General features: G+C 71.7%; 57 protein-coding genes and 2 pseudogenes (2 of these 59 running past the window's edge). 29 read left to right on the forward strand and 30 right to left on the reverse strand.

The window, feature by feature from the left end:
• Positions 1-2,022, forward strand: partial view of an nSTAND1 domain-containing NTPase gene (locus ACZ3I3_RS01275; protein ID WP_467361576.1) — the 3' portion only. It extends 1,836 nt beyond the left edge of the window; 2,022 of the gene's 3,858 nt are visible here — the last part of the coding sequence; the start codon falls outside the window, past its left edge; it ends in the stop codon at positions 2,020-2,022.
• 6 nt (positions 2,023-2,028) lie between these two features.
• Here ACZ3I3_RS01275 and ACZ3I3_RS01280 read toward each other — a convergent pair whose 3' ends face one another.
• Both ACZ3I3_RS01280 and ACZ3I3_RS01285 read right to left on the reverse strand, forming a co-directional pair.
• Complete coding sequence (locus ACZ3I3_RS01280; protein WP_467361577.1) at positions 2,029-2,949, reverse strand: hypothetical protein; 921 nt, start codon at positions 2,947-2,949, stop codon at positions 2,029-2,031.
• Positions 2,950-3,121: 172 nt separating this feature from the next.
• Positions 3,122-3,673 carry a DUF4232 domain-containing protein gene (locus ACZ3I3_RS01285; protein ID WP_467361579.1) on the reverse strand — a complete coding sequence of 184 codons (552 nt, stop codon included), beginning with the start codon at positions 3,671-3,673 and terminating at the stop codon, positions 3,122-3,124.
• A 540-nt stretch (positions 3,674-4,213) separates the two neighbouring features.
• On the opposite strand from ACZ3I3_RS01285, the gene ACZ3I3_RS01290 reads away from it, so the two are divergent.
• From ACZ3I3_RS01290 to ACZ3I3_RS01340, 11 genes are all read left to right on the forward strand, one after another.
• Positions 4,214-6,253, forward strand: coding sequence for a flavin monoamine oxidase family protein (locus ACZ3I3_RS01290; RefSeq protein WP_467361580.1), 2,040 nt, complete (start codon positions 4,214-4,216; stop codon positions 6,251-6,253).
• A complete protein-coding gene (locus ACZ3I3_RS01295) occupies positions 6,250-8,094 on the forward strand; it encodes a thiamine pyrophosphate-binding protein (RefSeq protein ID WP_467361581.1) in 1,845 nt (614 codons plus the stop codon). Before ACZ3I3_RS01290 ends, ACZ3I3_RS01295 begins: the two co-directional genes overlap by 4 nt.
• On the forward strand, positions 8,087-8,596 hold the full coding sequence (locus ACZ3I3_RS01300) for an inclusion body family protein (RefSeq protein WP_467361583.1): 510 nt from the start codon (positions 8,087-8,089) through the stop codon (positions 8,594-8,596). Before ACZ3I3_RS01295 ends, ACZ3I3_RS01300 begins: the two co-directional genes overlap by 8 nt.
• 51 nt (positions 8,597-8,647) lie before the next feature.
• Positions 8,648-9,031, forward strand: coding sequence for a GNAT family N-acetyltransferase (locus ACZ3I3_RS01305; RefSeq protein ID WP_467361584.1), 384 nt, complete (start codon positions 8,648-8,650; stop codon positions 9,029-9,031).
• A 10-nt stretch (positions 9,032-9,041) separates the two neighbouring features.
• Positions 9,042-9,953, forward strand: a complete 912-nt coding sequence (locus ACZ3I3_RS01310; protein WP_467361586.1) for a LysR family transcriptional regulator — start codon at positions 9,042-9,044, stop codon at positions 9,951-9,953.
• Between the two features lie 155 nt (positions 9,954-10,108).
• Entirely contained in the window at positions 10,109-11,278 is a 1,170-nt protein-coding gene (locus ACZ3I3_RS01315) for a CaiB/BaiF CoA transferase family protein (RefSeq protein ID WP_467361588.1), read from the forward strand.
• A 35-nt stretch (positions 11,279-11,313) separates the two neighbouring features.
• Positions 11,314-12,087, forward strand: coding sequence for a crotonase/enoyl-CoA hydratase family protein (locus tag ACZ3I3_RS01320; RefSeq protein WP_467361590.1), 774 nt, complete (start codon positions 11,314-11,316; stop codon positions 12,085-12,087).
• A 6-nt stretch (positions 12,088-12,093) separates the two neighbouring features.
• Positions 12,094-12,840, forward strand: a complete 747-nt coding sequence (locus ACZ3I3_RS01325; protein ID WP_467361592.1) for an acetoacetate decarboxylase — start codon at positions 12,094-12,096, stop codon at positions 12,838-12,840.
• Positions 12,837-13,787 carry a 3-hydroxyacyl-CoA dehydrogenase NAD-binding domain-containing protein gene (locus ACZ3I3_RS01330; protein WP_467361594.1) on the forward strand — a complete coding sequence of 317 codons (951 nt, stop codon included), beginning with the start codon at positions 12,837-12,839 and terminating at the stop codon, positions 13,785-13,787. Before ACZ3I3_RS01325 ends, ACZ3I3_RS01330 begins: the two co-directional genes overlap by 4 nt.
• Position 13,788: 1 nt before the next feature.
• Entirely contained in the window at positions 13,789-14,991 is a 1,203-nt protein-coding gene (locus tag ACZ3I3_RS01335) for an acyl-CoA dehydrogenase family protein (RefSeq protein ID WP_467361596.1), read from the forward strand.
• A 154-nt stretch (positions 14,992-15,145) separates the two neighbouring features.
• Complete coding sequence (locus ACZ3I3_RS01340) at positions 15,146-15,589, forward strand: hypothetical protein (protein WP_467361597.1); 444 nt, start codon at positions 15,146-15,148, stop codon at positions 15,587-15,589.
• Between the two features lie 39 nt (positions 15,590-15,628).
• On the opposite strand, the gene ACZ3I3_RS01345 is transcribed toward ACZ3I3_RS01340, so the two are convergent.
• Positions 15,629-17,539: a protein-arginine deiminase domain-containing protein gene (locus ACZ3I3_RS01345; RefSeq protein WP_467361599.1), complete on the reverse strand. Its 1,911-nt coding sequence runs from the start codon at positions 17,537-17,539 to the stop codon at positions 15,629-15,631.
• Between the two features lie 139 nt (positions 17,540-17,678).
• Positions 17,679-18,644, reverse strand: coding sequence for a helix-turn-helix domain-containing protein (locus tag ACZ3I3_RS01350; protein WP_467361601.1), 966 nt, complete (start codon positions 18,642-18,644; stop codon positions 17,679-17,681).
• A 120-nt stretch (positions 18,645-18,764) separates the two neighbouring features.
• Here ACZ3I3_RS01350 and ACZ3I3_RS01355 point away from each other — a divergent pair, with 120 nt between their 5' ends.
• The gene (locus ACZ3I3_RS01355; protein ID WP_467361602.1) at positions 18,765-19,820 is read left to right on the forward strand and encodes a saccharopine dehydrogenase family protein; all 1,056 of its coding nucleotides are present in this window, start codon (positions 18,765-18,767) and stop codon (positions 19,818-19,820) included.
• A 70-nt stretch (positions 19,821-19,890) separates the two neighbouring features.
• Here the strand turns inward: ACZ3I3_RS01355 and ACZ3I3_RS01360 are convergent, their stop codons facing one another.
• The 6 genes and pseudogenes from ACZ3I3_RS01360 to ACZ3I3_RS01385 all read right to left on the reverse strand — a co-directional run bounded on the left by ACZ3I3_RS01360 (position 19,891) and on the right by ACZ3I3_RS01385 (position 25,725).
• Positions 19,891-21,225: an MFS transporter gene (locus tag ACZ3I3_RS01360; RefSeq protein WP_467361604.1), complete on the reverse strand. Its 1,335-nt coding sequence runs from the start codon at positions 21,223-21,225 to the stop codon at positions 19,891-19,893.
• A 227-nt stretch (positions 21,226-21,452) separates the two neighbouring features.
• Positions 21,453-22,364, reverse strand: a complete 912-nt coding sequence (locus tag ACZ3I3_RS01365) for a MerR family transcriptional regulator (RefSeq protein ID WP_467361972.1) — start codon at positions 22,362-22,364, stop codon at positions 21,453-21,455.
• Positions 22,365-22,520: 156 nt separating this feature from the next.
• Positions 22,521-23,089 (reverse strand): annotated as a pseudogene (locus tag ACZ3I3_RS01370) (IS5 family transposase); the annotation flags it as partial.
• A 119-nt stretch (positions 23,090-23,208) separates the two neighbouring features.
• The gene (locus ACZ3I3_RS01375; protein WP_467361606.1) at positions 23,209-23,538 is read right to left on the reverse strand and encodes a hypothetical protein; all 330 of its coding nucleotides are present in this window, start codon (positions 23,536-23,538) and stop codon (positions 23,209-23,211) included.
• 10 nt (positions 23,539-23,548) lie between these two features.
• A complete protein-coding gene (locus tag ACZ3I3_RS01380) occupies positions 23,549-24,064 on the reverse strand; it encodes a hypothetical protein (protein ID WP_467361608.1) in 516 nt (171 codons plus the stop codon).
• Positions 24,065-24,363: 299 nt separating this feature from the next.
• Positions 24,364-25,725, reverse strand: a complete 1,362-nt coding sequence (locus ACZ3I3_RS01385) for a hypothetical protein (RefSeq protein WP_467361610.1) — start codon at positions 25,723-25,725, stop codon at positions 24,364-24,366.
• Positions 25,726-25,838: 113 nt separating this feature from the next.
• Between ACZ3I3_RS01385 and ACZ3I3_RS01390 the strand changes: the two genes are divergently transcribed.
• A complete protein-coding gene (locus ACZ3I3_RS01390) occupies positions 25,839-27,074 on the forward strand; it encodes a molybdopterin-dependent oxidoreductase (protein ID WP_467361612.1) in 1,236 nt (411 codons plus the stop codon).
• Between the two features lie 400 nt (positions 27,075-27,474).
• Here ACZ3I3_RS01390 and ACZ3I3_RS01395 read toward each other — a convergent pair whose 3' ends face one another.
• The 3 genes from ACZ3I3_RS01395 to ACZ3I3_RS01405 are packed head-to-tail and all read right to left on the reverse strand — an operon-like array spanning position 27,475 to position 29,632.
• The gene (locus ACZ3I3_RS01395; protein ID WP_467361614.1) at positions 27,475-28,239 is read right to left on the reverse strand and encodes a class I SAM-dependent methyltransferase; all 765 of its coding nucleotides are present in this window, start codon (positions 28,237-28,239) and stop codon (positions 27,475-27,477) included.
• The gene (locus tag ACZ3I3_RS01400) at positions 28,236-28,919 is read right to left on the reverse strand and encodes a TIGR04282 family arsenosugar biosynthesis glycosyltransferase (RefSeq protein ID WP_467361616.1); all 684 of its coding nucleotides are present in this window, start codon (positions 28,917-28,919) and stop codon (positions 28,236-28,238) included. The genes ACZ3I3_RS01395 and ACZ3I3_RS01400 overlap by 4 nt, the downstream gene beginning before the upstream one ends.
• Positions 28,916-29,632 (reverse strand): glycosyltransferase family 2 protein, encoded by a 717-nt coding sequence (locus ACZ3I3_RS01405; protein ID WP_467361618.1) that lies wholly within the window; start codon positions 29,630-29,632, stop codon positions 28,916-28,918. Before ACZ3I3_RS01405 ends, ACZ3I3_RS01400 begins: the two co-directional genes overlap by 4 nt.
• Before the next feature lie 122 nt (positions 29,633-29,754).
• On the opposite strand from ACZ3I3_RS01405, the gene ACZ3I3_RS01410 reads away from it, so the two are divergent.
• Together ACZ3I3_RS01410 and ACZ3I3_RS01415 are read left to right on the forward strand one after the other, a co-directional pair.
• On the forward strand, positions 29,755-30,495 hold the full coding sequence (locus tag ACZ3I3_RS01410) for a response regulator transcription factor (RefSeq protein ID WP_467361619.1): 741 nt from the start codon (positions 29,755-29,757) through the stop codon (positions 30,493-30,495).
• Positions 30,492-31,604, forward strand: coding sequence for a sensor histidine kinase (locus ACZ3I3_RS01415; RefSeq protein ID WP_467361620.1), 1,113 nt, complete (start codon positions 30,492-30,494; stop codon positions 31,602-31,604). Before ACZ3I3_RS01410 ends, ACZ3I3_RS01415 begins: the two co-directional genes overlap by 4 nt.
• A gap of 22 nt (positions 31,605-31,626) precedes the next feature.
• On the opposite strand, the gene ACZ3I3_RS01420 is transcribed toward ACZ3I3_RS01415, so the two are convergent.
• The 4 genes from ACZ3I3_RS01420 to ACZ3I3_RS01435 all read right to left on the reverse strand — a co-directional run bounded on the left by ACZ3I3_RS01420 (position 31,627) and on the right by ACZ3I3_RS01435 (position 34,005).
• On the reverse strand, positions 31,627-32,646 hold the full coding sequence (locus tag ACZ3I3_RS01420) for an NAD-dependent epimerase/dehydratase family protein (RefSeq protein ID WP_467361622.1): 1,020 nt from the start codon (positions 32,644-32,646) through the stop codon (positions 31,627-31,629).
• 84 nt (positions 32,647-32,730) lie between these two features.
• The gene (locus ACZ3I3_RS01425) at positions 32,731-33,357 is read right to left on the reverse strand and encodes a VOC family protein (protein WP_467361624.1); all 627 of its coding nucleotides are present in this window, start codon (positions 33,355-33,357) and stop codon (positions 32,731-32,733) included.
• 83 nt (positions 33,358-33,440) lie between these two features.
• Positions 33,441-33,611: a hypothetical protein gene (locus ACZ3I3_RS01430; protein ID WP_467361625.1), complete on the reverse strand. Its 171-nt coding sequence runs from the start codon at positions 33,609-33,611 to the stop codon at positions 33,441-33,443.
• Positions 33,612-33,648: 37 nt separating this feature from the next.
• The gene (locus ACZ3I3_RS01435; RefSeq protein ID WP_467361626.1) at positions 33,649-34,005 is read right to left on the reverse strand and encodes a PRC-barrel domain-containing protein; all 357 of its coding nucleotides are present in this window, start codon (positions 34,003-34,005) and stop codon (positions 33,649-33,651) included.
• Between the two features lie 186 nt (positions 34,006-34,191).
• Between ACZ3I3_RS01435 and ACZ3I3_RS01440 the strand changes: the two genes are divergently transcribed.
• Together ACZ3I3_RS01440 and ACZ3I3_RS01445 are read left to right on the forward strand one after the other, a co-directional pair.
• On the forward strand, positions 34,192-35,187 hold the full coding sequence (locus ACZ3I3_RS01440; protein ID WP_467361627.1) for an acyl-CoA desaturase: 996 nt from the start codon (positions 34,192-34,194) through the stop codon (positions 35,185-35,187).
• Between the two features lie 42 nt (positions 35,188-35,229).
• Positions 35,230-35,628 (forward strand): DUF5994 family protein, encoded by a 399-nt coding sequence (locus tag ACZ3I3_RS01445; protein WP_467361628.1) that lies wholly within the window; start codon positions 35,230-35,232, stop codon positions 35,626-35,628.
• A gap of 21 nt (positions 35,629-35,649) precedes the next feature.
• On the opposite strand, the gene ACZ3I3_RS01450 is transcribed toward ACZ3I3_RS01445, so the two are convergent.
• A complete protein-coding gene (locus ACZ3I3_RS01450) occupies positions 35,650-35,922 on the reverse strand; it encodes a hypothetical protein (protein WP_467361630.1) in 273 nt (90 codons plus the stop codon).
• 169 nt (positions 35,923-36,091) lie between these two features.
• Here ACZ3I3_RS01450 and ACZ3I3_RS01455 point away from each other — a divergent pair, with 169 nt between their 5' ends.
• The 3 genes from ACZ3I3_RS01455 (at position 36,092) to ACZ3I3_RS01465 (ending at position 37,545) form a co-directional block, all read left to right on the forward strand.
• Positions 36,092-36,568, forward strand: a complete 477-nt coding sequence (locus ACZ3I3_RS01455) for a DUF5994 family protein (RefSeq protein ID WP_467361632.1) — start codon at positions 36,092-36,094, stop codon at positions 36,566-36,568.
• Positions 36,569-36,694: 126 nt separating this feature from the next.
• A complete protein-coding gene (locus ACZ3I3_RS01460; protein ID WP_467361634.1) occupies positions 36,695-37,333 on the forward strand; it encodes a DUF5994 family protein in 639 nt (212 codons plus the stop codon).
• A gap of 5 nt (positions 37,334-37,338) precedes the next feature.
• On the forward strand, positions 37,339-37,545 hold the full coding sequence (locus ACZ3I3_RS01465) for a hypothetical protein (RefSeq protein WP_467361636.1): 207 nt from the start codon (positions 37,339-37,341) through the stop codon (positions 37,543-37,545).
• A 4-nt stretch (positions 37,546-37,549) separates the two neighbouring features.
• Here ACZ3I3_RS01465 and ACZ3I3_RS01470 read toward each other — a convergent pair whose 3' ends face one another.
• Positions 37,550-38,533 carry an AraC family transcriptional regulator gene (locus ACZ3I3_RS01470; RefSeq protein ID WP_467361638.1) on the reverse strand — a complete coding sequence of 328 codons (984 nt, stop codon included), beginning with the start codon at positions 38,531-38,533 and terminating at the stop codon, positions 37,550-37,552.
• 82 nt (positions 38,534-38,615) lie between these two features.
• On the opposite strand from ACZ3I3_RS01470, the gene ACZ3I3_RS01475 reads away from it, so the two are divergent.
• Positions 38,616-39,455, forward strand: a complete 840-nt coding sequence (locus ACZ3I3_RS01475) for an NmrA family NAD(P)-binding protein (RefSeq protein WP_467361639.1) — start codon at positions 38,616-38,618, stop codon at positions 39,453-39,455.
• A 37-nt stretch (positions 39,456-39,492) separates the two neighbouring features.
• Here the strand turns inward: ACZ3I3_RS01475 and ACZ3I3_RS01480 are convergent, their stop codons facing one another.
• The 8 genes from ACZ3I3_RS01480 to ACZ3I3_RS01515 form a co-directional block, all read right to left on the reverse strand.
• Positions 39,493-39,846 (reverse strand): MerR family transcriptional regulator, encoded by a 354-nt coding sequence (locus tag ACZ3I3_RS01480; RefSeq protein WP_467361641.1) that lies wholly within the window; start codon positions 39,844-39,846, stop codon positions 39,493-39,495.
• Between the two features lie 457 nt (positions 39,847-40,303).
• Positions 40,304-40,615 (reverse strand): SCO5918 family protein, encoded by a 312-nt coding sequence (locus tag ACZ3I3_RS01485; protein WP_467361642.1) that lies wholly within the window; start codon positions 40,613-40,615, stop codon positions 40,304-40,306.
• 46 nt (positions 40,616-40,661) lie between these two features.
• Complete coding sequence (locus tag ACZ3I3_RS01490) at positions 40,662-41,009, reverse strand: CBS domain-containing protein (protein WP_467361644.1); 348 nt, start codon at positions 41,007-41,009, stop codon at positions 40,662-40,664.
• Positions 41,010-41,062: 53 nt separating this feature from the next.
• A complete protein-coding gene (locus ACZ3I3_RS01495) occupies positions 41,063-42,550 on the reverse strand; it encodes a DEAD/DEAH box helicase (protein ID WP_467361646.1) in 1,488 nt (495 codons plus the stop codon).
• Positions 42,551-42,745: 195 nt separating this feature from the next.
• On the reverse strand, positions 42,746-42,949 hold the full coding sequence (locus ACZ3I3_RS01500; protein ID WP_030730357.1) for a cold-shock protein: 204 nt from the start codon (positions 42,947-42,949) through the stop codon (positions 42,746-42,748).
• 429 nt (positions 42,950-43,378) lie between these two features.
• On the reverse strand, positions 43,379-44,914 hold the full coding sequence (locus tag ACZ3I3_RS01505; RefSeq protein ID WP_467361648.1) for a fused MFS/spermidine synthase: 1,536 nt from the start codon (positions 44,912-44,914) through the stop codon (positions 43,379-43,381).
• 156 nt (positions 44,915-45,070) lie between these two features.
• Positions 45,071-45,538 (reverse strand): DUF5990 family protein, encoded by a 468-nt coding sequence (locus ACZ3I3_RS01510; RefSeq protein WP_467361649.1) that lies wholly within the window; start codon positions 45,536-45,538, stop codon positions 45,071-45,073.
• Positions 45,539-45,567: 29 nt separating this feature from the next.
• Positions 45,568-46,395 carry a hypothetical protein gene (locus ACZ3I3_RS01515; RefSeq protein ID WP_467361650.1) on the reverse strand — a complete coding sequence of 276 codons (828 nt, stop codon included), beginning with the start codon at positions 46,393-46,395 and terminating at the stop codon, positions 45,568-45,570.
• A 250-nt stretch (positions 46,396-46,645) separates the two neighbouring features.
• Here ACZ3I3_RS01515 and ACZ3I3_RS01520 point away from each other — a divergent pair, with 250 nt between their 5' ends.
• The 7 genes and pseudogenes from ACZ3I3_RS01520 to gap all read left to right on the forward strand — a co-directional run bounded on the left by ACZ3I3_RS01520 (position 46,646) and on the right by gap (position 51,698).
• On the forward strand, positions 46,646-47,020 hold the full coding sequence (locus ACZ3I3_RS01520) for a hypothetical protein (protein ID WP_467361651.1): 375 nt from the start codon (positions 46,646-46,648) through the stop codon (positions 47,018-47,020).
• 73 nt (positions 47,021-47,093) lie between these two features.
• On the forward strand, positions 47,094-47,624 hold the full coding sequence (locus tag ACZ3I3_RS01525) for a MarR family winged helix-turn-helix transcriptional regulator (RefSeq protein WP_467361652.1): 531 nt from the start codon (positions 47,094-47,096) through the stop codon (positions 47,622-47,624).
• A 136-nt stretch (positions 47,625-47,760) separates the two neighbouring features.
• The gene (locus ACZ3I3_RS01530; RefSeq protein WP_467361653.1) at positions 47,761-48,393 is read left to right on the forward strand and encodes a DsbA family protein; all 633 of its coding nucleotides are present in this window, start codon (positions 47,761-47,763) and stop codon (positions 48,391-48,393) included.
• Positions 48,394-48,419: 26 nt separating this feature from the next.
• Positions 48,420-49,226, forward strand: coding sequence for an MBL fold metallo-hydrolase (locus ACZ3I3_RS01535; protein ID WP_467361654.1), 807 nt, complete (start codon positions 48,420-48,422; stop codon positions 49,224-49,226).
• Positions 49,227-49,231: 5 nt separating this feature from the next.
• A pseudogene (locus ACZ3I3_RS01540) lies at positions 49,232-49,349 on the forward strand (nuclear transport factor 2 family protein); the annotation flags it as partial.
• A 279-nt stretch (positions 49,350-49,628) separates the two neighbouring features.
• The gene (locus ACZ3I3_RS01545; protein WP_467361656.1) at positions 49,629-50,585 is read left to right on the forward strand and encodes a GlxA family transcriptional regulator; all 957 of its coding nucleotides are present in this window, start codon (positions 49,629-49,631) and stop codon (positions 50,583-50,585) included.
• Between the two features lie 114 nt (positions 50,586-50,699).
• Complete coding sequence (gene gap, locus ACZ3I3_RS01550) at positions 50,700-51,698, forward strand: type I glyceraldehyde-3-phosphate dehydrogenase (protein ID WP_467361658.1); 999 nt, start codon at positions 50,700-50,702, stop codon at positions 51,696-51,698.
• 52 nt (positions 51,699-51,750) lie between these two features.
• On the opposite strand, the gene ACZ3I3_RS01555 is transcribed toward gap, so the two are convergent.
• From ACZ3I3_RS01555 to ACZ3I3_RS01565, 3 genes are all read right to left on the reverse strand, one after another.
• Positions 51,751-52,983, reverse strand: a complete 1,233-nt coding sequence (locus tag ACZ3I3_RS01555) for a PP2C family protein-serine/threonine phosphatase (RefSeq protein ID WP_467361659.1) — start codon at positions 52,981-52,983, stop codon at positions 51,751-51,753.
• A 514-nt stretch (positions 52,984-53,497) separates the two neighbouring features.
• On the reverse strand, positions 53,498-54,373 hold the full coding sequence (locus tag ACZ3I3_RS01560; RefSeq protein ID WP_467361661.1) for a sugar phosphate isomerase/epimerase family protein: 876 nt from the start codon (positions 54,371-54,373) through the stop codon (positions 53,498-53,500).
• Positions 54,370-54,978: the 3' portion of an alpha/beta fold hydrolase gene (locus ACZ3I3_RS01565; protein ID WP_467361663.1), read on the reverse strand. 228 nt of this gene lie beyond the right edge of the window; the window shows 609 of its 837 coding nt (coding positions 229-837); its start codon lies beyond the right edge, outside the window — the gene reads right to left on this strand; its stop codon occupies positions 54,370-54,372. Before ACZ3I3_RS01565 ends, ACZ3I3_RS01560 begins: the two co-directional genes overlap by 4 nt.

Here is a 54,978-nt window from a genome sequence, read left to right on the forward strand (position 1 = left end):
GCGCCCGACGGCCGCACCCTGGCCGCCGGCGGCCAGGACGGCACGGTCCGGCTGTGGGACACCGGCGGCAGGACGTTGGGCGAGCCGCTGCGACCGGGGACGGACCGGGTCGGCGCGGTCGCCTTCGCCCCGGCGGGCCGCGACCTGCTGGCGGCCACCGGCGAAGACGGCGTCATCCGCCTGTGGGACGTGCGCGACCGGCAGCACCCCCGCGCCCTCGGCCGCCCGCTGGTGAGCCACGCCGGGGAGAACATCGTCTCCGCCGCCTTCGCCCCCGACGGCCGCACGCTCGCCACGGCCGGCGACGACGGCACCGTACGCCTGTGGGACCTGACCGACCCGGCCCGCCCCGCACCGCTCGGCCATCCCGCCGTAGCCGACGACTCGGAGGACCGCAGCGTCCGCGCGGTCGCCTTCGCCCCGGACGGGAAGGCCCTGGCGACGGCGGGCTACGACGGCACCGTCCGGATGTGGCGCTACGGCGGGAACGACGGGAACGGCGGGAACGGCCGGAACGGCGGGATCGCACCGCTGGGCAAGCCCGTGCGCGCCCACACCGACCCGGTCTGGACCCTGGCCTTCTCGCCCGACGGGCGCACACTGGCCACCGCCGGCTTCGACGAGACCGTACGGCTGTGGGACGCGTCCCGCCCGGACCGGCTCACGCCGCTGGGCGAACCGCTCACCGGCCACACCGCGCCCGTCCTGTCGGTCGCGTTCAGCCCCGACGGGGAGACGCTGGCGAGCGCCGGGGAGGACGACGCGCCGCTGCTGTGGAACGTGGCCAACCCCGCCTATCCGCAGCAGCTCGGGGAGCCGCTGACCGGACACACGGAGCCCGTGTGGGAGGTGGCCTTCAGCCCCGACGGCCGTACCCTCGCCAGCACCGGCGCCGACGGCGGCGTCCTGCTGTGGCACCGGCCGCCGACCGTCCTCACCGACTTCACCAACCCGGTGACCGCCGTCGCCTACAGCCCCGACGGCCGCCTGCTCGCCGCCGCCAGCACCGACGACGGTCTGGTCCGCCTGTGGGACGTACGCCACCCGGACCGCCCGCGCCGGCTGCCGCGGCCGCTCGCCCACGAGGACCGGGTGCTGGCCGTCGCGTTCGCGCCGGACGGCCGTACGGCGGTCAGCGGCTCCGCGGACGGCACCGTACGCCTGTGGGACGTCTCCGCTCCCGACCGCCCGGCCCCGCTCGGAGCGCCCCTGCGCGCCCACGACGGCGGGGTCGACGCCGTCGCGTTCGCGCCGGACGGCCGCACCCTGGCCACCGGCGGCGCGGACGACACGGTCCGGCTGTGGGACGTACGGCGACCGGACCGCGCACGCCCGCTCGGCGCACGCTTGCGCGGCCACACGGACACGGTCACCTCCGTGGCCTTCGCCCCGGACGGCCGCCTCCTGGCCACCGGCGCGGAGGACGCCACGGCCCGCCTGTGGCACGTGGACGGCGACGGGACGCGAGCCCGGCCCGCGGGCGCCGCCCTCACCGGACACGACGAGTCGGTCGAGGCGGTGGCCTTCGCCCCGGACGGGAGGACCCTGGCGACGGGCAGCGACGACCGTACGGTGCGGCTGTGGGACGTGCGGGACATGCGGGACGTGCGGGACTTGCGGGAAGACGGCGAACGGGGCGGCCGAGCCCGCCCGTTGGGACAGGCACTGACCGGGCACCGCGCGGCGGTCCGAGCCCTGTCCTTCGCGCCGGACGGCACCACGCTGGCGACGGGCAGCGGCGACCACACGGTCCGCCTGTGGGACGTGTCCGACCCGGCCCGGGCCGAGCCGTCCGGCCAGGAACTCACCGGCCACCTCGACACCGTCACCACCGTCGCGTTCAGCCCGCGCGGCGACACCCTCACCTCCGCCGGCTACGACCTCACGGCCCGGGTGTGGACGCTGGACGCGGACCGCGCGGCGCGGTACGTCTGCGCGCACACCGGCGGCGTCCTGACCCGGGCCGACTGGGAGCAGCAGCTGCCGCAACTCCCCTACAGGGAGGCGTGCGGAGGGCCGTAGAGGCGCTCACGGGCGGGAGAACTTCAGCACGGCACCGTCCTTGTTGTGAGCGACGACGTTCGCTTTCAGGCCGTTGCCGAACCCGGCCTCACCGCCCCCGCCGCCGAGTTGTATCAGGCCGCCCCCCGACTGGAAGGTGACGGAGTCGTCCGCCACGATGACGTGCACCTTCGTGCCCTTCGCCGTGATGTCCGCGGTGGAGGTCACCAGGACCTCGCACGCGCCGTCCGAGCAGGCCGCGTAGTTCTTGCCGTCCGCCGCCTCGGGCAGCGGGCCGGTGGCGTCGGGCGCGGGCGAGTCGCCCTCCCCGGACGACCCGTCGGGCTTCCAGCCCGGCGCGCACTGAGCGGCCTGCTCGTACGCCGCCGCGAGCCGCGGAACCTTCTTGGTCAGCGCGGGCAGGTCCGGCTGGGGCGGGGTGAGGGACTGGACCCGCTTGTCGGCGTCCGCGACAGTGCTCTCGGCGTACTCGAGGCCCACCGCCGGTGACTGTGCTTCGAGCTCGTTCGCGACACTCCTCACCTTCTTCCGCAGGGCGTCGCGCAGCCGGTCGGCCGCGGGAACGCCCGACGGACCGAGGGCCTCCAGGTCACCGGCCACGGTCTCCACGTCCGCCGGTGTCCTGGAGAGGTAACCGAGGGCGCGGGCGTGGGCGAGCATCCCGGTCTCGTCGTCCGAGTCCCGGATCTCCTTCAGATCCGCGGCGCTCTCCTCGCGCAGGTTCCGCAGCGCGACCGTCGCCTCGCACATGTCGCCGACCCACTCCACGAGTTCGGACGGCGGCGACGGCGACGCCGACGGCGACCGGGCCGGCTTCGGCTCGGCCGGCGACCGGGCGGCCTTCTCGTCCGTCCCGCCCTCCCCGCACCCCCCGACGGCCAGTACCAGCCCGGCGACCACGACCGCGACGCCCCTGCTCCTGCCCATCCGACGACCCCTCTCCGTGCTGCGGCCCTTTCCGGTGAGCCCAGTTCAGCCGCGGCACGGATTGTTCGGCCACCCGGTCCGCTGCCCGAACAACGCGTCCGGGCGGACCTCTTCACCTGCTGCGCGCCCACGGCACCGCCATCACCGGCGGTGCCGTGGGATGCAGGCCGGCTCAGCCGAACAGCGCGTCGTACACGTCGCTCTGCCAGTACGTGACGAAGTTGGCGCTGTTGAAGTACACGCCGCCGCCGGGCAGCTTCAGCGTCGCGCCCTTGCCGAGCGAGCCGTTCAGGTTCTTGTTCGAGAAGTCCACGCCCAGGGTCTTGGCGATGTGGCCGTCGTCGCCGTCAGGGCTGGAGGTCCCGATGCCGGCGTACCCGGACTCGCCGGGAGCCAGGGTCACCACGGCCTGGGGCTTGCTGGAGTCCAGCCACGGCACGGGAGCCTGGGCGCCGGCGCCGGCGGCCAGGTAGGGCGCACCGTAGAGGTTGCAGGGCTTGGTGCCGGTGTTGGTGGCCGTCAGCAGCAGGGTGTTGATGGGCCGGGAGACGTCCTCGACGGTCAGCTTCGTGTTCGCCGCGGTGCAGTCGACGGTCGCGGCGGCCTTCTGCGGGGTGGCGGCGGAGGCCGTCTGGCCCGCGGCCTGGACACCGACGAGTGCGAAAGCGGCGGCAGCGACCAGGGAGGAGGCGGCCACTCGGGTGAAGGGCTGAGCGATACGCATGCGTTGAACTGCTTTCTCTGAGTTTCGAGTTTCCTGGGTTCCGGATTTCCGGAACGAAATCTCCCGGTTCATGGACGCCGACCGTACATATGTGCGGCCGGGACCGGAAGTCGATATCGGCGTCACCGCCCTCGAAGGGGCGGCCCGCTGCGATGACCGAAGCTTGCGCCACGTTCCGTCCCACCCGCCATTCCCATCGGTCTTTTTGGGACGCTGGAATGGTGGCACCGGCTCTGACCTGGTGGAACGTCCCGCTCGCGGGACGCCGAACGGGATGGAGGGCTGGCGGGAGGGCTGGCGGGAGGGCTGAGGGGGCGCGTAGCGGGCGCCGTCGGCCCCGGGATTTCCGAATTCCCGTATTCCGTAAGTGAATTCCCTGTACGGTGTGATCCGCATGCTCTTCAGTCCCTGCCGAATCTTCCGTATTCGAAAGGGGGTGCGGGCAAGCTCAAATTGCGCCAAGCGGTGCGACCGCTGCTTTCAGGACTTTGTCCGCGGTAAAACCGAGAAATCGTTCCGACATATCTACGATCGAAAGCTATGACCGACTTACCTCGGGACGACTCCGCCACCCGTGCCCGCTGGCAGACCTGCCTCAGGCTCGCCCGCGAACTCCTCCTCGTCGGGCCGGACGGCACCGACCTCAAACTCCACTATCTGCACACGCTGATAGACACGGGCCGCCTCGGCCCCACCCACCACCCGCGCAAGAAGATCCTCGTCATCGGCGCCGGCATCACCGGCCTCGTCGCCGGCCGACTGCTCAAGGACGCCGGACACGACGTCACCATCCTGGAGGCCAACCCCGACCGGGTCGGCGGACGCATCAAGACCTTCCGTGCCACCAAACACCACCAGCCCTTCGACGACCCCGCCCAGTACGCCGAGGCGGGCGCCATGCGGCTGCCCGACTTCCACCCGCTCGTCCTCGCCCTGGTCGACAAACTCGGGCTCGGCCGCCGCCAGTTCTACAACGTGGATGTGGACCCCGGCACCGGGAGCGGCCCCGACGTCCCCGTGCCCCCGGTGACGTACACCTCCTTCACCGGCCGCACCTGGACCTACGGCGACGACAGCCCGGACTTCCGCGAACCCGACAAGCGCGGCAACTCCTGGATTCGCGCCAACCGCACCCAGGTGCGGCGCGCCGACTACGCCGCCGGTCCGGAGCGGATCAACGAGGGCTTCCACCTCACCGACGACGAGGTCCGCGCCCCCGTCGTGAAGATGGTCGACGACGCGCTGGAGAGCGTGCGCGACCACTACTCCGACATCGTCGACGGCAAGCGCGTCAACAAGCCCTTCGAGGAGTGGGTCGAGGGCTGGGCCCGGGTGATCCGCGACTTCGACGGCTACTCGATGGGCGGCTTCCTGCGCGACCACGCCGGACTCAGCGACGAGGCGATCGAGGCCGTCGGAACGCTGGAGAACATGTCCTCGCGGCTGCATCTGTCGTTCTTCCACAGCTTCCTGAGCCGCAGCGACATCAACCCCGGCGTCCGCTACTGGGAGATACCCGGCGGCAGCTGGCGTCTGCCGTACGCCCTCCACCAGGGCCTGCGCGACGAGGTGCGGCTCGGCCACCGCGTGATCCGCCTCGAGTACCACGACCCCAGCCGCGACACCGACCCCGAGGGCACCGGTGCCGTCGGACCCGACGGGTGGGGCGTGGCCGTGCAGACCGTCGCCGAGAACGATCCACAGGCCCCGCCGCGCCTGTGGACGGCCGACCTGGCGATCGTCACCGTCCCGTTCTCCGCCCTGCGTTTCGTGGAGATCGTCCCGTCGATGTCGTACAAGAAGCGCCGCGCGATCATCGAGACCCACTACGACCAGGCCACCAAGGTGCTGCTGGAGTTCAGCCACCGGTGGTGGGAGTTCACCGAGGCCGACTGGCGCGACGAACTCGACCGCATCGCACCCGGCCTCTACGAGTACTACCGGCTGGGCGGCCAGGTGGACGCCGAAAGTGTCCCCACGTTCGACGGGTCGGGCACCGACCTGCTGGCGGCCGCCGTCAAGGACAGCAGCGTCACCGAGGAGATGCGGCAGCTCAACAGCACCATGCCGCTGCGCGGCCCCGCGGTCCGCCCCGCCACCCACTGCTTCGGAGGGGGCTCGGCCACCGACAACCCCAACCGGTTCATGTACTACCCGTCGCACCGGGTCGAAGGCAGCACCGGCGGTGTCGTGCTCGCCTCGTACTGCTGGTCCGACGACGCCGCCCGCTGGGATTCCATGCGCCCCGCGGAACGCTACGTCTACGCCCTGCGCAACCTCCAAGCCCTGCACGGCCGCCGCATCGAGGTGTTCTTCACCGGCCGCGGCGCCACCAAGAGCTGGGCCCGCGACCCGTACGCCTTCGGCGAGGCCGCCATCTACACCGCGCACCAGATGACCAGCTTCCACCTGGACGTCTCCCGGCCCGAGGGCCCCGTGCACTTCGCCGGGGAGCACACCTCCCTCAAACACGCCTGGATCGAGGGCGCCCTGGAGAGCGCCGTGCGCGCCGCCCTCGCCGTCCACCAGGCCCCGCCGGTCACCACCCCGGGCGCGGACCACGAGGAGGGCCGCTCGTGACCGCGATCGACCCCGAGTGCACAGTCGCCCGCTACCTGGCCCTGCGCCTGGCCGAACTGGGCATCACGCACCTCTTCGGCGTCCCCGGCAACCACCTCGGGCCGTTCCTGACGACCCTGCGGGCCGAGGGCGACATCGAGTGGGTCGGCACGCCCACCGAGGGCGGCGCAGGCCAGGCCGCCGACGCCTACGCCCGTATCCACGGCATCGGAGCGGCCGCCGTCACCTACAGCGTCGGCGCGTTCAACCTGCTCAACGCCTGCGGCGGCGCCTACGTCGAACAGGTCCCGCTGGTCGCCGTCAACGCCTCCCCGCCCTACGAACAGTGGCAGAACTACCGCGCTGTCGGCCTGCTCACCTCGCACATGAGCCCCCGACCCGAGAGCAACCTGGACGTCTACCGGCAGGTCACCGTGGACGCCCAGGCCATCTCCAACCCGGGCCTCGCCCCCGGCCAGATCGACGCCGCGCTCACCGCGTGCCTCTCCGAGCGCCGGCCGGTCTACCTGGAGGTCATGGAGGACCTCTGGAACGAGCCGTGCCCCGAGCCCCAGGCACCGATCGTCCCCCGGGAGCGGCCGTTCAGCGCACGCAACCAGACCATGCTGGACAAGGCCGTGCAAGCGGTCCTCACCCTGGTCGAGGAGCACCCCGGCCCGGACGGCAGGCCCCGCCCCATCGTCTGGGCCGGCGAGGAGATCGACCGGTTCCGCCTCGGCGGGCAGCTCATCGACCTGGTGGAGGCGACGGGCGTGCCGTTCTGCACCACCGTCGGCGCCAAGGCCGTCGTCGACGAGGACCTGCCGCAGTTCCACGGCGTCTACAACGGCGGCGCCAGCCACCCGGACGTGCACACCGTGTTCAAGGACTGGGCCACCTGCCGCATCGGGCTCGGCGCCTGGTCCACGTCGAAGAACCTCGGCGGGGAGCAGTACGTCGGCACCGACTGGGTGATGGCCGCGCACGGCGGCGTCAGCGTCGGCACCGGCTACTACCCCGACGTCCAGCTCACACGGTTGCTGCCCGCCCTCCAGGACGCGCTGGTGAAGGCGTACGGCTCAGGGGGCCTGGCCGCCGACTACTACGCCGAGTCCTACGCCCACCACGGACCGCGCGAGAACCGCCCGGCGGGTCTGGAACACCACCGGGCCGCACTGCGCAGCAGCCGCTCGCCCCACCGGCGCGCCGACCGCCTCACCTACGACGCCGTGTTCGACCGGATCAACCACTTCCTGAACCACGAGACGAGGGAGGACTGGACGGTCGTCTCCGACGCCGCGTTCTCCCTCATCGGCTCGATGAACCTGTCCCTGCCGGCGGGCGGGTTCCTGTCGCAGGTCAGCTGGCTGTCCATCGGCTGGTCGGTCGGCGCGGCCACCGGCGCCGCGCTCGTCCCCGAGCGTGGCGACGCCCGCCCGATGGTGTTCGTCGGCGACGGCGCCTTCCAGGAGACCTGCCAGGAAATCTCCACGCACACCAGGCACGGGCTGCGGTCGGTGGTGTTCGTCATGGACAACGGCCACTTCTACGGCGTCGAGCAGATGCTGGTGCACCCGGCGTACTACGCGGACCAGGACGCGGCCGACCCCGACTTCTACAACGTCCTCCACCCCTGGCACTACGACCGCCTCGCGGACGTCTTCGCCGGCAAGCACACACCGGCACACGGCGTCACCGTCGCGCACACCGTGGAACTCGACGACCTCCTGGACCGCCTCACCGACCCGGCCGACCCGCTCAACGCCGGACCGCTCCTGGTCCGCGTCCGCCTGCACCGCCACGACTACCCGCGGGCGATGGCGTACAAGGTGCCCGACAAGAAGGAGCAGCAGCATGGCTGATCTCAACGTACTGATCGCGTTCGACGCGGCCACGATCGTCGAACGGAACCCCAGTGCGTCCCGGAACCCCGACGCGCCGACGGGGGTCGACCACAACCTGATCTACATGACGACCCGTCTCGACCACATAGTCGGCACGTCGGGCGCCGAACTGAACCTCCGGGCCGAACCTGGCGACAGCATCAGGTGGCGCGAGACGACCCTCTCGCTCGGCAGCGACTACAAGGCACTGCTGTACCGGTACGTCAGCAACGACCCCCGGCACCAGTTGATCAGGACACCGGAGATCGAGGTGGTCGACGGCATCTACCCCCTGCCGAAGGAGGGATCCGAGGGCAGGCCGGAGTTCGACACCCAGCGCTACCAGGACCACTACTGGCGCACGACCGTCAAGAAGGCCGGCCAGGTCACCTACCACTTCTCCTTCCAGATCCTGGACCGCCACCGCCAGTTGAAGGGCTACTTCCAGTGGGATCCCTTCATCACCATCGAGGATTCCTGATCAGCGGTGGTCTGAAGGACCGTCGTCGTACGGACGTGCGACGATCCCCGGGTGAATGATCTACACGTCCGCCCGGCCACCGAGGCCGACCCGGCCACCCTCGTCCGTCTGCGTGACGCCGCGGCCCGCTGGATGCCGGCCCGCGGCGTCACCGGGCAGTGGCGGCCGGGGGAACTGGGCGAGGACCACTTCCGGCAGGTCATGGCACGGGGCGAGGTCTGGCTCGCGGAGGCCGGCGGGCGGGTCATCGGCGCCCGTCTGGACTGCCTGGCGGGCAACGCGCAGCTCAACGCCTATTACCGGGCTGCCGGTTACCGCGTCGTCGGCCACAAGGAAGGCAAACCGCAGCCGGGCGGCAGGCCCAAGTCCTTCACGCTGATGGAGAAGGAGCTGTCCGGCCCCATGGCCCCGGGGACCGCAGGCCGCAGCGGTTAGGGTGAACCGCGTGGAGCTCCTGCACCTGCGCTATTTCGTCGCCGTCGCCCAAGAACTGAACTTCTCCACCGCGGCCCGCAAACTGCACATGGCCGCTTCCCCGTTGAGCCGGCGGATCAAGGATCTCGAGAACGAACTCGGACACCGGCTGTTCGACCGCGACACCCACCACGTACGGCTCACCCCGGCCGGCAGCGCGCTGCTGCCGATCGCCCGCGGGGTCCTGGAGCAGGTCGACTCCATCCAGTGGCGGCTGGACGAGACGACCCGGCCGCGGCGGACCACCCTGCTGCTCGGTGTCCCCAGCGGCATCCATCCGGACCTGCGCGAACGCATGGCCGCTCTCGCCGAGCGGGTCGGCGACCGGTTCGAGATCAAACGCTGGCCGGGTGGCACCGAGCGGCTGGTCGACGCGGTGTGCGACGGCAGACTGGCGTTGACCCTGGCCCGGCTCCCGGTCGGCGGCGACCCGGCCCTGGAGCAGCTGCCGGTGATGTCGGAGCGGCTCGGCGCGGTCGTGCCCCGGGACCGGTTCGCGGGGCGGGAGTCGGTCGCCCTGGCCGAACTGTCCGGACTCGCCTACGCGGGTTCGCCCACGGCCGTCACCAACGCCTATTTTCGCGGTCTCGACCAGCAGCTGGCCGAGCTCGGCATCAAGAAACGGATCGAAATCGGCAGCGCGACATTCGAGGGAGTCTCCGAGATAGTGTCGAGCGGCCTGGCGTTCTCGATTTCCATGCTGGATCCGCGGAGCCCCGTGCAGAATTACCGTCTCGACAATGTGACCGTGCTTCCCTTCTCGGATTTCCATCCCCGGCTGGAGACCGGTCTGCTCTGGCGCAAGGACCGGGCACACGGCGGTGACCTGGAGGAAGTCGTCGCAGCCGCCCGCGAGATCTTCACCGAGCCGCTTCATACCTGACCCACAAGAGTATTCGTAAAAAGGCGGTATGACCACTGCGGTCATACCGCCTTTCGTCTATTGGTCACTCCATTTGTTTCCGTTCCCCAGCCCCTCCTTGCTAACTTAGTTGCCAGATACACATACATGCGAAGCGAGGAGTTGAAGGAAAAGCGATGACGGACATCACGGACACCGCCACCGGCCCCCTGGAAGGCATCCGCGTGATCGACCTGTCGACCGTGGTGATGGGCCCCTACGCGGCCCAGATCCTCGGCGACCTGGGCGCCGACGTGATCAAGATCGAGTCGCCCGCCGACACCGTGCGCGTGGGCCACTACCGCACCACGCCGGGCATGACCCCGCTGAACCTCAACGTCAACCGCAACAAGCGCAGCGTCGCCCTCAACCTCAAGGACGACACCGACCGCGAGCGGGCGCTGAAGCTGATCGACACCGCGGACGTGCTGATCACCAACATGCGGCCGGGCGCACTGCACCGCCTCGGCCTGTCCCACGACGACATCGCCGCCCGCAACCCGGGCCTCGTCTACGCGCACGCCCAGGGCTTCCGCAGCGACTCGGACCGGGCGGGCAACGCCGCCTACGACGAGACCGTGCAGGCCGCGTCCGGCCTGGTCGACATCGCCGACCGGGCGCTGGGCGAGCCCGTCTACCTGCCGACCATCATCGGCGACAAGGTCTCCTCCCTGACCATCGCCTACAGCGTGCTCGCCGCCCTGCTGCACCGGAACAGGACCGGGCAGGGACAGCTCGTCGAGATCCCGATGACCGACACCCTCATCGCGTTCAACCTGGTCGAGCACCTGGCGGGACACACCCACGTGCCCGAGACGGGCCCCACCGGCTTCGCCCTGTCGATGCTCAAGGGCCACAAGGCGGTGCGCACCAAGGACGGCCTGGCCTGCGTCATGCCGTACAACCCGCAGAACTACCGGGACTTCTTCACCGCCGCCGGACGCCCGAACCTCGCCGAGGACCCGCGGGTGAACGGGGACGCCATCGACAGCGCCGACCACGAGGACCTGGCCGCGCTCCTGGAGACCTGCGCCCCGGCGCTGACCACCGACGAGTGGGCGGAGGTGTGCGCCAAGCACAGCATCCCGATGGCCCCGGTGCTGGAACTGGACCGCGCCCACGAGGACCCGTACGTCCGCGACGGCCACCTCCTCGACACCGTCGAGCACCCGACCGAGGGCACCGTCCGCACCATCGGCATCCCGCTGCGCTTCTCCGCAACGCCCGGCTCAATCCGCCGTCTGGCGCCGGTCGCCGGCCAGGACACCGAGGACGTCCTCGCCGAGCTCGACACCGCCGTCCGCTGACCGTCCGACCGTCTGACCGTCACAGGAGGACAGCCATGAGCACCCCCACCACCCCCGTACGCACCGAACGCATCGGCTCCACCCTGCTGATCACCCTCGACCGCCCCGAGGCCCGCAACGCCGTGAACGCCGCGGTCGCCACCGGCCTGACCGCCGCCCTGGACGAACTGGAGGCCGACCCCGAGCTGCGGGCCGGCGTCCTGACCGGAGAGGGCGGCACGTTCAGCGCCGGCATGGACCTCAAGGCCGCGCTGCGCGGCGAGTCGCCCGAGGTCGAAGGCCGCGGCTTCGGCGGACTGACCGAGGCCGAGCCGGCCAAGCCCCTGATCGCCGCCGTGGAGGGCTACGCCATGGGCGGCGGCTTCGAACTCGCCCTGGCCTGCGACCTGATCGTCGCCGCCGAGGACGCCCGGTTCGGGCTGCCCGAGGTCAAGCGCGGCCTGATCGCGGCGGGCGGCGGCGTGATCCGGTTGCCCAAGCGCGTCCCGCACCACCTGGCCATGGAACTCCTGCTGACCGGCGAGCCCGTCGACGGCCGCCGCGCCGGCGAACTGGGCCTGGCCAATCGGGTCACCGCCACCGGCCAGGCCGCCGCCGAGGCGCTCCGGCTGGCCGAACGGCTCGCGGAGAACGCCCCGCTCGCGCTCGCGGCCGTCAAGCGCGTCGTCCGCGCCGCCGACGGGGCGCCCGACGCCGACGCCTTCGCCTTCCAGCGCGGGGAGATGAAGACCCTGATGGCCTCGGCGGACGTACGCGAGGGCATGACGGCCTTCGCCGAGCGCCGCCCCGCGCGGTGGACGGGACGGTGAGCCGCCATGCAGGCCGAGGACGTACGACAGCACCTCACCACCCCGCTCACCAGCCCGGCGTACGCGCCGACGGTCCCGCGGTTCACCGACCGTGAGTACCTGAACGTCGTCTACCGCACCGACCCCGACGCGCTGCGGGCCGTCGTCCCCGAACCGCTGCGGATCGGTGAACCCCTGGTCCGGTTCGAGGTCATGAAGATGGGCGACGTCAGCGGATACGGCCCCTACACGGAGGCCGGCCAGGCGATCCCCGTCGGCTTCGAGGGCGAGCAGGGCGAGTACCTGCACGCCATGTACCTCGACAACTTCCCGGCGACCGCCTCCGGCCGCGAGGTCTCCGCCTACCCGAAGGTGCTCGGCTCCCCGTCGCTCACCGTCGACTCCGGCGCGCTCGTCGGCACCCTCGACCACGGCAGCCTGCGGGTCGCCACCGCCACCATGGGCTACAAGCACCACGAGCTGGACCGGCGCGAGGCCGAGGCCCAGATCACCGTGCCGGCCTTCATGCTCAAGACGATTCCCGGCTACGACGGGCTGCCGCGGGTGCAGGAACTCGTCCGCACGCGCATCACCGACGTCACCGTCAAGGAGGCCTGGACCGGGCCCGCCCGGCTCCAGCTCTTCGCGCACGTGCTCGCCCCGCTGGCCGACCTGCCGGTGCTGGAGGTCGTCTCCGCGAGCCACATCCTCACCGACCTGACGCTGTCCGGCGTCGAGCCGGTCCACGACTACCTGAAGGGAGCCGCGTCATGACCCGCACCTTCCGTACGGCCGCGGTGATCGGCGCCGGGACCATCGGCCTGTCCTGGACGGCCCTGTTCGCCGCGCACGGCCTGACGGTCCGGGTGAGCGACCCGCGACCGGACCTCGCCGAGGCCGTGGACGAGGCCCTCGCGCAGTCCGCCCCGCACCTGGCCGCCCGCGGCCTGGACGTGACGGACCTCGTCGGCCGGGTGCACCTCGCCGCCGGTGTCACCGAGGCCGTCCGGGACGCGGACGTCGTCCAGGAGAACGGCCCCGAGCGCGTCGAGTTCAAGCAGGACCTGTTCGCCGCCCTGGCCCGGCAGGCACCCGGCCACGCGCTGCTGCTCAGCTCCTCGTCGGCCATCCCCTCGACCGAGTTCACCAAGGAACTGGCGGACGAGGACGCCGCCCGCGTCCTGATCGGCCACCCCTTCAACCCGCCGCACCTCGTCCCGCTCGTCGAGGTCGTCCCCGGCGAACGCACCGGCCAGGACGCCGTACGGGCCGCCGTCGACTTCTACACCTCGGTCGGCCGCACCCCGGTCGTCGAACGCAAGGAGATCCCCGGCTTCGTCGGGAACCGGCTGCAGAACGCCCTCAGCCGCGAGGCCGTGTACCTCGTCGAGCAGGGCGTGGTGACGCCTGAGGAACTCGACACGGTGATGACCAACTCGCTGGGCCTGCGCTGGGCCACGGTCGGGCCGTTCCTCGGCTCCCACCTGGGCGGCGGACCGGGCGGCTACCGGCACCTGGCCGAGCACATCGGCCCCTCGATGAAGCGCATGTGGGCGAGTCTCGGCACCCCGTCGCAGCAGGGGGAACAACAGGAACGGCTCATCGCAGCCGTCGAACAGGCCTACGGCTCCGCCCCGTACGCGCAGCTCACCGAGGCGCGCGACCGCAGGCAACTCGCCGTCCTGTCCGCCCTGGACAGCGCCGACAAGGAGGAGAACTGAGATGACCACCACGATGGAACCGCTCGAAGACCAGCTGATCGCGGACTTCTACGCCTACGAGGCACTGCTGCCGGACGAGGAGCGGGGGATCCTCCTCAAGGCCCGCGCCCTCATGCGCGACGAGATCAAGCCGCTGGTCAACGCCCACTGGGCCAAGGGCGAGTTCCCCCGGGAACTCGTCGGCGTCTTCCGCGACAGCGGCCTCGCCGGCCTGCCCTACGAGGGCTACGGCGAGCACCGGCCCGCCGTCTCCAACCTGCTCAGCGGCATGCTGGCGATGGAACTGAGCCGCACCGACGCCTCGGTGGCCACCTTCTTCGGCGTCCACAACGGCCTCGCGATGTACTCCGTCCACTCCGGCGGCGACCAGGAGCAGCGCGACCGCTGGCTCCCGGAGATGGCCGCGATGGACAAGATCGGCGCGTTCGCCATGACCGAGCCCCTCGGCGGCTCCGACGTCGCGGGCGGCATGCGCACCACGGCGAAGCGCGAGGGGGACACCTGGATCCTGAACGGCGCCAAGAAGTGGATCGGCAACGCGACCTTCGCCGACTACGTCGTGGTGTGGGCGCGGGACGTCGACGACAACCACGTCAAGGGCTTCGTCGTCGAGAAGGGCACGCCCGGCTTCGAACCGGCGAAGATCGAGGGCAAGATCGCCTTCCGGATCGTCGAGAACGCCGAGATCACCCTCACCGACGTGCGGGTGCCGGAGGCGAACCGCCTGCAGAACATCAACTCCTTCCGCGACGTCGCCGAGATCCTGCGCGCCACGCGCAGCGGAGTGGCCTGGCAGGCGCTGGGCGTGATGACCGGCGCCTACGAACTGGCCCTCGACTACGCCCGGGAGCGCCGCCAGTTCGGCCGTCCGATCGGCGGTTTCCAGCTCGTACAGGACCTGTTGGTCAAGAGCCTGGGCAACATCACCGCGTCGTGGGGCATGCTGGTGCAGCTCGCCCGGTTGCAGGACGCCGGTGTCTTCCGCGACGAACACTCCGCCCTGGCCAAGGCGTTCGTCACCGCGCGGATGCGGGAGGTCGTGGCCTGGAGCCGGGAGATCTTCGGCGGCAACGGCATCCTCCTGGACCACGACATCGCCCGCTTCTTCGCCGACGCCGAGGCGATCTACTCCTTCGAGGGCACCCGCGAGATGAACACCCTGATCGTCGGCAAGGCGATCACGGGGCAGAGCGCGTTCGTGTGACGCGGACCAGCCCGGTCCGGACGAAGCAACCCCAGGTCTTGGACCTGGGGTTTCGTCATGCTCCGGGCCGTCGCTCGACTGTCCGGTTCGAGTGTTTCACTGAACGGCTGTCAGTGGGACCCTGACGGGCACCCTCGGGAAAGGAAGCGCGGGCATGATCGAGTGGAGGCCACTGGGCACCGGAGCCAGGCCCGTTCCGAGGCCCGTGGCGACACCGCTGGTGTGGGCCGGGGCGTTCGGCGGCGCGCTGGTGCTGGTGGCAGTCCTCAACGCCGTGGTGGGGACCGGCCGTCCGGGGCTGGCCCTGCTCGCGCTGTCCCTGCTGGCCGCGGTGCTCGGCCTGTGTGCGCGCTTCACGGCGGCCCCCGGCACGGCCGTCCTGTGCTGGCTGTTCCTCAACGGCTTCGCCATCCCGCCCGCGGGCGTCCTCACCTGGGCCGGCCCCCGCGACACGACATGGCTGGCCTGCCTGCTCACCGCCACGCTCGTCGGCACGGCCCTGGCCCGCGTCGCCCACGCTCGCGCGGCCTACCGCCGCCTGGCACCCGGGCGCACCCGGCCCAACGGCGGCCGCGGCGACGGACCGCACGGCTCCTGACCTGACCGTGCGGTTCCGCCGCCTGCTCCTCGGGACGGATCAGCCCGCCGGGCGCTGCCACCACGCGGCGCTCGCGTCGCGCAGGGTGTTGGTGCCGCAGTGCACCTCACCCATGCCGAGGTGGTACGTGTACCAGTCGTCGATGTACGACACCTTCAGGCCGACCCGCTGGTAGGCGGCGTTGACGGCCTGCGTGAAGATGTCCTTGCCGCCGATGACGGGCCCCCACTGGCGCGGGGCGAGGTAGCGGTCGCGCCCCAGGAGCACGCCGTTGACCGCTCCGGGAACGTACGCGCTGGTCATCACCGTCCCCGCGGCCTTCGCACGCGAGCCGGACGGGTTCTGGGCGAGCCACTTCTGCTGGCCGCGGTCCCCGAGGCTGTCCACGAGGTCGGAACCTGCGCCCATGCGCGTCAGACGCGGCACGGGAATCTCGTCGCCTTCGGCGGTCATGACCTCCGACTCGCGGGTGTACAGCGCGGGCACCCGCACGATCTCCCCGTCGGTGACGCCCGTCTCCCGCTTCAGGATCTCCAGGTTGGCCGCGATGCGACGCGCGGCCATCTCGTTGTCGGCCACCAGATGCTTGGAGGCGAGCGCCTGGTCGATGGTCTCCTTGGGCGCCGGACTGTCACTGCGGCCCGGGACGGAGAACATCTTCGTCTTGCCGTGGCCGTCGCGCTTGGCGTCGCGCAGCAGCTTCAGCCCCGCCCGCGGGTCGGCGACGCCGAGGCGCCAGCCGCGCGGAGTGTCGGCGGGCAGGAACTGCACGAACTCGTCGACGTGCCCCACCCCCAGCCAGGAGGTGTCCAGCAGCAGCGGGTCCTGCAGGCCCTGCGACTTGAGCATCGTCCGCATCACCTTGGACGGCCGCGCCCCGCTGTCCTTGCGCTCGCCCATGATGATCCGCCCGGCCGGGAAGGAGCGGCCGCCGTGCGCGTAGGGCGGGATGGTCTCCAGGTTCCCCATGGAGTTGAGCGACCAGTCGTCGGGCTCGGCCCGGTCGGTCACCTGCACCACACCGATGTCCCGGCCGCGCACCTTCTCGAACAGCTCCCGGCCCGCGTCCCGGTCCGGCTGGGCGGACCGCAGCATCACGCGCATCACGTGCCGCTGACCGCCCGGCCCCGTCATGCTGACGTAGGCCGGTTCGACGAAGTCCTGGGTCCAGGGGTCGGCGTACTTCTTGAACTTGACCAGCGGTGCGGTGACTCCGGCCTTCTTGACTTCCTTGCCGAGCTCGGCGACGAACTTCTGCTGAAGACGGCTGTACGTGCCCTGGCCCTGGACCTCGGTCACCATCACCTGCTGGGTGTTCTGCAGGTGGTGGTGGGTCAGCAGCGGCGCGACGCGCAGGGTCACGGAGTCGGAGGTGGACTCCTGCCCGGACGTCACCGTCAGCCGGACCACCGCCCGGCCGTCCCACTTCGCGCTGTCCCGGACGACGTCGGTGCCCTCGACACCGAACTCCACACCGGACTTCAACTCGGCGGCGGACAGCCGGGTTTTGTCCGTCACCAGGACCCACTTCCCGGAACGCTTGAGGAAGAGGTGCGTGTGCTTGCCACCCGTGGTGACCTTCAGTGTGCCCTTGGCGTCCTTGCCCAGATCCGGCATGGGGACGGAACGGACCCGGGCGAGGTCGTCGGCGTCCGCGCTGCCGTTGACCTTGGTGTCGGAACCGTCGTTGCACGCGGCCAGCTTGGCGTCGGACAGCGGTTTGCCACCGGGCCCGGTCACCGGGCACCGCTTGGTGTCGTCATCGAGATTGGGCAGATACACAGCGCCACGCTCGACGGACCAGCTGTTCTCACCGGCCTTGTCGCTGCTGCCGGTGACATCGACCCGTCCGTCACGGTTCACATCGGCCCGCAGATCGGCACGCCCGCCCGCCTCGACGGCGACGGCCGGCCCCGCCAGCACGGATCCCGCGGCGGCGAGAGCCAGCACGACGGACCCGGCCGGGTACAGGCGCGAAGGTCTACGTGTACGTATACGCGTACCTGAACGCACAGCATGTTCCTCTCGGTTGGGGGGTTCGCTGTGCAAGAGGAGAAACAGCGGCTGTGCGTTCACTGTGCGGCGGGAGTTACTCCACTGCCGGCCGGGTGGGTCCGGGCGCCGAGCGGAAGGTCCGGCGGTAGGTGTCCGGGGGCACGCCGACCGTACGGTTGAAGTGCCGGCGCAGCGTGGTGGCGGTCCCCATGCCGGTGGCCGCCGCGATGGTGTCGACCGGGTCGTCGGTGGCCTCCAGCAACTCCTGGGCACGGCGAATCCGTTGGGTCAGCAGCCACTGCAGCGGGGTGGTGCCGGTCACCGCCCTGAAGAGGCGGCCGAGATGGCGCGAGCTCATCCCTGCACGGCGTGCCAGGTCCTGCACGGTGAGCGGTTGGTCGAGACGCTCGATCGCCCAGGGCAGCAGCGCGGCGAGCGGGTGGTCGTCCCGGGCGGGCACAGGGGCGGCGACGAACTGGGCCTGGCCACCGGCCCGGTGCGGCGGCACGACCAGGCGGCGGGCCACGGCGTTGGCGACGGCCGGGCCGTGGTCGAGACGGACCAGGTGCAGGCAGAGGTCCATCGCGGCGGCCTTGCCGGCCGAGGTGAGCACACTGCCGTTGTCCACGTACAGGACGTCCGGATCGACCTCCACCCGCGGATAGCGGGCGGCCAGCGCCTCGGTGTGCGCCCAGTGCGTGGTCGCGCCCCTGCCGTCCAGCAGGCCGGCGGCGGCCAGCACGAACGCGCCCGTGCACAGGGAGGCCACCCGCGCACCTGCCTCGTGGGCCGCACGCACGGCACCGACGAGCTCGGCGGGCGGCTCCACGTCGGTGTCCGCCCAGCCGGGCACGATCACGGTGTCCGCGTCCCGCAGCCCGTCGAGCCCCCGGTCGGGCTCCAGCCGGAACCGCCCGACCCGCACGGCGCCCGCCCCGCAGACCCGGACGTCGTACCAGGGCACGCCCACGCCCACCGGAGCCGACCCGAACACCTCATGGGCCAGGGACAGTTCGAAGTGGAGCATCCCGTCGGTGACGGCGAGCGCGACAGTAGTCATGTCCGGAACTGTACGGGGCAGGTCGTTCCAGACACTCACGGTGGACGGCCCATGGTGGCCAGGATGTCTGTACCAGCTCACAGCGGACCGGATGGCGTGAGCACTCGAGGGGGAGAGCCCATGGGATCGGCAAAATCGGCGACGGCGACGGCGACGGTGACGGTATACGGCGCGTACGGCCACACGGGACGCTTCGTCGTGGCTGAACTGCGCGAACGCGGGTTCGTCCCGATCCTCGCAGGCCGGGACGCGGACAAACTGCGCGCGCTGGCGGCATCCGTCCCAGGCCTCGAAGTCCGCCCCGCCTCGATCGACGACCCAGCCTCGCTGGACCGCGCCCTGTCCGGCGCGGCCGCCGTGATCAACTGCGCCGGGCCCTTCGCCCTCACCGCCGCGCCCGTGATCGAGGCGGCCCTGCGCGCCGGGATCCCGTACGTGGACGTGGCGGCCGAGATCGAGGCCAACGTCGGCACGTTCACGCACTTCGCGGACCGTGCCCGGGCGGTGGGAGCGGTGATCGTCCCGGCGATGGCCTTCTACGGCGGCCTGGGCGACCTCCTGACCACGGCCGCGATGGGCGACTGGAAGACGGCCGACGAAGCGACCATCGCCTACGGACTGAGCAGCTGGCACCCCACGCCCGGGACCCGCGCCGCGGGCACGGTCTCCCGAGAGCGGCGGGCCGGCCGGCGCGTCCGCTTCACGAACGGCCGCCTGGAGTACCAAGACACCGAGCCGGCCCTTCTGAAGTGGCCCTTCCCCGACCCGATGGGCCCCCGGGAGGTCATCGGGGAGTTCACGATGGCCGACGTGGTCACCATCCCCAGCCACCTCGCCATCCCCGAGGTACGCACCCACATGACGACGGAAGCGGCCGCCGACCTCTCCTCCCCGGACACCCCGCCCCCGACGGCGACCGGCCGCTCCGACCAGACCTTCCTCGTCGAAGCGGTCGTACGTTCCGGCGGCACCGAACGCCGCGCCGTGGCAACGGGCCAGGACATCTACGCCGTCACCGCCCCGCTGGCGGTGGAGGCGACTGACCGCATCCTCACGGGCCGCACGCACGCGGTAGGCGTGGCCTCCGCGGGCCAGATCTTCGACGCGGCCGACTTCCTCGGGGCGCTGGCTCCGCGCATCACCTTTGAATTGCTCCAGCCAAGGTCGCAGTCCTGACGGACGAAGCGGGGGCGCGGCCACGGCAGCCCTCGACAACTCACCTGGTGTGGCAGCGCGTTCAGCTGGATCAGTCGCAGGGCCGAGACGGCCGTCTCCGTGAGTACACCCGTTTCGCCCCCGAACCCTGCGGCAGCGAGCCCTCCGCCCTGGCGCGGGGAGAACCGATACGGTCCATCTGCCTCCAGGCCGGGAAGATCACCGGGCACAGCGTGGCGAGCAGATACACACCGCCCACCGCCAGCAGCGTGGAGGACAAGCCGACCGAATCCACGAGGGAGCCCGCGGCCAGTCCGCCCAGCGGAGTGACCAAATGCACCGAGGCCGTTGTCGCGCTCAGCACGCGGCTGCGCAGTTCCTCCGGCACCGTCTCATACGTCACGGTGGCCATGATGGGATTGAGCACACCGAAGGCGAGGCCCTCAACTGCCATGATCACGACCAGCGGTGTGAAGGTGTCGGTGAAGGCGGCCACCACGAAGCGCGGCAGGCCCCCGATGAGAAAAGCGATCGTGAACACGGGCCACCGCCGAAAGCGGCTGCCCACCGCCCCATAGACCAGCGCCCCCGTGAGAGCGCAAACCCCGAACGCCGCGTTCAGCAGACCGAGATCGACGGCACCATCAAGCTCCTCACGGGCATGCACGGGTAGGAGCACAGCGCTCCATCCCTGGTCGAGGCCCCTGGTGACCAGCGTCATCAGGCACAGGCCCAGCAGCAACGGCGTGACCGCCACGAAGCGATAGCCTTCCGCGAGTTCACGACGGTAGGCACGCAGCGACGCCGGCTCGGCCCGTCGTTGGGCCCGCGCCTCGGGCAGGCCGCGCACCCCGAACGCGAACAGTGGCGCGGCCACGGCGAAGGTCGCGGCATCCACCAACAGGACGTTCTCGGCTCCGAGTACGGCGATCAGCACCCCTCCGAGAGCGGATGCCGTCAGCGCCGCGCAGCGTGCCGCACCGTCGTACAGCCCCGCGGCCCTGGTCAGCGGCATTCCGGCGCGTTCGGCGAGCGTGGGCAACAGCACGCCGCGAGCGGTTTCACCCGGCGCACGGAACAGCCCTGTCATCGCCATCAGCACGCACAGCATCCAGAACTGCAGGATGCCGGCGAACTGCAGCAGCGGGATCGCCGCAACGGCGACCCCGCAGGCGAGATCCGAGGCGACACTCACTCGCCGTCGCCCCATCCGGTCGATGACCGGACCGGTGACGAGCGCAGCGAGCACTGCGGGCAGCAGTGTGCAGAACGCGACGACTCCGGCCCTGGCGGCGCTGCCCGTGCTCTGCAGCACGAACCACGGCACGCCCATGTATGTAAGGCAATTCCCGGCGATCGAAACGAGGTTGGCGGCAAGAACCGTTGCCAGAGGACGGCGATCAACCGTCCCGAAGTCTTCGGACACTACGGTGGTCTCCCATAAGGGGAAGCGCCCACCGTGAATGAAGCAGGTCAGCCGGTGGGCGAGGCGAAGTGGTCAGCGTCTGGCGCGCATGGCGAGGCGCACCGCGGTGCGGTGTTCACAAGCAGCGCCTCCAACACTTCGCCGGGATGACCACCCGGCACCTCCACGCATTGTGACCTCGGGCACAGACCCTCCGCAACGACGATCCGTCACAACTAGGGCGTGTTTTAGGTAGCGGGTGAGTCTTGGGCGCAGAGTTCTACGGCCAGTTCCATACAGCGCAGGCGGGCTGGGGAGAAGTCGTAGGGCATCTTGCCGATGGCTTCGAACACGCTCATGGAGTCAGTCTCCCGCCCGCCGGAGCTGAGATCGGCCTCGTCCTCGCCCTCATGGGCGGGAGCAGGGTGCACAGCGTCCCAGGCGTCGAAGAGGGCATCGTCGTCCTTTTCCAGACCGGACTTCTCGATGACGGCGTGCAGGGCGCTTTCGAAGGCGTGCCGTTCGGCGGCCACCTGGGCCACGCGCGGATCATCGACGGCGACGCTGTCATCGAGTGCCTCCTCGGCGTCATCGATGCGGTCGGAGTCCTCCCGCAGAGCGGGGTGCGTGGCCAGGACGACGAAGCGGGTGGCCTGGACGGCCGCGCCGAGCGGGCCGAAGATCCGCTCAATGACCAGCAGGCTGTCCAGGTCCGCCTGACGCAGGGAGCCCTCGGGCAGGCTCTTGAGGCGTTCGGTGACGAAGTCGGAGAGCAGACCCATCCGGCTGCCTTCGGTGCGCATCCGCTGCACGGCGGTCCGCTGCCGCCGCACTTCTGCTTCCTGCTCGGCGAGGGTTTCCTCCAACCGCTCCAGGATGCCCGCGATACCGTCTCCGCTGTCCGCACCGGCGGAAGCCGTGCCGGTGGTAAAGGCGTCACGGATGTCGTCCAGGGCGATCCCGGCGTCGGTCATCTTGCGAATCCACAGCAGCCGGATCATGTCTTCGTAGCCGTAGCGGCGGCGGTCATCGCCGCCCCGCTCAGGCTCGGGGAGCAGGCCGATCTCGTGGTAATGACGGATCGCCCGCGGCGTGGTGCCGGCGAAGGCGGCCGCGTCACCGATCTTGACCTGGCGAGGTGGCATGAAGGACGAATGCATGAGCAGGGATCTTTCCTCGAGGGATCGGGACGTAAGTCCACCGGACCACATGCCGCTACGGAAGGTGCAACCCCATACGCACCGCCCCGCGCCAATGCAATGAGCGCAGGGCCGTCCTTTTCTGCTGGGGCATCCGCACGACGGCAGGCTGAGGGTTCACAGCCACTGATGAATCGCCGCGACCTGAACCGTCGCCTCGAACCGAACCGCAAGTTTGTCGAACCGGGTCGTCACGGCCCGGTGCTGCTTGAGACGGTTGATCCCGCATTCGACCGCGTGCCGGGCCTTGTAGTCCTCGCGGTCGAAGAAGGGCGGACGGCCACCGCCACGTCCGCGGCGCCTGCGGTTGCGGACCTGATCGACCGGCTCAGGAATCGTGCACCTGATGCCACGTCTGCGCAGGTAGGCGCGATTCGCGCGCGAAGAGTACGCCTTATCGCCTCGCACCCGCAGCGGGCGGCTTCTCGGCCGGCCGACACCAGGCCGGGCACCCCGATCGCGTTCAGGACCGGCTCGAACTGAGGACTGTCACCGCGCTGCCCGGCGATGATCAGCAGCGACAACGGCTTCTGTTCCTGCTCACACGCCAGATGACTCTTCGTGGTGAACCCGCCTCGCGACCTGCCCAGTCCGTGGTCTTCAGGTTCGGCGCTCACTCCGCCCGGCGGTTCCTTCTGCACAGCACCGCGCCGGCGGGCACCGGCAGCATGCTGGTGTGCCCGGCAGATGAGCCCGCGCCGTCGGCCCCGAAGTTGCCGATCGTCCGGCCTACGAGCCGATCACGGCGGTGTTCGCCGCGGCCGGCCCGCTTGCCGTTCGGACGTCAACTCCCGTACGTACCCTCTCAGTCCAGCCGCTTCCCCATGCGCGCTGAAACCTTCTCCGTGTCCTTCGTGTGCCACCACTCGAACAGGTGGGTGCGCACGAGGAATCCGAGGTAATCCAGGGTGTCCTCGGAGAGGTCTCCGCTCACCAGGCTCGCTTCCTGCCCCTGGTAGTCGAGTGAGACCTCCCAGAGCTGGCCTGAGACGCTGACCCGGATTTTCAGAAGCAATTCAGGGGAGACAGACGGCACCTTCACCTCAAGGACTTCAAGAGAGGTTCCTCCTCCCTCGCTCTGCGGTCCTGAGAGTTTTCGGGTGAGTGCTTCCCTCACTTGCTCCGGGGTGGCCATATGGGTCCTCTCAGCACTTTGCCCCTGCGCCCGCCGAAGTCGCAGCCACGGTCGCGGTCGTGTACTCCACCGTGGCCGTGATGACTCCCTGGGGCGTCAGGCCGCCCGGCTTCCCTCCGAGGGGGCCCTTGTTGACGACCACCTTGAAGTTCTTCCTCGGCGGCTTCGAGGAGCAGCCGGCGCCCACCTTGTATCGGTAGTACACCCCGGGTGACCTCTCGTAGCCGTTGAAGAGGGTGTCGCTGATCTTGTTCTTGAAGCTCGTGCTCCAGCGTCCGCGCTCAACTATGTGGTTGTAGCCCCACGTCTTCGTTCCGCAGCGCAAAGGCATCTTGCTCGGGCCGATGTAGAAGGTGTAGGCGACCTTCGAGTAGTGCTTCGACTTACAGGGGTTCGACGCGCTCACCGCGGCCGTTGCGGGCATCTCGGTGGATGCGTTCGCGGGCATCGGCGCGGCCAGTAGGACAGTTGCTCCTGCTGCCGCGATGAACGTCGCGGTGGACTTGCGGAAATACGTAGCGCGCACGTCTTCTCTTTTCGATGCGGGATGTGCCTGTGTGTCTCCTGTGGGCCTGCTTATGCTCCCCTTCTGCGATTTACGATTGCAAGGAATCCCTGCGTGACCATGTTCACGTTCTGGAGTGGAACCGATACGCTGCGCTGCTCATCTTGCCCTGAATGCCTGGTGTGCCGAGTTCGTAGCAACAGGCATCCAGGGCAGGCCGATTGCGGACCGGTGCATGCGAGTGCCCGGCCTGCCCAGGTCGTCCGTGACCAAGCCGACGCCGCCACGACGAGGCTGTCGGGAGCGTGAGGCTATCCGCGTCACCACCCCGTCAGCAGCAAATGGTTGAGCAGCAACGCCAGCACCACCTGCCCGGTGAGCCACGCACGCGGGTGGGGAAGCAACGCGCAGGACGGGAGGAGCCACACCGCGAAGGGGAGCCAGATGCGTTCCGTTTCCGCCTTGCTCATGCCGGACAGGTCGGCGATCAGCAGGGCGAGCAGCGCGGCGGAGACGAGGAGTGCGAGGCGGGTCTCGTCAACCCGGTCGGGCGGGTCGGCACGGCGGGGGAGGAGCCTTCCCGCCGTCCCCCGCAACACCCCGCCCGCCCGCCGCAGCCCCGCCACCGTCGCCGGCCCCGTGATGAGCACCGTGCAGGCCAGGTTGGCCCACACCCAGTAGCCGTAGGGGCGGATGCCGCCCGCGCCCTGGTGGTAGCGCGTCACCAGCAGGCGGTACGCCTCCCACCAGTCGAATCCGGCGAGCGTGAACGCCGCCGGGATCACGGACAGTCCGGCGAGGAGTGGCACCAACAGGGCGGGGCGCTCCCGGATCCCGTGCCGGCCGAGCAGCAGTACCGCCGCCGCGATCAGCGCGACGAGGGTGAGGCCGTAGGAGAGGTAGCAGGTCAGGCCGAACAGCAACCCCGACGCCCCGGCCCACGACAGCGAGCGCCTCGTGAGCGCCAGTGCCAGCAGCGCCACCGCCCACGCCGCCACCGCCGCGAAGTACGCGTCGGCCGAGGTGCCCATCCACACCGCCGCCGGGGCCACGACGAGGAAGGGGGCCGCCCGGCGTGCGAGGGACTCGTCGGTCAGGGCGCGGATCGTGACCAGTACGGCGACGCAGGCCGTCGCCCCGACGGTGATGCACCACATGCCCGCCCAGCCGCCGCCCCGCAGCCCGACCCGGTCGAGCAGGACGAAGGTGAGGGTGGCGGCGGGCGGGTGGCCGGCGATGTGGGCGGGCCAGTTGTCGGGGGAGTCCAGCAGGATGTGCTGGGTGAAGTCGCGTAGGGCTGCCGGGATGTCGTCGAAGCGGTCGATGACCTGGAGGTACTCGTAGCGGGTGGTGAGCCGGCGCGCGATGCCCCGGTCCCAGCCGTCGATCAGGGCCAGGGAGAAGATCCACGCCGTGGCCGCGCCCCAGGTCGCAGGGAGCAGGGTCCGCCAGGGGAGCCGGGCCGCGAGGGCGGGGCCGTACGCCACGGTGGCGATCGCCAAGAGGACGGCCGCCGGGGTGCCGGGGCCCAGGTGGGGGCCCCAGGACGCCAGCAGCGGGGGCCAGTCGACGAACAGCGTGCGACTGGTGTCCTGGATGCGGCGGCCGACCAGGGCGGCGGCCGTCACGAGCAGCACGGCAGCCCCGGCGGCGTACAGGTCACGGCGGAGGGAGCGGGTCACAGCGGAACGCTAGGCCGACAGGGCGGGCGCGGACCGCCGTCCGGGCCGGATGTCAGCGTTTCGTCATGGGTCGAGCACCCATTCCCGGGGTGTTCCGGGCCTACGGTCGGGCCATGCGAGACGACCCACGGCTTCCCTCCTCGCCCGGCTTCTGGCGCAGCCCCCTGCGCGGCCCCCGGTTCACCTCCGTGCTGGGCCTCGTCCTGCTCGTCGGCATCACCGTGCTGTTCGTGACGGGCCTGGTCTCGTACGCCGCCTACAACCCTGGCCTGTCGCCGGTGAACGACAAGACCCCGGACAAGGGGATCCTCGGCTTCTACCTCTTCGCCTGGCCGACGGACCCGCACTGGCTGTACCGGCTCAACCAGGGCGTCCACGTCACCCTCGGCATCACCCTGATCCCCGTCCTGCTCGCCAAGCTGTGGTCCGTGGTCCCGAGGCTGTTCGCGCTGCCGCCGGCCCGCTCGCTCGCGCACGCCCTGGAGCGGATCTCGCTGCTGCTCCTGGTGGGCGGCGCGCTGTTCGAGTTCGTGACCGGTGTGCTCAACGTCCAGCTCGACTACGTCTTCCCCGGCTCCTTCTACCCGCTGCACTTCTACGGGGCGTGGGTGTTCTTCGCGGCCTTCGTCGCCCACGCGCTGCTGAAGATGCCCACGGCGCTGCGCAACCTGCGGCACCTGCGGGAGGAGAAGAACGACCTCGTGACTCCCCGGCCCGCCGCGCCGACCGTCTCCCGCCGCGGTGCCCTGTGGTTCGTCGGGGGCGGCTCGCTGCTGCTGTTCGTGACGACGGCCGGGCAGAACTTCGACGGTCCGCTGCGGCGCACCGCCCTCCTCGCACCGCACGGCGGCGGCGAACCCGGCAGCGGCCCGAACGGCTTCCAGATCAACAAGACCGCCGCCTACGCCGGGATCGACGCGGCCGAGACGGGCGAGGAGGCATGGCGGCTCGTCGTGACGGGGCCTGCGGGCACGGTCCGTCTCAGCCGTGCCCAGCTCGCCGGGCTCCCGCTGCACAGCTCGGCGTTGCCCATCGCCTGTGTGGAGGGCTGGTCGACGTCGGACCAGTGGTGGCGCGGGGTGCGGCTGCGCGATCTCGCGGCGCTCGTCGGCTACGACGCCGCCGACCCGCCCGACGTGTTCGTCGAGTCCCTCCAGCGGCGCGGCGCCTTCCGCAGGGCCGCCCTGCGCGCCAACCAGGTGGCCGACCCGCGTTCCCTGCTCGCCCTGTACGTCAACGGCGAGGAGCTGTCCCCCGACCACGGCTACCCGGCACGGATCATCGTGCCCGCGGCACCCGGTGTGCTGAACACCAAGTGGGTGGCCCGGATGACCTTCGGAGACCTGTGATGCGCCGCCCGCGACGGATGCCCCGCCCGCCGCTCATGCCCCGCCTGCCGTTGACACGCCGCCCGCCGCTCATGCCCCGCCCGCCGTCGACGCGCCGCCCATGGATCCCCGTAGGAAGTCCCTTCCAGCTCCTCCTGCTCGCCTGCTCGTTCGCGCTCGCCGCCTACGCGGGCGTACGGCTGCTCGCCGGTGACTGGTTCGGCGTGGCGCTGTGGTTCGTGGGCGCGGCGCTGCTGCACGACCTCGTGCTGCTGCCGTTGTACGCGGCCCTGGACCGGGCGGTCGTACGAGGGCTCGGCGCGCGCCGGGAGTGGGTGCCGTACGTGCGCGTACCGGCGGCCCTCTCCGGGCTGCTGCTCCTCGTGTGGTTCCCGCTGATCAGCGGCATGGTGGAGCGGCGCTACCGGTCCGGAACCGGCCTGCCGGCGGACGTGTTCCTGGGCCGCTGGCTGCTGATCACCGCCGTCCTCTTCGGCGGCTCGGCGCTGCTGCTGGCCGTGCGGCTGTTGCGGGTGCGCAGGGCGGCGAAGCGGCGCCCGTCGGCCGTCCACTGACCGGCCCGCGTCCAGCCCCGGGCGTACCGGTGCAGCGCGGGCGTGCCGAGCCGTGCCCAGGGGAAGGGGTCGCCGGCGCCGCGTGCGTCCGTGCGGCCGACGACCCGCACCTGGGCGCGTTCGTCGATGTCCACCGGCGCGGTCTCGGCGATCAACAGGCCGCCGGGGCGCAGGAGTCGGGCTACCCGGTCCAGCAGGGCGCGCGGGTCGCCGCCTATGCCGATGTTGCCGTCCATGAGCAGGACGGTGTCCCAGCGGCCCTCGCCGGGCAGCGGCTCGAACACCGAGCGCCGCAGCGCCTGGCCTCCCGTCCGTACGGTGTGCTCGACGGCGGCGGCGCTGACGTCGATGCCGAGGACGGCCCGGCCCCGGGCGGCGAGTTCCGCCACGAGCCGCCCGGGCCCGCATCCCACGTCCAGCACGGTCCCCTCACACCGGTCCAGCACGCCCCGGTCCACCGCGTCGGCCCGAGCACACCAGCGCTCCACCTCCAGCGGCAGCAGCCAGCCGTCGGCCCGCCGCAGGAACAGCGGCCCGCGACCGGCGCGCAGGGCGTCGGCGTAGGGGTCGGCCCCCGCCCAGGCGACGGCGGTGACGGGCGGGGCGCTCATCGGGGCCCGGCCGGGCGGGAGACCGGAGCCGCAGACCGAGAAGGCCGCCCCGCGAACCCGTCCGGGCAGGAGGCCGGCGCCGTGCACCGGGCCAGCCGCTCCGCGAACCGCCCGGCCGGGGCCAGCGCGGCGACGGCGTGGGCGTCGGCCGCCGTGTCGACGTCGCGCAGGCGGGGCAGGTCGCGGACCCGCAGGCCCGCCGCGACGAGCCGGTCCCGTTGGACGGCCCCCGTCGTGGCGGTGGACATGGGAACGCCCCGTAGCAGGGCGGGGTCGGGGCGGGCCAGGCCGAGGGCCCAGAAGCCGCCGTCCTCGGCCGGGCCGAACCAGGCGTCGCAGCCGGCGAAGTCCACGGTGAGCAGCTCCGGCGTCACCTGCGGGGTGTCCATGCCGATGAGCAGGGCCGGGCCGGCGCAGCGCGCGAAGGCGTGCGCCAGCCGCTCGTCGAGACCGCCCGCGCACTGCGGTACGACGTCGAAGCCGGGCGGCAGCCAGGGGCCGGGCTCCCCGTCGAGGACGAGGACCCTGCGGCCGGCCGGGGCCGCCGCGACCGCGTCCAGGGTGTCGGCGAGGGACGCCTCGGCGAGGGACGCGGCCTGGCCGGGCGTGAACGGCGGAGTGAGCCGGGTCTTGACCCGGCCGGGGCGCGGCTCCTTGGCGATGACGAGGAGTGCGGTCACCGCGCGCCCCTCTCGACGGCGGGAGCCTCGACCGGAGCGCCGTCCGGCGCCTCGCCCAGCACCCGGCTCATGTCCCGTACGGCCTGCCAGGTGCCGCGCCATGTGCCGGTCACCTTCGAGGCCCCGGTGCGCGGCAGATACGGCACGTCGTGCTCGGTGATCCGCCAGCCGGCGTCGGCCGCGCGCACCACCATCTGGAGCGGATAGCCGCTGCGCCGGTCGGTGAGGCCGAGGGCGAGCAGCGGCTCGCGGCGGGCGGCGCGCAGGGGACCGAGGTCGTGCAGCCGCAGCCCGGTGCGGCGGCGCAGCATCCGCGACAGGGCGAGGTTCCCGGCCCGGGCGTGCGCGGGCCACGCGCCGCGTCCCTGCGGACGCCGCCGCCCGAGGACCAGGTCGGCCCCGCCGTCCCGTACCTCGCGCACGAAGGGGACGAGGAGCGACGGGTCGAGGGAGGCGTCGCAGTCGCAGAAGCACACCACGTCCGCGGTGGCGGCCGTCAGCCCCGCGTGGCAGGCCGCGCCGAAGCCCCGGCGCGGCTCGTGCACGACGGTCGCGCCGAGCGCGCGGGCGACCCGGGCCGAGCCGTCGGTGGAACCGTTGTCGACGACGAGCGCGCGCCAGCCCGGCGGGATCCGTTCGAGCACCCAGGGCAGGGCCTCGGCCTCGTTCAGGCAGGGCAGCACCACGTCGACGTCGGAAGATGTCGTCGTCACGGTCTCACCCTACGAACGCGAAACGGGCATTCAGGACTTCGGCTCCTTACGAAACGCGGACGTCGGCGGCGAGGAGGCGTCCGGACGGGCCATCGCCGGCCGTCCGGTGCGACGCTGGAGCCATGCAGCAGCCCCATCAGCACGAGGAGATCCCGGGCGGGCCTCCGCGGGTTCTGGTCGTCGACGACGATCCGACCGTCGCCGAGGTCGTCGCCGGGTATCTGGACCGCGCCGGCTACGTCGTCGACCGCGCCGACGACGGCCCGGCCGCCCTCACCCGCGCCGCCGCCCACTGGCCGGACCTGGTCGTCCTCGACCTGATGCTGCCCGGGATGGACGGCCTGGAGGTGTGCCGGCGGATGCGCGGACAGGGGCCGGTCCCGGTCATCATGCTCACCGCCCGCGGCGACGAGGACGACCGCATCCTGGGCCTGGAGGTCGGCGCCGACGACTACGTCACCAAGCCCTTCAGCCCCCGCGAACTGGTGCTGCGCGTGGAGTCGGTGCTGCGCCGCAGCCGGCCCGCGGTCCCCGGGCACCGGTTGGGAGCCGCCGGTCTCACCGTCGACCCGGAAGCCCGCCGGGCCACCAAGAACGGCACCGAACTCGCCCTCACCCTCCGCGAGTTCGACCTGCTCTCCTTCTTCCTGCGGCACCCGGGGCGGGCCTTCGCCCGCGAGGACCTGATGCACGAGGTGTGGGGGTGGGACTTCGGCGACCTGTCGACCGTCACGGTCCACGTCCGCCGCCTGCGCGGCAAGGTCGAGGACGACCCGGCCCGGCCGCGCCTGATCCAGACCGTGTGGGGCGTGGGCTACCGCTTCGACCCCACCGGAACCACCGGAGAGGAGGCCGGATCGTGAACGACACCCTCCTCATCGCCCTGTACGCCTTCGTCGGCGCCGCGGCCACCGGCCTGGCCGGAGCCGGTGCGCTGCGTCTGATCCGGCGCCGTTCGCTCACCGCCTCGCTCGCCGTGGTCGCGGCGGTCGGGGTCGTCGCGATGCTCGCGGGCACGCTCGCCGTCGCCTGGGCGATGTTCCTGTCGCCGCACGACCTGTCCGTCGTCACGACCGTCGTCGCCATGGCGGCCGTCGTCTCCCTGGCCACCGCGCTGCTGCTCGGCCGCTGGGTCGTCGCCCGCAGCCGCGAACTCGCCGTGGCCGCACGCTCCTTCGGCGACGGCGGGGACTTCGCCGCCCCCGTCGGCCCGACGACCGCCGAACTCGACCATCTGAGCCGCGAACTGGCCGCCACCAGCGCCAGACTCGCCGAATCCCGGGAGCGGGAACGCGCGCTGGAGACCTCCCGGCGTGAACTCGTCGCCTGGATCTCGCACGACCTGCGCACCCCGCTGGCCGGTCTGCGCGCCATGTCGGAGGCCCTGGAGGACGGCGTCGCCGCCGACCCCGGCCGCTATCTGAAGCAGATCCGCACCGAGGTCGAACGCCTCAACGACATGGTCGGCGACCTCTTCGAACTCTCCCGTATCCACGCCGGCGCGCTCGCCCTGGCCCCCAGCCGGATCTCCCTGTACGACCTGGTGGGCGACGCGCTGGCGGGAGCCGACCCGCTCGCCCGGGAGCACGGGGTGCGGCTGGTGGGCGGCCGTATCGAGCCGGTGCCGGTGGAGGTGGACGGCAAGGAGATGAGCCGGGTGCTGGGCAACCTGCTGGTCAACGCCATTCGCCGGACCCCGGCCGACGGCACGGTCGCCGTCACCGCGGAACGCTCCACGGAGGGCGTGGTGCTGTCCGTGACGGACGGCTGCGGCGGCATCCCCGACGAGGACCTGCCCCGCGTCTTCGACACCGGCTGGCGCGGCACGCACGCCCGGACGCCCCCGGCCGGAGCGGGCCTCGGCCTCGCCATCGTCCGGGGGATCGTGGAGGCGCACCAGGGCCGGGCCACCGTACGGAACATCCCCGGCGGCTGCCGCTTCGAGGTGGTGCTGCCCGCCGCCGCTTCGTAACACGGGCAGCACCACCGGTCTTTCACGAGCCGGACACGACCTCGGCGTCCCGCATCCCGGCCCGCGCGAACTCCGCCATGCCCTCCTCGAAGGCGACCTGAGGCTTCCAGCCCAGCGCGTCCCGCAGCCGCGCGGAGTCGGCGGTGATGTGCCGTACGTCCCCGAGCCGGTACTCGCCGGTGACGACGGGTTCGGGCCCGCCGTACGCGGCGGCCAGCGCCCGGGCCATCTCGCCGACGGTGTGCGGGTCGCCGCTGCCGGTGTTGTACGCCGTGAGCACGCCCGGGGCGGCCTCCGCCTCCAGGGCCACCGCATCGGCCTGCGCCACGTCCCGGACGTGCACGAAGTCCCTGCGCTGCCGCCCGTCCTCGAAGACGCGGGGTGCCTCGCCCCGGGCGAGCGCCGAGCGGAAGAAGGAGGCGACACCGGCGTACGGGGTGTCGCGGGGCATGCCGGGCCCGTAGACGTTGTGGTAGCGCAGCGACACCGCCGAGCCACCGGTGCAGCGGGCCCAGGCGGCGGCCAGGTGCTCCTGGGCGAGCTTGGTCGTCGCGTACACGTTCCTCGGGTCGGCCGGGGCGTCCTCGCCGACCAGCCCGGGGACGAGGTCCGCCCCGCACACCGGGCACGGCGGCTCGAAGCGGCCGGCGTCGAGGTCGGTGACGGCACGCGGCCCGGGCCGGACGACCCCGTGCCGGGGGCACGCGTAGCGGCCCTCCCCGTAGACCACCATCGACCCGGCCAGCACGAGACGCCGTACCCCCGCCTCCGCCATGGCGGCGAGCAGTACGGCGGTGCCGAGGTCGTTGTGGGAGACGTACTGAGCCGCGTCGGCGACCCCGTCGCCGAGCCCGACCTTCGCCGCCTGGTGACACACGGCGTCCACACCGGCCAGGGCACGGCCGACGGCGGCGGGGTCCCGCACGTCGTCGGCGGCGTCCTCCCGCACGTCGAACACGACCGCCTCGTGCCCGCGCTCCCGGAGGGCGGCGACCACATGGGACCCGATGAACCCGGCACCGCCGGTGACCAGTACGCGCATACGGCCACGCTAGGCCCGCGACCCCGCCGCACCAGGGGAGCGCGCCCGCACGTCACGACTCCGTAAGGACAGACAGGTTCACGGTCACAGCGACGCGGTCTCCGAAGCCGTCGCCCACGCGAACCCGTCCGGGTCGGTGAAGGGCCCGGCGTCGCTGTTGACGGTGAGCCGGTGCGATCCGGTGCCGTCGGGGGAGACGCCGACGAGCTTGGCCAGGCCCCGGCGCTTGTACAGCGCCAGCTTGACGGCGCCCGACCCGGTGTCGAACTCGACGTACTTGCTGCCGAAGCTCTTCGCCACGGGGAGGCCGTGCTCGACGTAGAACCGCTTGCTCCCGGCCATGTCCGCGACCCCCAGCAGGAGCACGATCTCGTCGATCCGCCGGGTGGCCGGGCCGGTGTCCTTCTTCGACGACGACGCGATCTGCCAGATCGTCCCGTCCGGTGCCCGCACGACGCCCCCGTAACCCCACAGCGACTTGGCGGCGGGCTTCAGCGTCGCGGCACCGGCGTCCACGGCGGCCTCGACGAGCGCGTTGACATCGGCCGGCTGCGACACCACGAGCGACAGCGTGAACCCGCGAAAGCCGGCCGTCGGAGCCTCGGAGCCCCGCACGCGCACCTGTCTGTCCAGTCCGAACGCGCTTCTGTAGAAACGGCGGGCGGCGTCGGCGTCGTCCACTTCGAGGGTGATGGATTCGATGGAAGTCATGCCACCGACGCTAGGCCCGGCACGCGAACCGCGCTTCTCGATTCCTGACCGGACCGGGAAGCCGTCGGTAAGACCCCTCCTCGTCAGCGCACGGGCCGCCGCCCCGCGCGCCGGGACACGCGTACCGCGAAGAAGATCACATCGACGGCGAACACCACGATGCCGATGGCCAGGAGGTAGCCCAGGCCGTCCGCTGCCACGCCGATGATTCCCAGGGCGACGGCCGCGAGGACGATCAGAAGGAAGAGCGTCATCACCGCGACCACCTCTCCTGTGCCACGTGCCCGCCGGTCAGCCGCGGGCGAGCCGGCGTTCGCCCCCCGCCCCCGCCTGGTACGTCATGCCGTAGTGCTGGAAGATCTCCGCCTCCCGCTCGGCCGGAAGGACGTCGTCCGTCCCGATCGAGGGGGCCTTGTGCACTTGTCCCCTGGCGTAGGACACCTTGACGTAGTCCGGTCCGAGAACGGCGTCGTCGAGGGGGACGAAGACCAGGCGCCGGCGGCTGGGCAGCCCGGTCCGGACGGTGGCCATCGCCGGTTCGTCGGTGGCGGTGTCCACGTAGACCGCCTCGAGCACTCCGATCTTGTGCTGCTTCGGGTCGACCACCTCGTGGTCGCGCCATTCGCGGACGTCGGCTGACCGGATCATGGCCGCACCCCCTGTCTGGTTCGCCCAATTCACCCTACTCCCGCCCGGGCCGGAGTACGGTGGGGAGGACGAGGACTTTCCGTATGCCGGAATTCTGACGGGTTCCGGACCGCGCACACCACCCGTTCTCGCATGGGCAGCCCGTGACCCCGGCCGCGCATCCGCACACAGGCCGAGGAGTCGCACATGCCATCGCCGCACAGCCCGGCCACGTCCACGACGGTCCCCCCGCCGGCGCCCCAGGGCTACGACGGGACGTCCCCCTTCCCGCCGGACGGCCCGGCTCCCGCGCGCGACGGCGGTGAGCGGCTGTACGTCGCGGTGACCGGGGTGATCGTCGTCCTGCCGTTCGTGGCGATCGGTCTCGCCGGCTGGCTGCTGTGGGGGAGTCTCATCCATCCCGCCGACATCGTGCTCGCCCTCGTCCTGTACACGATCACCGGGCTCGGCGTGACCGTCGGCTTCCACCGCGGCCTCACCCACGGCGGCTACCGGGCCAACCGCCCCGTGCGCATCGCCCTCGCGGTGGCGGGGTCGATGAGCTTCCAGGGCGACGTCATCGGCTGGGTCGCCACCCACCGCCGCCACCACGCCTTCACCGACCGGCCGGGGGACCCGCACTCCCCGTACCGCTACGGCACGCATCTGCGCGGCCAGTTGCGCGGGCTGCTGCACGCGCACGTCGGCTGGCTGTTCCGCAACGACCGCACACCCGCCGACCGGTACGCCCCCGACCTGCTCGCAGACCGCGACATCCGTGCCATTGCCCGCGCCTTCCCGGCCCTGTCCGTCCTCACGCTCGCCCTGCCGTTCGGGCTGGGCTGGGCCATCGGCGGCACGTGGCTGTACGGCGTGACGGCCCTGCTGTGGGCGGGACTCGTGCGCATCGCGCTGCTCCACCACGTCACCTGGAGCGTGAACTCCCTGTGCCACCTGATCGGTGAGCGCCCGTTCCGCACCCGCCGCCACGACCGGGCCACCAACCTGTGGCCGCTCGCCCTGCTGTCGTTCGGCGAGAGCTGGCACAACCTCCACCACGCCGACCCCACCAGCGCCCGCCACGGCGTCGACCGCGGCCAGGTCGACCCCTCCGCCGCCGTCATCCGCCTCCTCGAACGCCTCGGCTGGGTGCACGACGTGCGCTGGCCGACCGCGGAACGGGTCGCGGCCCGACGCGTCTGACACCGCCCACCCGACCCCTCATGACCGTCGGCAGGAGCCCTCATGACCGCCCCGCCACCGCCCTCGCTTCCCTCCCACCCGGTCCTCCGGCTGCGTCTCGCACCCCGCAGCGCCATGCCCCGGTCCATCGACGGGGCGTGGTGGCCCCGCTCCTACGACCTGCTCGCGGAACTGCCGTCGCTGCTCGCCGGGCTGCCGCGGGCGTGGGGTCACATCACCAGCGTCACCGTCAACGGGGCGACGTGGTCCACGGGACCGGGCCGGATGCTCGTCTTCAACCAGGTCGTGGGACTGCACAGGGCCCTCGCGGCGTCCGCCCCGCACACCGCCGTCCTGCTCGCCCCCGGCCGGGGGCGCTGGGACCTGCTGGTCGTGCCGCCGGACACGACCGAGGAGGCCGCGGAACCGCTGATGGCGGCCGCCGCGAGCGACCCCGTGTGACCGCAGCCGCCGGGCGCCGTCTCACGCGCGCCGGCGGCTGTCCTCCATGGACCGGCGGCTGTCCTCCGTGGACCGGCTGCTCTCCAGCCAGGACCGGGCGGGCTCTGCCGGGCGGCTGGTGTCCACGGTGAGGTCGAGGCGGGTTCCTCCGTCGGGACCCGCGGGGTAGCTGCGCTGCTCGGTGGCGGCGAAGCAGTGGCGGAGGATCTCCGCGACCCGACGGGCGACCTCGGGCGAGGCGGCGACGATGCGGACCTCGGCGTGCCCGTCCGAGGGTGGTTCCGTGGACTGCATGGCGACCTCGGAGTTCGATGTCCCGGTGGGAGACGGGCCGGATCTGTCACTCTACTCCGGGCTCTGCGGGTTCTCCGGGCGCCGGCGGCCCGAGAGTACCGTTGAGCGAGGAAGCCACTCGGTTTCCGGATGCCCGCAGGATCCCCGGCAGGGCAGGCAGGCGAGAGCGATGTCCGAACCCGACTCCCCGCGTGTGACCAGGCTCCTGCCGGACGCCGTCCACCAGGCCGTACGGCCCGGCACGGCCGTCGTACGGCTGGAGACGACACACGACCGGCAGGGCGTGCTCGACGGGGCGTGGTGGCCGCGCTCGCGCGACATCGCCGCCGAGCTCCCCGGCCTGATCACCGCACTGACCGAGCACCTCGGGCCCATCACCCGTGTCGGCCTGGACGCGGGTGCCTGGGAGGAACTGCCGACGCGGATCACCGTCGACGGCCGTGTCGTCCACATCGACTCCTCCCCGGTCGGCGACGACACCGTCCTCATCACCCGGGGCGGGCAGGACCTCTTCTCCCTCCTCGTGGTCCCGCCGCACGCGACGCCCGACGCCGCGCGCGCCGCCATGGCCGAGGCCGTCCGCGCCGGCAGCGTGACGCAGGCCGAACAGATCCTCATCGATACGGGCACCGCACACCCGAACTGATGTCCCGTCCGAGGAGTACGGTGAAGGTACCGAGGGCATTTCGCGCACCGGCTCCCAGGCCCGTGTCGTTTTCGGCGATCGAATATGCCGGGCCGGTCGTGGCCGGCCCGGGGCAGGGTTCGCGCCATGACTGCGACCGTTTCCCCCCGCCTGACAGCCGAAGCCGATGACCGGTCCTCCTCGTCCGCTCCCCGTCTGTCGCTCGCTCCCGTAGGTCCCGCACCACCGCTGCTGGACGGCGCCTGGTGGCCCCGCTCCCGCGATCTCGGAGCGGAACTGCCCGCCCTGATCGCCGTATTGGACCCGCTGTGGGGGCGGATCACCCGGGTCACCGTGAATCCCACCCACTGGCCGGCCGTTCCCCGCAAGGTGCCCGTCGCCGGGCACGTGGTGAAGGTGGGCTGGTTCCTGGCCGAGCAGGACCCGCACGAACTGCTGCTGCTCTCGTACCGCGCGGGCCGCTGGAACCTCCTGGTGGTCCCGCCGCAGACGCCTCCCGAGTCGGCCGCCCGGCTGATGGCCGCCGCGAGCGACCCCCTGGACACGGCGACCGCGAGCCGGTTGATGGAGGCGGAGGCACGCGTGCGGACGGCGTACGAGGCCGACCGGGCCGTGGAGGCGGTCTGGGACTCCGAAGGAGGACATGAGCCTCGCGCCCCGGCTGACTTGCCCCGCGCCCCGGCCGACGAGCCCCGCGCCCCGGCCGCACCTCCGGGGATCCCGGCCGTGACCGCCGCTGTGCCGCCGCAGCCGATGGGACGGTGAGAACCATGGAGATCTTCGTGACCGTGGCCGCGATCCTGGGGGTGATCGTGCTCGGCGTGTTCCTCATCCACCAGCTGAACTCCCAGCACAGCGACCGCATCGCCGCCTTCCACTACAGCCGCTCCGGCCTGCCCGTCGCGGGACCGGCACCGGCGGCTCCGCGGAAGACCCGCCGTCGGCTCTCCCGGCACCGCAGCCGGCGGCCCGGCTGACGCTCTACTCCTGACCCGGGCGGGAAGCCACTCCCTCGCGCATGCGGTACTCGCTCGGACTGATGCCGTGTTCCCGCTTGAACGCGGCGCTGAAGGCGAAGGCGTTGGCGAACCCGACACGGTCCGCCACCGCGGCGAGCGTCGCGCCGGGCTCGCGCAGCAGGTCGGCGGCGAGGGCGAGGCGATGTTCCCGCAGGTACGTCATGGGCGGCCGGCCGACCAGGGCGGTGAAGCGCCGTGCGAGTCCGGCCCGGGACACCCCGGCCCTCGCCGCCAGGGCCGGCAGCGTCCAAGGGCGGGCCGGGTCGCTGTGCAGCATGCGCAGGGCGGGGCCGACCACGGGGTCGCCGTGGGCCCGGTACCAGGCGGGGACCTCGGCGCCGGGGCGGGTGAACCAGGCGCGCAGGGCGGTGATGAGCATGAGGTCCAGCGTCCGGTCCAGGAGGAGCTGCTGCCCGGGCTCCTCGCGGGTGATCTCCTCGAAGGCTGCCGGGCCGACCGGGCAGTTGCCCACGTCCGCCGTGATGACGGCGAGGGGCGGGAGCGCGGCGAGCAGCCGGCCCGGGGTGCCGCTGTCCACGGTGCAGAGCCCGCTGAGCAGGAGCGTGCCGTCACCCCCTGCCGCGTCCCAGGCGCCGGCGTCCGGAACGCGGGGCCGGGCCGGTTCCTCGCCCCGCGGGGTGGTGCGGCGGCCGGCGTGACGGATCACCACGTCCGGTTCGGTGCCGGGGTCGTCCGCGATCACGTACGGTGTGCCGCCGCGCAGCACCGCGACGTCTCCGGCGCCGATCCGGACCGGGTCGCCGTCCTGGGGGGTGATCCAGGCGGAGCCGCGCGCGAGCACCGCGAGGGCCAGCGGCGAGCCGTCCTCGAAGCGTGCCGCCCAGGAGCCGGTCAGGGACGACTGGTGGAAGACGGCGCCCCGGGTGCGCACCCCGTTCAGCAGGTCCGTGAGCGGATCCGTGCTGGTCAGCCCCATGGGATCCATGCCGGTCAGCGTAGACGAACGGATATGGACGTGAGTCCGCGCGGCATGTCCGAGGCGGGCGGCGGCTGGTTCGCTGGATGCCATGAGCGACGAGATGATCCTGGTGACAGGGGCCACGGGAAAGACCGGCCGCCGCGTGGCGCGGCTGCTGGGTGAGCGGGGGGTGCCGGTGCGCGCGGTGTCCCGTTCGGCCACGCCGTCCTTCGACTGGGCGGACCGCGCCACCTGGGAGGCGGCACTGCACGGGGCGACGGGGGCGTACGTCGTCCACCCCGGCCTGGGCGGTCCGCAGGCCGCCGACGACGTCGCCGCGTTCGCCCGGCGGGCCGCTGCTGCCGGGGTCCGGCACGCGGTGCTGCTGTCCACACCCCCCGGCGCCTGGGGCCCTGCCGGGGAGCACGTCCTGGCCACGGAGCGGGCGCTGGAGGAAGCGGGCCCGGACTGGACCGTGCTGCGGGTGCGGTGGTTCTTCCAGAACTTCAGCGAGGACTTCCTGTACGACCCGGTGCTCAGCGGCGAGGTGCGGCTGCCGGCCGGGGACGGCAAGGAGGCGTTCGTCGACGCCGAGGACATCGCCGAGGTGGCGGTCGCCGCCCTGACGGAAGCCGGCCATACCGGGAGGCACTACGAACTGAGCGGCCCCCGCCTGATGACCTTCGGGGACGCCGTCGCGGAGATCGCCCGGGCCACCGGCCGCGACCTGAGCTACGTCCCGCTCACACCGGAGGCGTACGCGCGGGAGCAGCGGGCGCAGGGCGTGCCCGAGGAGTGGGTGCAACTGACGGTCGACCTGTACGGCCACGTTCGTTCAGGCGGCCTGGCCTCGCTCGGCGACGGTGTCCGGAAAGCATTGGGCCGGGCTCCCCGGGACTTCTCCGAGTACGCCGGCACCACCGCCCGGCAAGGTCTCTGGAGCACCTGATCTTCCCTGGAACGGGACTCCTCACCCGCCCGGGTGATCAGCCGGATTCGGCCACGGAACCTTCGGGCGTGTCGTGCCCGGCGCGGCGGCGGTACTCGGCGTTGATGCGCTGAGCTTCCTCGAGCTGGTCCTCGAGGATGACGATGCGGCAGGCGGCCTCGATCGGGGTGCCCCGGTCGACGAGCTCGCGGGCGCGCGCGGCGATGCGCAGCTGGTAGCGGGAGTACCGGCGGTGTCCGCCCTCCGAGCGCAGCGGAGTGATCAGACGGGCCTCACCGATGGCCCGGAGGAAGGCCGGGGTGGTGCCGAGCATCTCGGCGGCCCGCCCCATCGTGTACGCGGGGTAGTCGTCGTCTTCCAGACGATCGCTGAGCGGGGTATCTGCTGTCATGTCACCTCGTAGTGCAACGCACGCGTCGAGGGGCCCTGGTGCCGTACGGCACCAGGGCCCCGAAGGAAATTGAACACCATCTGTCGGCCCTAATGCTGCGCCGACCTTCTGTTTCCGCTACCGGCCCTGCAGGAGGGGGGATGCGGGGATCGCGGCTGCGTGACCGGGGACCACCTTCCAATCCGGGGTCTTGCGGTACCCGGCCGAGCGCTGCTCGGGCCGGGCGATCCTGATGGCGTCTGCTCCTCCGTCCTTCTTCGATCAGTGATCCGTGTCAACGAGAAAAAGGCTAACTGCGACAGAGCTCAATGTCTACTCTGGCAAGAGTAGATTTTCGTTCGCTTGAGGCGCACATTGCCGTTGGCCCGCGAGGACGGCGATACGACGATGAGGGCCCTGCCGACGCGCGTCGGCAGGGCCCTCATCGGGATCGGGGTGGGCGGTGGTCCGCCCGTCGTCATGCGTCCAGGGGTGCGGCGCCGAGCAGTGCCGACGCGGTCTGGAGCGGGGTGGCGACGTGTACGGGCGCGGCCTCGGGGTGGGCGTGGCAGGTGAAGCCGAGGCGGGTCATGGCCCGGACGACCTCGGCGGCGGTGAAGTCGCGGGGGTCCTGCCGGGTGAGGACCTGCCCCACCTGCTTGGCGGGGTAGCGGCGGCGGCCGATGGTCACGGACTCACCCGTGACGAGCTCGGGCGTGATGCCCTTCATGGAGGCCAGCACCCCGTTCTTGGTCAGGTCGAACGGGTACCGGGCGATGACACAGCGCATGATGCCCCTCAGGGAGAAGGAGGACGGGCTGACCGGGTGAGGCGGGTCAGCTGGAGAGGGCGAGGACGCCCGGGGTCCGGTCGTGCTCCCGGAGGGCGGCGATCCGGGGGACGGGCGAGGCGAACGGTCCGTCGAGGACGTCCCGCAGCCGGGTCCGGTCCGTGTACGTGGCGCTGCCGCGGTGCACGGCGAGTTCGGCCCGGGTCACCGAGCCCGTGCACTGGTCGTCCGCGTCGCACAGCAGGAGGTGGTCGACCCGGGCACTGGCCATGACGGACAGGGCGACCTCGACGGTCATGTCGTCCCGGACCCGGGGGCCGGAGCCGTCGATGCCGTCGCTCACGGTCACGGAGCAGGGGTCCGTCTGCCGGTACTGCGTCTGAACCGGTGTCAAAGCTGCCTCCTCGGAGATGGGTGAGCTACTGGCCCGACTGCCGGCCGGCGTCACTAGGCCGCCGGGTTGTAGGCGGTCCGCTGCGTCGTGCGCCGCCCCGCCTGCCCGGTGGGGCGCCCCCGGGAGGGGCGGCGGCCCCGGGACGACGGGGCTCCGGAGGACGTGCCGCGGCGGGGGTGCGCCGGGGCCGGCGCGGTGATGACGACCGGGACACCGGACGGGGTCTGGGCGCCCGTGATCCGGCTCAGCTCCGCTTCACCCGAACGCACCGGCGTGACCTGGGGGGTGATGGCGGCCGAGGCCATCAGCCGGGTCATGCCGCGGCGCTGACCGGGTGTCACGAGGGTGACGACGCTGCCGGACTCGCCGGCACGGGCGGTACGGCCGCCGCGGTGCAGGTAGTCCTTGTGGTCGGTGGGCGGATCCACGTTGACGACCAGGTCGAGGTTGTCGACGTGGATGCCGCGGGCCGCGACGTTGGTCGCCACCAGTACCGTCACATGGCCGGTCTTGAACTGGGCGAGGGTCCGCGTGCGCTGGGGCTGGGACTTGCCGCCGTGCAGAGCCGCGGCGCGCACGCCGTTGTTCAGCAGGTGCTCGGTCAGCCGGTCCACGGCGCGCTTGGTGTCCAGGAACATGATCACCCGGCCGTCCCGCGCCGCGATCTCGGTCGTCGTGCGGTGCTTGTCCGCTTCGTGCACGTGCAGCACGTGGTGCTCCATCGTGGTGACCGCGCCCGCGGACGGGTCGACGGAGTGGACCACGGGGTCCGTCAGGTAGGTGCGGACCAGGCGGTCGACGTTGCGGTCCAGGGTGGCGGAGAAGAGCATCCGCTGTCCCTCGGGGCGCACCTGGTCGAGCAGGGCCGTGACCTGCGGCATGAAGCCCATGTCGGCCATCTGGTCGGCCTCGTCGAGGACGGTGATGGTGACGTCGTCCAGCCGGCAGTCGCCGCGGTCGATGAGGTCCTTGAGCCGTCCCGGCGTCGCGACGACGACCTCCGCACCGGACCGCAGCGCACCGGCCTGCCTGCCGATCGACATGCCGCCGACCACGGTGGCCAGCTTCAGCCGCACGGAGCGGGCGTACGGGGTGAGCGCGTCGGTCACCTGCTGGGCGAGCTCGCGGGTGGGGACGAGGACCAGGGCGAGCGGCTGCCGGGGGGCCGCGCGCCGGCCGGCGGTACGGGCCAGCAGCGCGAGGCCGAAGGCGAGGGTCTTGCCCGACCCGGTGCGGCCGCGGCCGAGGACGTCACGCCCGGCGAGCGAGTTCGGCAGGGTCGCTCCCTGGATGGGGAACGGCACGGTCACGCCCTCGTGGCCGAGTGCGGCCAGCAGCGGCGCCGGCAGGGCGAGGTCGGCGAACGCCTCGACGGCGGGCAGCGCCGGAGTGGTCGTCACCGGCAGCGCGAACTCCCCCTGGGGAGCGGCCGGCCGGCGGTCGTAGCCCTTGGAGCGCCGCGGCGCCCCCGAGCCCTTGGTGGCAGCGCCCCGGGAGCGGTCGTAGGTGCGGGGCGTGCGGGTGGTGCGTGCGCGGTTCAAGCGGAACCTTCCTCGATGTGAGCTGGTAGGCACGTATCAAGGAATTTCCGCAGCAAAACGAACGGCGCAGAGAATCGCGAGAACGAGCCTGAGAGGGTGGGCGCGGCGTTCTTGTCACGCGCCCTGAAAAGCAGCGAGCTGGGGCCCGCACCCCAAGGTGCGGGCCCCAGCTGCGAAATATGCGTTGCCGCGATGTCAGGCGGGAACGATGTTCTCGGCCGTCGGGCCCTTCTGGCCCTGGGCGATGTCGAAGGACACCTTCTGGCCTTCCAGCAGCTCACGGAAGCCCTGGGCGGAGATGTTCGAGTAGTGGGCGAAGACGTCGGCGCCGCCGCCGTCCTGCTCGATGAAGCCGAAGCCCTTTTCCGCGTTGAACCACTTCACGGTGCCAGTAGCCATGTTAATTCTCCTTCGGAGACGATGTTCGGAATTCGCCCTGTGCGGATTCCGCGTCGCCGTGCTGATTACCCCGTAGGAAAATGAACCTTCTGGCAACCACACCTGCAACTGAGATCGACAGTAGCATGGCGCGACCGGCCCTGTACGGAGCACGATTTCCGCCCCGTCCGGCGATCGAGGAATACTTGCCGGGGGCCGCGCCAATTTCTCATCTCGCAAAAACAGATATTGGCTCCGCGGGGCTGCACTGTTCCTGCCACCGCCTCCGCCCGCAGCGCCATGACCTCCTCCGATGACCCCTGCGCGGCGGCCGTAGCCCTCAGCGCAGGGGACGCCGGCGGGCGTGCTGCGACGCCCCGATCGCGAGGAAGGTCACATCGGCATACGGGTGACAGCCGGAGGGGCGGCCCCGGGGCGCCGATGTGACCGTCACCCGCTGCTCCCCGGGCCGTACGGCTGGAGGAGCTGGTCCACGGGTGCGTGGTCGTCGGTGAGCACGTGGGCGTCGCCGATCCAGGAGATGAGGTCGTCGCCGGTGGTGATCTTCCAGCTGGTCTGCCGGGCGTCCAGCGCTCGCTGGGTTGCGCGCGGGTCGAACGGCCGGTCCGAGGCGATCACCACGAAATTGCCACCCTGGGGAGTGGCGGTCGGGTCGAGACCGATGTCGCTGGGTTCGCCGACGAGGGCGACGTGCTTGAAGGTCTCGCTGAGGGTGGCCACTTCGGCACGGGCGAAGGCCAGACCACCGTGGTCGATGAGGTTGGCGACGTACAGGCCGTCCTCCTTGAGCACCCGCCGTACGTCGGTCATCGCTTCGACCGTGGTGAGGTGCCATGGCACGCTGACGCCCCCGAAGGCGTCGCCGACGACGAGGTCACGACTGCCGGCGTCCAGCCGCCGCAGGCCGAGCCTGCCGTCCTCGACGCGTACGTCGATACCGGCGTCCGGCCTCAGACCGAGCTGGTCACGGTCGATGCGCACGACCCCGCTGTCGATCTCGGACACCAGGCTGCGCGTCCCGGCCCGGGTGGCCGCGAGGTAACGGGGAAAGGTGAGTCCGCCGCCGCCCACGTGGTGGGCGGCGAGCGGCTCCCCTTCGGGGAAGGCGGCATCGACCACCGCCGCGATGGCGCGCACGTACTCGAACTTGAGGAAGGTCGGGTCGTCGAGGTCGACATAGGAGTGCCGCAGGCCGTCCAGGACGAGTGTGCGGCCGCTGTCGCGGTCGGGGTCCGCGACGACCCGTGCGCAGTGGTACCTGGTCTCCGTGTCGCAGCCACCGGGCGCGACCGTGGTGGCGAGGCCGCCGGCCACGACCACGAGTGTCAGGGCAGGGGTGCCGCTCCACCCACGCGCGCGCCACTCGACCACCGCCGAGCCGGCGACCAGCAGCATGCCGAGGCCGATCAGTATGCCGCTGACCGGCAACCGCGAGACGAGGACGAAGCCGGTGAGGACGGTGCCGACGATGGCGCCGACGGTGCCGACGCCGGACAGCCGGCCGACCACCGTTCCGGTCTCGGCAAGACTGCTGAGACGCAACTTGGTCACGAGCGGCGTCACCGCCGAGAGCAGCGCGCCCGGCACGAGGATGGTCAGCGACGCGATCAGGAGGAGCACCGCCGGCGCCCACTCCGCACTGGTGCGCAGCACGGCAGGGGTGAGCGCGACGACCGCTCCCGACACCCCCAGCGAGGGGCCCAGGAGCCGGCGTGGATCGACCTGGTCCGCGATGCGCCCACCCAGCCAGGAGCCGAAGGCGATCGCGGTGAGGGCGATGCCGATCACCATCGTGCTGGTTTCGAGGGTGAGGCCGAGGTAGGGAGCCAGCAGCCGCAGAGAGACGATCTCGACCACCAGGACCGCGGCCGACGACCCGAAGACCAGCAAGCCGGCGGCACGGGAACTCAGGCCGTGGTGGTGAGGCGTGCCCTCGGCTACGGACGAGGAAGGCGATCCGGTCACGGGCGACATCCTTCCATGGGCGCGGTCAAGGGCCGAGGTGCACGACCGCGGCGAAGGCGAGCGCACGGTGGCTCCCGCTGCTGTCGCTGCACACCGGGTCGGCCTGGCACCGAGCCCCAGGGCGCCCGCCGCGCTGGGACGCTCTGCCGGGGCGCCCTACTCGGCGCGGGCGGCGGTCCACGTGATGTGCGGAGGCTCGACGCGTCCGCACCGGGGGCCGCCCTGCTCGTCGGTCAGGCCGAGGTGTCCGACGAGCAGTCCGTCGCGTGCTGCGGCGGCGAGTACGTCGGCGGGGACGGCGTCGAGCATGAGCTTGGCGCGGCGGAACATCGTGAAGACGCCCGAGTCGTCGACCGTGCCCCACGACAGGTAGACGAACCGCCGGCCCAGTCGGTCCTGCACGTAGGGGCCCTTGATGTCGGTGCCGGTCGGTGACGTGCTCGTGGTGCACTCCAGGGTCCAGGTCGCGGACGGTGCGTCACCGGGCTGTGGTGCGAGGAGTTCGGCCGGACGGTCGCGGCGTTGCACGGCGACGTGGAGGTTGCCGTAGGCGGGGACCCTGCCGTCGGCGGAGGCGGGGCCGGTGCGGCCGGGCAGGTCGACGGCGTCGATGCGGATGCGCATAACCGCCATCATCTCCCCGTTTCCATGGCTCAGTGGTCGTCGCGGATGGTGGTCGCGATGCCGTTGCTGATGACGACCTCGGCGCTGACGCCCTTCTTGGCGGCCGTCTCCAGTTCCGCCTCGGTGCACTCGGTGCCGCCCTGGCCGCCCTCACCCGTGTCCGTGTCCCCGCAGATGTCGCCGTAGCCCCAGATCTTCGTGTCCTCGGCGACGAAGAACTGCTGCTCGGTGCCCTTCAGGTCGGAGACCGTGTACTTGCCCGGCGCCAGGTAGGAGACGTTGCCGAACCAGGTCCCGTTGACACCCTTGCCCTTGTTGATGCCCTCGATGACGGTCGAGTCCCGCTGAGCGGCACGCCGCTCGGTCACCAGGGTCGCGATGCCGTTCGTCATCTCCACGTCGGCGCTCACGGCGGCCTTCTTCGTGGCAGTCTCCAGCTGGTCCAGCGTGCAGGGCGCGTCCACCTTGGACCCCGCGTCGCCGCATATCGTGCCGGCGCCGTAGACCTCGGTGTCGTCGGCGACCAGGAACTGCTGGTCGCCCTTGCCCGGCACGGACACGATGTACTTGCCCGGGGCGAGATAGGTGACCTTGCCGTTCTTGAACGAGCCGCTGACGCCCTTCGAGTTCTTGGAGGTCTTGGAGGCCGAGGAGGCCGAGGAGTTCTTGGAGCCCTTGGCGTCGCTGGAGTTCTTGGCGTTCTTGGTGTCCGAGGCCTTCTCGGCGACCGCCGCCGTGCCCGTTCCGCTGGTGCCCGACGAGTTGTCGGCCGTGCTGTTCTGGCATGCCGTCATCAGCAGCCCGGCGGTGATCGCGGCGGTGGCGACGACGGCCTTGCGCAGGTGGCGGTTCTTCACGGGAGGTTCCTTCCGAGGCGGGGTGGAGCAGGTCTGTGCTGACTAGGAGGAGCCCCGGAGCCCCCGGGTCGCGCCCGTCTTGCCTTCAGGACACCGCCGTGGCACGGCCGTGACATGGCAACACATCGGCTGTGGACGGCGGTTCGCCGTCGCGCCGCCTTGCGTCACGGGGCTCGCCCCTGCGGCTTCGGCGCAGTCTCTTCAAGCCCGCGGGGGTTCCGGGAGAGGCAGCTGAATAAGATGTGCACTTATGTCGAACCCTGATGAGCTGCTCGTCGCCATCTCCGCCGCGGTTGAGTCCGAGCGAAGCAATCAGATGTCACTGACCGTGGTCGTCGGCGGCGCCGTCATCACCGGCCGCCTGGCCCCTGAGGCCGTGTGGCGGGAGCGGGTGGCGGACGTCCTGAAGGACTCGGAGCGGCTCGGCCCGTTCGCCGACGTCTTCGCTCACGGCCGGCGCGAGAGCCGGCCCGACAGCGACGAGCCGCCCACCCACCTGCACTTCCATCTCGCACGGATCCTGCAGGGCAGCCTCGGCATCCCCGAGACGGGCGGTATGTACCGAGTCGCGATCAAGGACGTCAGCGCCTGGACCGTGGGCGACTTCAGCTACATCGACCGCTGAGTCGTCGACCGCCGAGCCACTGAACACCCCCGGGGGCGTGAGCTCCCGGGGCCGCACCGGGCATGATCGGTGGATGCATGGTGTGGAGGCCCAGTCGGGCGGTGGGAACGGGGAAGAGCCGGCGGAGATCTCGTCGCCGAAGGAGGCCGCGGACAACGCGCTGGTGCTGGCGTTCGGGCGGTTGCAGGGGGCGGCGAACCGGCTGGAGTACATCCTCGGCCGGTCGCTGGAACTGGAGTGCGGCATCAGCCATCTGATGTTCGAGGTGCTGCTCATCCTGGGGCGGGCGGGTGATCCGGGGCTCTCGATGCGGGCCATCGCCCAGGAGCAGGTGCTGACCACGGGCGGGGCGACGCGTCTCGTCGACCGGATGGAGGCGGCCGGGCTGGTGGAGCGCGCCGAGGATCCCGGAGACCGGCGTGGGCGGCTGGTACGGCTGACCCCGCTGGGGGAGGAGACCACGGTGCGGGCGTCCCGGGTGCACGTCGAGAACATCCGGCGTTACTTCCTGGCGCCGCTGCCGCCCGAGGACCGGGAGCGGTTCGCCGAGGACCTGCGGATCCTGAGCCACTCCGCACGGGACGAGCTGCCGCGCCTGCCCTGAACGTCCTGCGGGGTTCTGCGGATCTCTGCGGGCCACTGCGGGCCTCCGCGGCGGAATATCTGACGAGTCAGTTACTGTTTGGTCAGATGAACCGCTCGCGTTCGGCGGGCGCGCCATGCCTTCGCTGGGAGCCTCGATGAAGCTCGTCTACGTCTTCGACGCCTACTGCGGCTGGTCGCACGGGTTCTCCGGAACCCTGTGCGAGGTCGTCTCCCGCCATCCCGAGTTGCCGGTCGACGTGGTCTCCGGCGGTCTGTTCACCGGGCCGCGCCGGGTGCCGATCCGGGAGTTCGGCTACGTCCAGGGCGCCAATGCCCGGATCGCCGAGCTGACCGGCGCCGAGTTCGGCGAGGGCTACGAGCGGCTGATCGCCGACGGGTCGTTCGTCATGGACTCCGAGGCCGCCGCGCGCGGCGTCGCCGCCCTGCGCGGGGTGGCACCCGGCCGCGCGGCGGAACTGGCCGGCGCCCTCCAGCGGGCCTTCTACGTCGACGGCCTCAGCCTCTCCGACGCCGCGACCTACCGGGAGGTCGCCGAGGAGGCAGGTCTGGACGCCGACGCCGACGCCGTCGTCGCCGCCTTCGACGCGCCCGAGGCGCACACCGCGGCGGCGGACGACTTCCACCGCTCCGCCGGCCTGGGCGTCACCGGCTTCCCCACGCTGCTCGCCGTCGACGGCGACCGCGTCACCCCCCTGGCCCATGGCCACGCCACCGCCGACGAGATCGACCGGCGACTGGCCGACTTGACCACCGCCCGCACCGGCTGAACTCCATCCCTCCAGGAGGTCCCCCCATGAGCACTCTCTCCTTCAAGGTCCTCGACCTCGACTTCCCGGCCGGCAGCAGGAACAAGACCGCCACCCTCGTCACCGGTGAGCAGGAGGCGCTGCTGGTCGACGCCGGCTTCACCCGCGCCGACGGGCACCGCCTCGCCGCCGAGATCCTCGACTCCGGCAAGAAGCTGACCACCGTCTTTGTCAGCCACGGCGACCCCGACTTCTACTTCGGCGCCGAGGTCCTCGCCGACGCCTTCCCCGACGCCACCTTCGTCGCCACCCCGATCGTCATCGAGCACATCCGGCACTCCTACGAGGGCAAGCTCAAGGCGTGGGCGGCCCTCGGCCCGAACCTGCCCACCCGCCTGGTCGACCTCACCCCGCTGACCGGTGACCTCACCCTCGAAGGCCACCGCTTCGAGCTCAAGGGCGGCCCGGCCGGCCTGCCCGACCGCCACTACCTGTGGCAGGCCGGGCACCGCGCCCTCCTCGGCGGCGTCCTGCTCTTCCAGCAGGAGCACGTCTGGGTCGCCGACACCCCCACCCCCGCCGACCGCTCCGTCTGGATCGAGTTGCTCGACGAGATGGCCGCCCTGCAGCCGGCGCTGGTCGTCCCCGGCCACCGCCTGCCCGGCACGCCGGCCGACGCCTCAGCCGTCACCGCCACCCGCGACTACCTCGTCGCCTTCGAGGAGGAACTCGGCAAGGCGGCCGACGGCGCCGCGCTGACCGAGGCGCTCGTCAGGCGCTACCCCGACCACGGCATGCTGATCGCCGCCCAGCTCGGGGCGAAGGTCGCCAAGGGCGAGATGAAGTGGGGCTGAGTCGCATGACCTGCGAGCACACCGACTTCGCGACCTCCACGGCCCCGGCCGACGTGGTCCGCCGCCAGTACCTGGCCTCCGCGGCCGGCGACCTGGAGGCCCTGCGCGCCACCCTGGCGGCCTCATCGTCCGCTTCGAGCAGTTCGTCGACACCGCGCTCGTCCGCGACGCCATGCGGGGGTAGTCACGACGACGCCATGCGGGGGTAGTCACAACGACGCCATGCGGGGGTAGGCACAACGCCGCGGCGCGGCACGGCCGGGTCCTTCAGGAGCTCGGGATCGCCTTCCTTGCGCAGGGGGAAGGTGCTGCCCTGGAGGCTGTCGCATCGGCGACGACCTGCTCACGGCGCTGTTCCACTGACGGAAGCGCGGCCGGTCACGCCCCACGTAACCTCATCCTGTGCCCGCCCCCCGCCTGCATCGCGTCGCCGTCCTCGTGCTCGAGGGTGCGAAGCCGCTCGATGTCGGCATTCCCGCGCAGGTGTTCACGACCCGCGCGAGCATGCCGTACGAGGTGCGGGTGTGCGGGGCGACACCCGGTCTCGTGACCGGCGGCGACGGCCTCGCGTACTACGTCGCCCACGGCCTCGACGCGCTGGCCTGGGCCGACATCGTCTTCGTCCCCGGCTACCGGTTCCCGGACCGCGAGGACCCGCCGCAGGCCGTCGTCGAGGCACTGGTCGCCGCCCACGACCGGGGTGCGCGGCTCGCCGCCATCTCGACGGGTGCCTTCGCGCTCGCCGCCACGGGCCTGCTCGACGGCAGGCGCGCCACGACGCATTGGCACTACACGCGGGCCCTCATGGCCAGGCACCCGCTCGTCCAGGTCGACGAGAACGTGCTGTTCGTCGACGAGGGCAGCGTGCTCACCTCGGCCGGCGCCGCCTCCGGCATCGACCTGTGCCTGCACATCCTGCGCGGCGACTTGGGGGTCGCCGCGTCCAACCACGCGGCCCGGCGTCTGGTCGCGGCCCCCTACCGCAGCGGCGGCCAGGCCCAGTACGTGCCGCGCAGCGTCCCCGAGCCGCTCGGCGAGCGGTTCGCCGCCACCCGCGAGTGGGCGCTGCACAAGCTGGGCGAGCCCCTCACCCTCGACATACTGGCGCGGCAGGCGGGGGTCTCGCCGCGCACGTTCTCCCGGCGCTTCGTCGAGGAGACCGGCTACACGCCGATGCAGTGGGTGATGCGCGCCCGCATCGACCTGGCCCGCGAGCTGCTGGAGCGCTCCGAGCGCGGCGTCGAGCAGATCGCCGCCGACGTCGGGCTCGGCACCGGCGCCAACCTGCGCCTGCACTTCCAGCGCATCCTCGGCACCACACCGAGCGAGTACCGGCGCACCTTCACCCGCGGCGAGTAGCCCCCGTCAGCGCGCGGCGGGCGTGGCGGGATCCTTTTGAACCGTGGCGATCCCGCCACTGTCAGCGGCGCGAGCCGCGGGCGAGCCTGGTGGGGAAGGGAAGGGACACCACTCATGACTCGCATCGCCATCAACGGATTCGGCCGCATCGGACGCAATGTGCTGCGCGCCCTGCTGGAGCGCGACAGCGCCCTCGAGGTCGTCGCCGTCAACGACCTGACGGAACCCGCCACGCTCGCCCGGCTGCTCGCCTACGACAGCACGGCCGGCCGGCTCGGACGGCCGGTGACCGCCGACGGGAACACCCTGGTCGTCGACGGCCGCCGGATCACGGTCCTGGCCGAGCGCGAACCGGCGCAGCTGCCGTGGGCCGAACTCGGTGTCGACATCGTCCTGGAAGCCACCGGCCGCTTCACCTCGGCCAAGGCCGCCCGCGCCCACCTCGACGCGGGCGCGAAGAAGGTCCTGGTCAGCGCCCCGTCGGACGGCGCCGACGTCACCCTCGCGTTCGGGGTCAACACCGACGCCTACGACCCGGAGGTGCACACGATCGTCTCGAACGCCTCCTGCACCACCAACGCGCTCGCGCCGCTGGCCGCGGTCCTCGACGAACTCGCCGGTATCGAGCACGGGTTCATGACGACGGTGCACGCCTACACGCAGGAGCAGAACCTGCAGGACGGTCCGCACCGCGACGCCCGCCGCGCCCGTGCCGCCGGCGTCAACATCGTGCCGACCACGACCGGCGCCGCCAAGGCGATCGGCCTGGTGCTGCCGAACCTCGACGGCAAGCTGTCGGGCGACTCGATCCGCGTACCGGTGCCGGTCGGCTCGATCGTCGAACTCAACACGACCGTCGCCCGCGACGTGACGCGCGACGACGTGCTGGCGGCGTACCGCACCGCGGCCCAGGGGCCGCTCGCCGGCATCCTCGAGTACTCGGAGGACCCGCTCGTGTCGTCCGACATCACGGGCAATCCGGCCTCGTCGATCTTCGACTCGGCCCTCACCCGCGTCGAGGGCCGCCACGTCAAGGTGGTCGCCTGGTACGACAACGAGTGGGGCTTCTCGAACCGCGTGATCGACACACTGGAGCTCCTCGCCGCCCGCTGACCGCGCCGGTTGCCCATCGCTGTCTCGCCGTGTGGCCTGGGATGTTTCCCGGTCACAGGCGTATGACGACCAGCGCCGTGTCGTCGGTGTTGCCACCAGGTGGGAGGAGATCGGCCAGGAGGGCGTCGGCCAGGGCCTCCGGGCCGGATCGCCCGTGACGGACGAGGGAGTCGGCGAGCCGGGCCAGGCCGGCGTCGATGTCCTCGTCGCGGCGCTCGACCAGGCCGTCGGTGTAGAGGACCAGGATGTCCCCCTCGGCGAAGGGAAGGTCGGCCTGCGGCCGCGGGACGTGTTCGGGGCGGGCACCCAGAGGCGGATCGGTCGCCTGGTCGAGGAAGGTCACGGTGCCGTCGGGCCGGAGCAGGGCGGGCGGAAGGTGGCCCGCGCTGCTGTAGGTGAGGGTGTGGGCGTCCCAGTCGACGTAGGTCTTCACCACGGTGGTCGACTCGGCTCCCTCGACATGGCGGGCGTACAGCCCGAGGGCCTCCAGGGCCCGGGCGGGGCCGTCGGCGACACGGGCGGCCGCGCTCAGCGCGCTGCGCAGCTGACCCATGACGCCGGCGGCTCTCAGGCCGTGGCCGACGACGTCGCCGACGGCGACCGCGATCCGGTCGCCGGGCAGGTCGACCAGGTCGTACCAGTCGCCGCACACGTTCAGGGTCCCGATGGCGGGCCGGTAGCGGACGGCTGCCCTGTGATGCCCGACCGGAGTGGGAGCGGGCAGCATGGCCTCCTGCAGGGCGAGGGCGACCTCGCGGTCGCGCGCCTGGGCCCGGCGCAGGCGTTCGTTGAGCTCCTGCAGCTCACGGGCGCGGGTGTAGAGCTCGGCCTCCAGCACGCGGGCCCGGCTGCTGTCGCTGTCCGCGGCGCCGCGGGCGCGGATGAGTTCGGTGATCTCCTCCACCCGGTGCACGATCAGCACCACGTTTCCGTCCCGGTCCAGCACCGGGGCGTTGACCGGGCTCCAGAAGTGCTCCACCCAGTGGCCGGGACGCTCGCGGTCCTCGATGTCGTAGCGCAGCAGCGCCATGGTGTCGCGCTCACCGGTTTCCACCACCCGCAGCATCGACGCCTCGGTCTCCCGCATGCCGGCCGCGGCCGGATCGTTGGGGTTCTCGGGGAAGACGTCGAAGATGTAGCGGCCCACCAACTGCTCGCGGGTGCGCCCGGCCAGCCGGAGGAAGTCCTCGTTGGCGTCGGCGTACACCAGGTCCGGAGTCAGCAGCGCCACCATGCCGGGGAGGGCCCGGAACACCGCCGCATAGTCGATCTGCGGTTTCCTCATGTGCTGCCCACCTCGGCCCGACCGTCCCATCGCTGATGTTCCACGATAGGAGTGACGCGTCGTGGAACCGAGCCGGTGCTCCCCACGGACACCTGCGGTCACCTGGGCGGCCCCTTGCGGTACCAGGAGATCCGTCCGTGCCGGGTCACTCGCCGGCCGGCCGTTCCAGCGCCACCGTCGGCAGGTGCCGGGCCAGCGGGGCGGGCAGCCACCAGGCGCGGGTACCGAGGAGCTGCATCACGGCCGGGCGAGATGGCCGCCGCGGCCGTGATGACCTTGCCCGTGGCGGCGGCGATGCCCTCGGTGCCGGCCTCGACGGTGCCCCCGGCACGCGCGCCGTACTGGCCGTGGGAGACGGCGCCTGTGAGAGCGCGACGGGCGGGTGCGGTCTGGTGCTTTCGTGCGGGACCGGCTGACGGGCGAGCCGACGGGAGGCGGGCTTGAACCGGGGCCGTGGCCTTCGCAGGGACTCCCGCAAAGGGCCGAGGGCACGGACGGCCGCTCCCGCCCGCGCTCAGCCGGCCCGCCAAGCCGACTCGAGGGCCGTCCGGTTGGCGCGCAGGAGCTCGTCCAGGTCCGTCTCGTAGAGCGAGTCCGGCACGTCGTCGGAGAAGATCTCCAGGACGCAGGGGCCGCGGTAGCCGACGCCGTGGGCCGCGTGCAGCAGTCGGCCCACCGGGATGTCACCGGTGCCGACACTGCGCCGGTCCATCCGCGAGCGCGGTGTGCGCCAGTCGCTGACCTGGAGCAGGAACAGGCGGTCGGGGGCGTCCGCGAGGTGGGGGACGAAGTCCGGGTCCTGCCACAGGTTCCACAGGTCGAGGCAGACGCCCACGTTCTCCCGGTCGACCTCCTGGACGATGCCGAGCGCCTGCCGGTAGGTCCAGATGGCGGTCTCCGCGTTGACCAGGACGGGGTTGAGGGGTTCCAGCGCGATGCGTACGCCGTGGCCGGCGGCGATGTCCGCCAGTTCGCGGTGATGGTTGACGACCTGGCGGATCGCCTCGTGCAGGTTCCCGTCGGGCGCCGGCCCGGTGTTCGTGACGAAGACCGCGCCCGGGGCGAACGGTGCGATCAGCTCCACGCTGCGGCGGAAGCGGTCCAGCCGGTCGCGCCGGGCGGCGGGGCCCGGCTGGGTCTCGCTGGGGAACACGGTCCGTACGAGGGGCTGGACCGAGCTGATCGGCAGTCCCGCCTCGGCGACGGAGGCGAGTTGCGCCTTGGCGCGGTCATGGTCGTCGTCGAGCTTGGTCTCGCACAGCTCGATCGCCTCGACACCGAGGTCGGCGTAGTGCGTCAGGTCCTCCTCGAAGGACCAGGGCATGGTGGTGAACTGGTTGACGCCGTAGGGGAAGGCGAGCGGGGGTGTGGTGCTGTCCGTGAGAGTCATACGAGTACGTCCGCCTCGGCACAGTTGTCGGCCAGGAACCCCGTGACCGTCCGGTGGAACTTCTCCGGCTCGTCGAAGAACAGCCCGTGGCCGCTGTGCTCGAAGAAGACGGTCCGGGCATCCGGGAGCGCCTCGCCGACCCAGGCGGGGCCCTGCCACGGGAACACCTGGTCCTGGCGTGCGACCAGGACCAGGCCGGGCAGCCGGAGCGTGGGCAGCAGGTCGCGCCAGTCGTGGCGGGTGTGCTCGGCCATCAGCGCGTTGCGTGCGAACGCGGGTGACTTGGCCATCTCGGCCAGGAGCAACTCCCTTTCCGGCGGGGTGGGTTCGGTGGCGAAGACCGTGTGGATCTGGTCCTCGTCGAAGGCCGGGGGATCGCAGGTGAGCTGCGTCTGCAGGGCGGCCAGGGAGGGCTCGTCGTAGCAAGTGGCGTGTGCGTGCGGCCAGTCCGGCGCGTAGTACTGGCGGGGTGCCTGCTCGACGTACACCGCCCGGGCCAGGCGGTGGCCGCCGAAGAGTTCGAGATAGCTCCAGATGACCGGGCAGCCCAGTGACCAGCCCAGGACGGTGACCTCACGCAGGTCGAGTTCTTCGAGGAGGTCGAA

It is taken from the genome of Streptomyces sp. NPDC016851 (assembly GCF_055562795.1).

Excerpts from the sequence above, each read along its gene's own strand:
- ACZ3I3_RS01440 (WP_467361627.1), top strand. The coding sequence starts at position 34,192 with ATGCCATCGCCGCACAGCCCGGCCACGTCCACGACGGTCCCCCCGCCG.
- ACZ3I3_RS01525 (WP_467361652.1), top strand. The coding sequence starts at position 47,094 with ATGCATGGTGTGGAGGCCCAGTCGGGCGGTGGGAACGGGGAAGAGCCG.
- ACZ3I3_RS01485 (WP_467361642.1), bottom strand. The coding sequence starts at position 40,615 with ATGCGCTGTGTCATCGCCCGGTACCCGTTCGACCTGACCAAGAACGGG.
- ACZ3I3_RS01500 (WP_030730357.1), bottom strand. The coding sequence starts at position 42,949 with ATGGCTACTGGCACCGTGAAGTGGTTCAACGCGGAAAAGGGCTTCGGC.
- ACZ3I3_RS01280 (WP_467361577.1), bottom strand. The coding sequence starts at position 2,949 with ATGGGCAGGAGCAGGGGCGTCGCGGTCGTGGTCGCCGGGCTGGTACTG.
- ACZ3I3_RS01395 (WP_467361614.1), bottom strand. The coding sequence starts at position 28,239 with ATGAGCGCCCCGCCCGTCACCGCCGTCGCCTGGGCGGGGGCCGACCCC.
- ACZ3I3_RS01285 (WP_467361579.1), bottom strand. The coding sequence starts at position 3,673 with ATGCGTATCGCTCAGCCCTTCACCCGAGTGGCCGCCTCCTCCCTGGTC.
- ACZ3I3_RS01435 (WP_467361626.1), bottom strand. The coding sequence starts at position 34,005 with ATGATCCGGTCAGCCGACGTCCGCGAATGGCGCGACCACGAGGTGGTC.
- ACZ3I3_RS01330 (WP_467361594.1), top strand. The coding sequence starts at position 12,837 with ATGACCCGCACCTTCCGTACGGCCGCGGTGATCGGCGCCGGGACCATC.
- ACZ3I3_RS01480 (WP_467361641.1), bottom strand. The coding sequence starts at position 39,846 with ATGACAGCAGATACCCCGCTCAGCGATCGTCTGGAAGACGACGACTAC.
- ACZ3I3_RS01430 (WP_467361625.1), bottom strand. The coding sequence starts at position 33,611 with ATGACGCTCTTCCTTCTGATCGTCCTCGCGGCCGTCGCCCTGGGAATC.
- ACZ3I3_RS01365 (WP_467361972.1), bottom strand. The coding sequence starts at position 22,364 with ATGCATTCGTCCTTCATGCCACCTCGCCAGGTCAAGATCGGTGACGCG.
- ACZ3I3_RS01460 (WP_467361634.1), top strand. The coding sequence starts at position 36,695 with ATGACTGCGACCGTTTCCCCCCGCCTGACAGCCGAAGCCGATGACCGG.
- ACZ3I3_RS01320 (WP_467361590.1), top strand. The coding sequence starts at position 11,314 with ATGAGCACCCCCACCACCCCCGTACGCACCGAACGCATCGGCTCCACC.
- ACZ3I3_RS01325 (WP_467361592.1), top strand. The coding sequence starts at position 12,094 with ATGCAGGCCGAGGACGTACGACAGCACCTCACCACCCCGCTCACCAGC.
- ACZ3I3_RS01475 (WP_467361639.1), top strand. The coding sequence starts at position 38,616 with ATGAGCGACGAGATGATCCTGGTGACAGGGGCCACGGGAAAGACCGGC.
- ACZ3I3_RS01410 (WP_467361619.1), top strand. The coding sequence starts at position 29,755 with ATGCAGCAGCCCCATCAGCACGAGGAGATCCCGGGCGGGCCTCCGCGG.
- ACZ3I3_RS01350 (WP_467361601.1), bottom strand. The coding sequence starts at position 18,644 with ATGACTACTGTCGCGCTCGCCGTCACCGACGGGATGCTCCACTTCGAA.
- ACZ3I3_RS01555 (WP_467361659.1), bottom strand. The coding sequence starts at position 52,983 with ATGAGGAAACCGCAGATCGACTATGCGGCGGTGTTCCGGGCCCTCCCC.
- ACZ3I3_RS01510 (WP_467361649.1), bottom strand. The coding sequence starts at position 45,538 with ATGCGCATCCGCATCGACGCCGTCGACCTGCCCGGCCGCACCGGCCCC.
- ACZ3I3_RS01420 (WP_467361622.1), bottom strand. The coding sequence starts at position 32,646 with ATGCGCGTACTGGTCACCGGCGGTGCCGGGTTCATCGGGTCCCATGTG.
- ACZ3I3_RS01445 (WP_467361628.1), top strand. The coding sequence starts at position 35,230 with ATGACCGCCCCGCCACCGCCCTCGCTTCCCTCCCACCCGGTCCTCCGG.
- ACZ3I3_RS01530 (WP_467361653.1), top strand. The coding sequence starts at position 47,761 with ATGAAGCTCGTCTACGTCTTCGACGCCTACTGCGGCTGGTCGCACGGG.
- ACZ3I3_RS01450 (WP_467361630.1), bottom strand. The coding sequence starts at position 35,922 with ATGCAGTCCACGGAACCACCCTCGGACGGGCACGCCGAGGTCCGCATC.
- ACZ3I3_RS01300 (WP_467361583.1), top strand. The coding sequence starts at position 8,087 with ATGGCTGATCTCAACGTACTGATCGCGTTCGACGCGGCCACGATCGTC.
- ACZ3I3_RS01290 (WP_467361580.1), top strand. The coding sequence starts at position 4,214 with ATGACCGACTTACCTCGGGACGACTCCGCCACCCGTGCCCGCTGGCAG.
- ACZ3I3_RS01470 (WP_467361638.1), bottom strand. The coding sequence starts at position 38,533 with ATGGATCCCATGGGGCTGACCAGCACGGATCCGCTCACGGACCTGCTG.
- ACZ3I3_RS01390 (WP_467361612.1), top strand. The coding sequence starts at position 25,839 with ATGCGAGACGACCCACGGCTTCCCTCCTCGCCCGGCTTCTGGCGCAGC.
- ACZ3I3_RS01335 (WP_467361596.1), top strand. The coding sequence starts at position 13,789 with ATGACCACCACGATGGAACCGCTCGAAGACCAGCTGATCGCGGACTTC.
- ACZ3I3_RS01340 (WP_467361597.1), top strand. The coding sequence starts at position 15,146 with ATGATCGAGTGGAGGCCACTGGGCACCGGAGCCAGGCCCGTTCCGAGG.
- ACZ3I3_RS01560 (WP_467361661.1), bottom strand. The coding sequence starts at position 54,373 with ATGACTCTCACGGACAGCACCACACCCCCGCTCGCCTTCCCCTACGGC.
- ACZ3I3_RS01355 (WP_467361602.1), top strand. The coding sequence starts at position 18,765 with ATGGGATCGGCAAAATCGGCGACGGCGACGGCGACGGTGACGGTATAC.
- gap (WP_467361658.1), top strand. The coding sequence starts at position 50,700 with ATGACTCGCATCGCCATCAACGGATTCGGCCGCATCGGACGCAATGTG.
- ACZ3I3_RS01535 (WP_467361654.1), top strand. The coding sequence starts at position 48,420 with ATGAGCACTCTCTCCTTCAAGGTCCTCGACCTCGACTTCCCGGCCGGC.
- ACZ3I3_RS01465 (WP_467361636.1), top strand. The coding sequence starts at position 37,339 with ATGGAGATCTTCGTGACCGTGGCCGCGATCCTGGGGGTGATCGTGCTC.
- ACZ3I3_RS01315 (WP_467361588.1), top strand. The coding sequence starts at position 10,109 with ATGACGGACATCACGGACACCGCCACCGGCCCCCTGGAAGGCATCCGC.
- ACZ3I3_RS01455 (WP_467361632.1), top strand. The coding sequence starts at position 36,092 with ATGTCCGAACCCGACTCCCCGCGTGTGACCAGGCTCCTGCCGGACGCC.
- ACZ3I3_RS01425 (WP_467361624.1), bottom strand. The coding sequence starts at position 33,357 with ATGACTTCCATCGAATCCATCACCCTCGAAGTGGACGACGCCGACGCC.
- ACZ3I3_RS01520 (WP_467361651.1), top strand. The coding sequence starts at position 46,646 with ATGTCGAACCCTGATGAGCTGCTCGTCGCCATCTCCGCCGCGGTTGAG.
- ACZ3I3_RS01375 (WP_467361606.1), bottom strand. The coding sequence starts at position 23,538 with ATGGCCACCCCGGAGCAAGTGAGGGAAGCACTCACCCGAAAACTCTCA.